This is a genomic window from Bizionia argentinensis JUB59 (assembly GCF_000224335.1).
Classification (GTDB): domain Bacteria; phylum Bacteroidota; class Bacteroidia; order Flavobacteriales; family Flavobacteriaceae; genus Algorimicrobium; species Algorimicrobium argentinense.
Window position 1 is genome coordinate 1 of sequence record NZ_AFXZ01000061.1, and the last position, 57,671, is coordinate 57,671.

At 33.1% G+C, this 57,671-nt stretch carries 57 protein-coding genes (1 of these 57 running past the window's edge); 24 read left to right on the top strand and 33 right to left on the bottom strand.

All coding sequences use genetic code 11. From position 1 onward, the window contains the following. Positions 1-123 precede the first annotated feature (123 nt). The 12 genes from BZARG_RS16075 to BZARG_RS13155 all read right to left on the bottom strand — a co-directional run bounded on the left by BZARG_RS16075 (position 124) and on the right by BZARG_RS13155 (position 14,302). Entirely contained in the window at positions 124-276 is a 153-nt protein-coding gene (locus BZARG_RS16075) for a transposase (protein ID WP_316927858.1), read from the bottom strand. Between the two features lie 799 nt (positions 277-1,075). After that, positions 1,076-1,312: a DUF6095 family protein gene (locus BZARG_RS13105; protein WP_123766968.1), complete on the bottom strand. Its 237-nt coding sequence runs from the start codon at positions 1,310-1,312 to the stop codon at positions 1,076-1,078. Beyond that, entirely contained in the window at positions 1,293-2,117 is an 825-nt protein-coding gene (gene murQ / locus BZARG_RS13110; RefSeq protein ID WP_040288799.1) for an N-acetylmuramic acid 6-phosphate etherase, read from the bottom strand. Before murQ ends, BZARG_RS13105 begins: the two co-directional genes overlap by 20 nt. A gap of 44 nt (positions 2,118-2,161) precedes the next feature. Further along, a complete protein-coding gene (locus tag BZARG_RS13115; protein ID WP_040288816.1) occupies positions 2,162-2,971 on the bottom strand; it encodes a DUF4249 domain-containing protein in 810 nt (269 codons plus the stop codon). Positions 2,972-2,975: 4 nt separating this feature from the next. Beyond that, positions 2,976-5,345: a TonB-dependent receptor gene (locus BZARG_RS13120; protein ID WP_008639236.1), complete on the bottom strand. Its 2,370-nt coding sequence runs from the start codon at positions 5,343-5,345 to the stop codon at positions 2,976-2,978. A gap of 79 nt (positions 5,346-5,424) precedes the next feature. Next, positions 5,425-7,650, bottom strand: a complete 2,226-nt coding sequence (locus BZARG_RS13125) for an NADP-dependent isocitrate dehydrogenase (RefSeq protein ID WP_008639296.1) — start codon at positions 7,648-7,650, stop codon at positions 5,425-5,427. Positions 7,651-7,807: 157 nt separating this feature from the next. Beyond that, positions 7,808-8,380: a pentapeptide repeat-containing protein gene (locus BZARG_RS13130; protein ID WP_040288801.1), complete on the bottom strand. Its 573-nt coding sequence runs from the start codon at positions 8,378-8,380 to the stop codon at positions 7,808-7,810. Positions 8,381-9,084: 704 nt separating this feature from the next. Beyond that, positions 9,085-9,438 carry a 50S ribosomal protein L19 gene (gene rplS, locus BZARG_RS13135; protein ID WP_008639234.1) on the bottom strand — a complete coding sequence of 118 codons (354 nt, stop codon included), beginning with the start codon at positions 9,436-9,438 and terminating at the stop codon, positions 9,085-9,087. A 143-nt stretch (positions 9,439-9,581) separates the two neighbouring features. Beyond that, positions 9,582-10,259, bottom strand: coding sequence for a tRNA (guanosine(37)-N1)-methyltransferase TrmD (trmD, locus tag BZARG_RS13140; RefSeq protein WP_008639202.1), 678 nt, complete (start codon positions 10,257-10,259; stop codon positions 9,582-9,584). 208 nt (positions 10,260-10,467) lie between these two features. Then, complete coding sequence (locus BZARG_RS13145; RefSeq protein WP_008639286.1) at positions 10,468-11,070, bottom strand: hypothetical protein; 603 nt, start codon at positions 11,068-11,070, stop codon at positions 10,468-10,470. 197 nt (positions 11,071-11,267) lie between these two features. Then, complete coding sequence (locus BZARG_RS13150) at positions 11,268-12,716, bottom strand: glyceraldehyde-3-phosphate dehydrogenase (protein WP_008639211.1); 1,449 nt, start codon at positions 12,714-12,716, stop codon at positions 11,268-11,270. Between the two features lie 170 nt (positions 12,717-12,886). Next, the gene (locus BZARG_RS13155) at positions 12,887-14,302 is read right to left on the bottom strand and encodes a trypsin-like peptidase domain-containing protein (protein ID WP_008639219.1); all 1,416 of its coding nucleotides are present in this window, start codon (positions 14,300-14,302) and stop codon (positions 12,887-12,889) included. A 148-nt stretch (positions 14,303-14,450) separates the two neighbouring features. Here BZARG_RS13155 and dapF point away from each other — a divergent pair, with 148 nt between their 5' ends. The 5 genes from dapF (at position 14,451) to BZARG_RS13180 (ending at position 18,477) form a co-directional block, all read left to right on the top strand. After that, positions 14,451-15,230 carry a diaminopimelate epimerase gene (gene dapF / locus BZARG_RS13160; RefSeq protein ID WP_008639252.1) on the top strand — a complete coding sequence of 260 codons (780 nt, stop codon included), beginning with the start codon at positions 14,451-14,453 and terminating at the stop codon, positions 15,228-15,230. After that, a complete protein-coding gene (locus BZARG_RS13165; RefSeq protein WP_008639271.1) occupies positions 15,224-15,748 on the top strand; it encodes a GNAT family N-acetyltransferase in 525 nt (174 codons plus the stop codon). The genes dapF and BZARG_RS13165 overlap by 7 nt, the downstream gene beginning before the upstream one ends. Beyond that, complete coding sequence (gene mltG, locus BZARG_RS13170; protein WP_008639273.1) at positions 15,749-16,792, top strand: endolytic transglycosylase MltG; 1,044 nt, start codon at positions 15,749-15,751, stop codon at positions 16,790-16,792. A gap of 3 nt (positions 16,793-16,795) precedes the next feature. Continuing rightward, positions 16,796-17,704 carry a DUF2279 domain-containing protein gene (locus BZARG_RS13175; protein WP_008639227.1) on the top strand — a complete coding sequence of 303 codons (909 nt, stop codon included), beginning with the start codon at positions 16,796-16,798 and terminating at the stop codon, positions 17,702-17,704. Between the two features lie 107 nt (positions 17,705-17,811). Beyond that, positions 17,812-18,477, top strand: a complete 666-nt coding sequence (locus BZARG_RS13180) for a peptidoglycan-binding protein LysM (RefSeq protein WP_008639222.1) — start codon at positions 17,812-17,814, stop codon at positions 18,475-18,477. A 5-nt stretch (positions 18,478-18,482) separates the two neighbouring features. On the opposite strand, the gene BZARG_RS13185 is transcribed toward BZARG_RS13180, so the two are convergent. The 3 genes from BZARG_RS13185 to dnaA all read right to left on the bottom strand — a co-directional run bounded on the left by BZARG_RS13185 (position 18,483) and on the right by dnaA (position 21,301). Continuing rightward, positions 18,483-19,199, bottom strand: a complete 717-nt coding sequence (locus BZARG_RS13185) for an SAM-dependent methyltransferase (protein ID WP_008639262.1) — start codon at positions 19,197-19,199, stop codon at positions 18,483-18,485. Positions 19,200-19,381: 182 nt separating this feature from the next. Beyond that, complete coding sequence (locus tag BZARG_RS13190) at positions 19,382-19,822, bottom strand: low molecular weight protein-tyrosine-phosphatase (protein WP_008639275.1); 441 nt, start codon at positions 19,820-19,822, stop codon at positions 19,382-19,384. Between the two features lie 51 nt (positions 19,823-19,873). Then, positions 19,874-21,301 (bottom strand): chromosomal replication initiator protein DnaA, encoded by a 1,428-nt coding sequence (gene dnaA / locus BZARG_RS13195; protein WP_008639266.1) that lies wholly within the window; start codon positions 21,299-21,301, stop codon positions 19,874-19,876. Positions 21,302-21,483: 182 nt separating this feature from the next. On the opposite strand from dnaA, the gene BZARG_RS13200 reads away from it, so the two are divergent. Then, entirely contained in the window at positions 21,484-21,900 is a 417-nt protein-coding gene (locus tag BZARG_RS13200) for an acyl-CoA thioesterase (RefSeq protein ID WP_008639213.1), read from the top strand. Here the strand turns inward: BZARG_RS13200 and BZARG_RS13205 are convergent. Together BZARG_RS13205 and BZARG_RS15355 are read right to left on the bottom strand one after the other, a co-directional pair. Further along, on the bottom strand, positions 21,884-22,501 hold the full coding sequence (locus BZARG_RS13205; protein WP_008639267.1) for an IMPACT family protein: 618 nt from the start codon (positions 22,499-22,501) through the stop codon (positions 21,884-21,886). The two genes, BZARG_RS13200 and BZARG_RS13205, sit on opposite strands and share 17 nt — an antisense overlap. 86 nt (positions 22,502-22,587) lie before the next feature. Further along, a complete protein-coding gene (locus BZARG_RS15355) occupies positions 22,588-25,461 on the bottom strand; it encodes a fibronectin type III domain-containing protein (RefSeq protein ID WP_008639212.1) in 2,874 nt (957 codons plus the stop codon). Positions 25,462-25,650: 189 nt separating this feature from the next. Here BZARG_RS15355 and BZARG_RS13215 point away from each other — a divergent pair, with 189 nt between their 5' ends. Next, positions 25,651-26,568: a hypothetical protein gene (locus tag BZARG_RS13215; RefSeq protein WP_008639288.1), complete on the top strand. Its 918-nt coding sequence runs from the start codon at positions 25,651-25,653 to the stop codon at positions 26,566-26,568. Here the strand turns inward: BZARG_RS13215 and BZARG_RS13220 are convergent. The 3 genes from BZARG_RS13220 to ribD are packed head-to-tail and all read right to left on the bottom strand — an operon-like array spanning position 26,530 to position 29,039. Continuing rightward, on the bottom strand, positions 26,530-27,393 hold the full coding sequence (locus BZARG_RS13220; protein WP_008639282.1) for an EamA family transporter: 864 nt from the start codon (positions 27,391-27,393) through the stop codon (positions 26,530-26,532). The genes BZARG_RS13215 and BZARG_RS13220 overlap by 39 nt on opposite strands. Further along, complete coding sequence (locus tag BZARG_RS13225) at positions 27,390-28,001, bottom strand: HAD family hydrolase (protein WP_008639215.1); 612 nt, start codon at positions 27,999-28,001, stop codon at positions 27,390-27,392. The genes BZARG_RS13220 and BZARG_RS13225 overlap by 4 nt, the downstream gene beginning before the upstream one ends. A gap of 24 nt (positions 28,002-28,025) precedes the next feature. Further along, the gene (gene ribD, locus BZARG_RS13230) at positions 28,026-29,039 is read right to left on the bottom strand and encodes a bifunctional diaminohydroxyphosphoribosylaminopyrimidine deaminase/5-amino-6-(5-phosphoribosylamino)uracil reductase RibD (RefSeq protein ID WP_008639243.1); all 1,014 of its coding nucleotides are present in this window, start codon (positions 29,037-29,039) and stop codon (positions 28,026-28,028) included. 35 nt (positions 29,040-29,074) lie between these two features. Between ribD and BZARG_RS13235 the strand changes: the two genes are divergently transcribed. Genes BZARG_RS13235 through ligA form a run of 3 tightly spaced genes read left to right on the top strand, consistent with a single transcriptional unit; the run spans position 29,075 to position 32,460 of the window. Further along, a complete protein-coding gene (locus BZARG_RS13235) occupies positions 29,075-29,566 on the top strand; it encodes a GNAT family N-acetyltransferase (protein WP_008639217.1) in 492 nt (163 codons plus the stop codon). Positions 29,567-29,594: 28 nt separating this feature from the next. Next, entirely contained in the window at positions 29,595-30,461 is an 867-nt protein-coding gene (gene prmC / locus BZARG_RS13240) for a peptide chain release factor N(5)-glutamine methyltransferase (protein WP_008639229.1), read from the top strand. Positions 30,462-30,465: 4 nt separating this feature from the next. Further along, positions 30,466-32,460, top strand: coding sequence for an NAD-dependent DNA ligase LigA (gene ligA, locus BZARG_RS13245; RefSeq protein WP_008639209.1), 1,995 nt, complete (start codon positions 30,466-30,468; stop codon positions 32,458-32,460). A 970-nt stretch (positions 32,461-33,430) separates the two neighbouring features. Here ligA and BZARG_RS13255 read toward each other — a convergent pair. Together BZARG_RS13255 and BZARG_RS13260 are read right to left on the bottom strand one after the other, a co-directional pair. Then, positions 33,431-34,348 carry a bifunctional metallophosphatase/5'-nucleotidase gene (locus tag BZARG_RS13255; protein WP_008639221.1) on the bottom strand — a complete coding sequence of 306 codons (918 nt, stop codon included), beginning with the start codon at positions 34,346-34,348 and terminating at the stop codon, positions 33,431-33,433. A gap of 4 nt (positions 34,349-34,352) precedes the next feature. Beyond that, positions 34,353-35,114 carry a 5'-nucleotidase C-terminal domain-containing protein gene (locus tag BZARG_RS13260; RefSeq protein ID WP_008639248.1) on the bottom strand — a complete coding sequence of 254 codons (762 nt, stop codon included), beginning with the start codon at positions 35,112-35,114 and terminating at the stop codon, positions 34,353-34,355. 72 nt (positions 35,115-35,186) lie between these two features. Here BZARG_RS13260 and BZARG_RS13265 point away from each other — a divergent pair, with 72 nt between their 5' ends. From BZARG_RS13265 to BZARG_RS13325, 13 genes are all read left to right on the top strand, one after another. Further along, entirely contained in the window at positions 35,187-35,717 is a 531-nt protein-coding gene (locus tag BZARG_RS13265) for a DUF6913 domain-containing protein (RefSeq protein ID WP_008639244.1), read from the top strand. Continuing rightward, positions 35,707-36,588, top strand: a complete 882-nt coding sequence (dapA, locus tag BZARG_RS13270; RefSeq protein ID WP_008639214.1) for a 4-hydroxy-tetrahydrodipicolinate synthase — start codon at positions 35,707-35,709, stop codon at positions 36,586-36,588. Before BZARG_RS13265 ends, dapA begins: the two co-directional genes overlap by 11 nt. A gap of 113 nt (positions 36,589-36,701) precedes the next feature. Then, entirely contained in the window at positions 36,702-37,514 is an 813-nt protein-coding gene (locus BZARG_RS13275; RefSeq protein ID WP_008639295.1) for an outer membrane protein assembly factor BamD, read from the top strand. Between the two features lie 14 nt (positions 37,515-37,528). Continuing rightward, positions 37,529-37,858 (top strand): DNA-directed RNA polymerase subunit omega, encoded by a 330-nt coding sequence (locus BZARG_RS13280; RefSeq protein ID WP_008639258.1) that lies wholly within the window; start codon positions 37,529-37,531, stop codon positions 37,856-37,858. Between the two features lie 7 nt (positions 37,859-37,865). After that, positions 37,866-39,077 carry a bifunctional phosphopantothenoylcysteine decarboxylase/phosphopantothenate--cysteine ligase CoaBC gene (coaBC, locus tag BZARG_RS13285; protein WP_008639220.1) on the top strand — a complete coding sequence of 404 codons (1,212 nt, stop codon included), beginning with the start codon at positions 37,866-37,868 and terminating at the stop codon, positions 39,075-39,077. Continuing rightward, the gene (gene porD / locus BZARG_RS13290; RefSeq protein ID WP_008639279.1) at positions 39,070-39,957 is read left to right on the top strand and encodes a type IX secretion system protein PorD; all 888 of its coding nucleotides are present in this window, start codon (positions 39,070-39,072) and stop codon (positions 39,955-39,957) included. Before coaBC ends, porD begins: the two co-directional genes overlap by 8 nt. Before the next feature lie 60 nt (positions 39,958-40,017). Further along, on the top strand, positions 40,018-41,670 hold the full coding sequence (gene recN, locus BZARG_RS13295) for a DNA repair protein RecN (protein WP_008639264.1): 1,653 nt from the start codon (positions 40,018-40,020) through the stop codon (positions 41,668-41,670). Between the two features lie 44 nt (positions 41,671-41,714). Next, positions 41,715-42,533, top strand: a complete 819-nt coding sequence (locus tag BZARG_RS13300) for an enoyl-ACP reductase FabI (protein ID WP_008639200.1) — start codon at positions 41,715-41,717, stop codon at positions 42,531-42,533. Between the two features lie 116 nt (positions 42,534-42,649). After that, the gene (locus tag BZARG_RS13305; protein ID WP_008639204.1) at positions 42,650-43,657 is read left to right on the top strand and encodes a glycosyltransferase; all 1,008 of its coding nucleotides are present in this window, start codon (positions 42,650-42,652) and stop codon (positions 43,655-43,657) included. Then, positions 43,654-44,622 (top strand): CdaR family protein, encoded by a 969-nt coding sequence (locus tag BZARG_RS13310; protein ID WP_008639225.1) that lies wholly within the window; start codon positions 43,654-43,656, stop codon positions 44,620-44,622. The genes BZARG_RS13305 and BZARG_RS13310 overlap by 4 nt, the downstream gene beginning before the upstream one ends. After that, positions 44,619-45,212, top strand: a complete 594-nt coding sequence (coaE, locus tag BZARG_RS13315) for a dephospho-CoA kinase (RefSeq protein ID WP_008639241.1) — start codon at positions 44,619-44,621, stop codon at positions 45,210-45,212. The genes BZARG_RS13310 and coaE overlap by 4 nt, the downstream gene beginning before the upstream one ends. A 70-nt stretch (positions 45,213-45,282) precedes the next feature. Then, positions 45,283-46,854: a sensor histidine kinase gene (locus tag BZARG_RS13320; protein ID WP_008639261.1), complete on the top strand. Its 1,572-nt coding sequence runs from the start codon at positions 45,283-45,285 to the stop codon at positions 46,852-46,854. A gap of 4 nt (positions 46,855-46,858) precedes the next feature. After that, positions 46,859-47,575 carry a response regulator transcription factor gene (locus BZARG_RS13325; RefSeq protein WP_008639247.1) on the top strand — a complete coding sequence of 239 codons (717 nt, stop codon included), beginning with the start codon at positions 46,859-46,861 and terminating at the stop codon, positions 47,573-47,575. 42 nt (positions 47,576-47,617) lie between these two features. Here BZARG_RS13325 and miaA read toward each other — a convergent pair whose 3' ends face one another. The 9 genes from miaA to BZARG_RS13370 form a co-directional block, all read right to left on the bottom strand. Continuing rightward, the gene (gene miaA / locus BZARG_RS13330; protein WP_008639208.1) at positions 47,618-48,529 is read right to left on the bottom strand and encodes a tRNA (adenosine(37)-N6)-dimethylallyltransferase MiaA; all 912 of its coding nucleotides are present in this window, start codon (positions 48,527-48,529) and stop codon (positions 47,618-47,620) included. 12 nt (positions 48,530-48,541) lie between these two features. After that, the gene (locus BZARG_RS13335) at positions 48,542-49,444 is read right to left on the bottom strand and encodes an ion transporter (RefSeq protein WP_008639232.1); all 903 of its coding nucleotides are present in this window, start codon (positions 49,442-49,444) and stop codon (positions 48,542-48,544) included. 34 nt (positions 49,445-49,478) lie between these two features. Further along, positions 49,479-50,846, bottom strand: coding sequence for an exonuclease domain-containing protein (locus BZARG_RS13340; RefSeq protein ID WP_040288810.1), 1,368 nt, complete (start codon positions 50,844-50,846; stop codon positions 49,479-49,481). 64 nt (positions 50,847-50,910) lie between these two features. Beyond that, positions 50,911-51,567, bottom strand: a complete 657-nt coding sequence (locus BZARG_RS13345) for a YggS family pyridoxal phosphate-dependent enzyme (RefSeq protein ID WP_008639245.1) — start codon at positions 51,565-51,567, stop codon at positions 50,911-50,913. A gap of 8 nt (positions 51,568-51,575) precedes the next feature. Then, the gene (locus tag BZARG_RS13350) at positions 51,576-52,475 is read right to left on the bottom strand and encodes a hypothetical protein (protein WP_008639242.1); all 900 of its coding nucleotides are present in this window, start codon (positions 52,473-52,475) and stop codon (positions 51,576-51,578) included. Further along, on the bottom strand, positions 52,475-53,713 hold the full coding sequence (locus BZARG_RS13355) for a DUF1015 domain-containing protein (protein ID WP_008639269.1): 1,239 nt from the start codon (positions 53,711-53,713) through the stop codon (positions 52,475-52,477). The genes BZARG_RS13350 and BZARG_RS13355 overlap by 1 nt, the downstream gene beginning before the upstream one ends. 83 nt (positions 53,714-53,796) lie before the next feature. Then, on the bottom strand, positions 53,797-54,126 hold the full coding sequence (locus BZARG_RS13360; RefSeq protein WP_008639284.1) for a four helix bundle protein: 330 nt from the start codon (positions 54,124-54,126) through the stop codon (positions 53,797-53,799). A 29-nt stretch (positions 54,127-54,155) separates the two neighbouring features. Next, positions 54,156-55,046, bottom strand: a complete 891-nt coding sequence (locus BZARG_RS13365) for a 3-hydroxyacyl-CoA dehydrogenase family protein (protein WP_008639224.1) — start codon at positions 55,044-55,046, stop codon at positions 54,156-54,158. Positions 55,047-55,196: 150 nt separating this feature from the next. Further along, on the bottom strand, positions 55,197-56,156 hold the full coding sequence (locus BZARG_RS13370) for a Gfo/Idh/MocA family protein (protein WP_008639290.1): 960 nt from the start codon (positions 56,154-56,156) through the stop codon (positions 55,197-55,199). A gap of 156 nt (positions 56,157-56,312) precedes the next feature. On the opposite strand from BZARG_RS13370, the gene BZARG_RS13375 reads away from it, so the two are divergent. Further along, positions 56,313-56,954, top strand: a complete 642-nt coding sequence (locus tag BZARG_RS13375) for a protein-L-isoaspartate(D-aspartate) O-methyltransferase (RefSeq protein ID WP_008639250.1) — start codon at positions 56,313-56,315, stop codon at positions 56,952-56,954. A 19-nt stretch (positions 56,955-56,973) separates the two neighbouring features. On the opposite strand, the gene BZARG_RS13380 is transcribed toward BZARG_RS13375, so the two are convergent. Both BZARG_RS13380 and smpB read right to left on the bottom strand, forming a co-directional pair. Continuing rightward, positions 56,974-57,498, bottom strand: a complete 525-nt coding sequence (locus tag BZARG_RS13380; protein WP_008639259.1) for a hypothetical protein — start codon at positions 57,496-57,498, stop codon at positions 56,974-56,976. Positions 57,499-57,507: 9 nt separating this feature from the next. After that, a protein-coding gene (gene smpB, locus BZARG_RS13385) for an SsrA-binding protein SmpB (protein WP_008639265.1) crosses the window boundary here: on the bottom strand, positions 57,508-57,671 show its end. Its footprint extends 292 nt past the window's final position; the window shows 164 of its 456 coding nt (coding positions 293-456); the start codon falls outside the window, past its right edge — the gene reads right to left on this strand; the stop codon is at positions 57,508-57,510.

Here is a 57,671-nt window from a genome sequence, read left to right on the forward strand (position 1 = left end):
TTTTCATCAAGTCCAAAAGTTGTAGGATTTTAGAATTAAGCAAAAATAGTGGTCAGTCTAAAAAGTAAAAAGACTATGTTTCTAACGCCTCTGAACTGCGTTCTGAAAGCCTTTATTTTGGCATTAAAATTCTGCTAGTGCATTTGTGCTTCTGTTCTCAAAGTAGTTTATTATGTTCTGGTAGTGTATAGAGGTGGTTCTAGATATTGTATTAAAGCTTTTAAATACTACCTGTCTTACCTTTTCATCCCATTTAGCTAAACGCAATATTGCCAAATTTTTATCTTTAGTGTGGTTAAATATCCATGATGAATTTTGTCACAGCTTATATGCCTTTTCTAAATCGGGATACCTTTCAAAAAGTACTGGATCTTTTCCAAAAGTTATGGGATTTGCATATTATGCCAAAATAGTGGTAAGCCTAAAAAGAGTCAATCCTAAAGCTTGTGTTTTAAGTAGATATTTTAGTAAATATATAGGGGAAGTATTTAATATTTTAAAGCCTTAATCTAGATATCTATCAGGAATATTCTAAAATATTTATTATTTAGTGAGAATATTGGGGATTAATTTTCATCTTTTACTTCTCTCAAATTAAGTTAAAACTATATGCTTTAGTAAATCCTGCTTTAGCTTCTAAAAAAAATTGGCACGAACTTTACATCTTTTTACGAACTCACGCGTTCTCTGAAATTATTGCGCAAATGATTTCCTATAAATTTCACGGATGCAAAAGATTTTCAATCTGTTTCAAGAACTCATTGTACTTTAGTTTATAGTCATTTAGTTGAAAAATATTTTAAAATTGATTGGTAGTTAATCCGTATTGTTTTTTGGAGGTATTTTAAATTTAAACTAAATATACTACCTGATTAAATCAATTCTTATATACTTATAGAAGCTCTTTGCATTGTCGCTTTATTATTTAAATTCCCTTAAATTAGTCTATAGGAGATATAATATTTTAGATTTTTTGTCATTCAATTACCTGAAGTGGGTTAACGATAAAGTAAATAAATAAAAAAAGCGCAAGTTGCGCTTTTAAAAGTATAGTATAAACTGTAGTTATTTAATTCTAATTAAACATACTATCCATTATTGTTTTTAGTCCTTTAAAGGCGAAAAATATGGCTAGTCCGCAAATAACTATACCAATTATAAGTAAAGGAATATATAGTGGTTTCTCTTGATTACTAAAGGATATATATAGTAGAGTAGGACCTGTAAACATACAAGCCAATGATAATAGCATTTTTTTTAGGCCTTTAATAAGGATATCTCTGTTTGTGTGTTTAGTTTCTGCTTCCATCATTATAAAATTTTATAGCTGTTCTAACATTTTTATGTGATTCTAATAAACTTTGAGCAGTGGAATAATCAATATCCAATTCTTGAATCAACATCTTAATACCGCGTTGTACAAGCTTCTCATTACTCAATTGCATATCGACCATTTTATTTCCTTTTATATGACCTAATTGAATCATGGTCGACGTTGTAATCATATTAAGAACCAATTTTTGAGCCGTACCAGCTTTCATTCGGGAACTACCTGTTACGAATTCAGGGCCAACAACAACTTCTATAGGAAATTCTGATACCCTTGATAAGGGACTATCCTTATTGCAGGTCACGCAACTAGTAATGATATTATGTTTGTTACACATTTCAAGAGCAGCAATAACGTATGGTGTTGTTCCGGAAGCTGCTATTCCAATAACAACATCTTTGGATGAAACATTGAAAGCTTGTAAATCTACCCAACCTTGAGTTTTTGAATCCTCGGCATTTTCAACAGCCATTCTAATAGCCGAATCGCCACCTGCAATAATCCCAATAACTAAATCGGGCGACACACCAAAAGTTGGTGGACATTCCGAAGCATCTAATATTCCTAATCTACCACTAGTTCCTGCCCCAATGTAAAATATTCGGCCACCTCTTTTAAGTTTTTCAATAACAATTGAAACTAACGCTTCAATTTGAGGAATTACTTTCTTAACCGCAAAAGGAATGGATTGATCTTCGGTATTTATATTGGTTAGTATTTCCTTTACAGACATCGTTTCTAGATGATTATATTGGGAGTCTTGTTCAGTTGTTTTATTAAAGCTCATATATTCAAAATTACAAAATATTAGCACCAAAAATAGAATGTGGTCTATTGAATGGTATACGTTGTTTCAGCAACTTCAGATAACCTAAAGTAACCTAAAGGATAGTTAGTTTGATTGGTAACATTAATGCAGTTCCCGCGAACTGTTGCAGGTTGTGTTTCGAAAGGGCCACCACCGCCGGTTTGTTGTAAAAGTATGAACATAAATTCATAAAAGCGTTTTGAAACTGCGTAATTTGTTATAATTACTGTTTCATTCACTATTAAATCCTCCTCAAGATAGTAACCGAAGATCTGATTACCATTTACAAATTTATCTTGAAGTACGGACATCGTACTGTTTACAGGTAAGCTAGGTTTGAATTCAAGTAGATAATAATTTTCTTCACCAATGGGATCGGTAAAATAAGCCTTAATTTCGGTGTCTTTACCAGTAAAACCAGCTTCTAAATCCTGTTCAATATAATCGAAGTCTGGAACCGCTAAAAGTGTTTCTGTAGCTTTATAAGTTTCGTTGTCATATACTATTGTAAGATTATAAACTTTATTTAAAGCAGGAACGAAATTGCTATTTAAATAATTACCAGTTGTACCATCTTCAATAAAACTATAAATAATATCATTTTCATCTGTTATAAATACGTCGGCATCATTAGCAGGAGGAATATCAGGTTCAAAATATGGAGCGGTGAGTGTTAATTTAATTACCTGTCCATTTCCTGAAGTCCCTTTTATCCAATTTATTGATGCATCAATAACTAGTTTTGGTTCGGATGTTGGAACATCGATATCAATAACATCTTGGCATGATGAACACATTACAGTTATTAGAAATATATAAATTAAATGTTTCATGGATTTAAAATTTAAAATTATAAGAAACAGACGGTACGATTCCAAAAATAGATAATCTAGTGGCTTCATTGGTTCCAGTATCACGATTTTCGGAAAACGTAATGGAAGCTGCATTATGGCGATTGTAAACATTGTAAATTCCAAAAACCCATTCGGCTTGCCATCCGGATGTTTTTTCAGGTTTAGGTATATATGTTGCTGATAAATCTAAACGGTTATAAGTAGGTAAACGATATTCATTCCTTAAGCCATAATTTGGAATATTCAAGCCATTGTATTCGTATTGTGCGTTGGGGTAAGTAACTGGTTGACCTGTTTGAAACAAAAAATTCGCGTTAAAGCGCCATTTATTAGTCAAATCATAACTAGCTATAATGCTTATATCATGCGTTTTGTCGTAAGCCGTTTTGTACCACTTTCCGTTGTTTATTCCGGGTTCATTATTGTTTTTTCCTGGTGTGCGCTGTTCCGATTTAGACAAGGTATAAGCAATCCATCCTTTAAAACGACCCGTGTTTTTTCTGAACAGAATTTCTAAACCATAAGCTCGTGCTTCGCCATTTAATATAATCTGTTCAATGGCATCATTGGCAATTAAATCAGCACCATCTACATAATCGATTCTGTTTTTTACCTTTTTATAAAATGTTTCTGCTTCTAGTGAATAGGTATCATCTTTAAAATTCCTGAAGTAACCCAATGCTACTTGATCCAATATTTGGGGTTTAGCGTACAAACCACTCGGAGTCCAAATATCTAATGGAGTCGGTGAGCTGGTATTAGATAATAAATGCAAATATTGACTTAAGCGATTATAACTCGCTTTAATGGAAGAGTTGTTTTCCAATTGATACGCAATAGCCAGTCGTGGTTCTAAATTACCAAAGGATTTTAAAATTTTACCGCGTTTATATTTATCAATGTCAATGGGATCAGCTTTTTCATAAATTTGTAATTGTTGATTAAAAATAATAGGTTCATCATTTGCATATTTGTTCAATTCATCTTGGCCTAATCTTAAAAAAGAACTGTAACGCAATCCATAGGATAGCTGAATTTTATTAGATAATTTGTGTTCAACATCTAAATAAATGGCATTTTCAAATGCATATTTATCAATTAACTTGTCGGGGTTAATTCCAGAATCGTCGGATGAAGGTTTTATCTCACCAGGATTAAATTTGTGGTAAATACTGTTTAATCCATACTGTAAGGTAATATCGTTGTTGACATAATGTTTGAAATCGTATTTCACATTTGCATTTCGAATACCTGAATCCCAATTAAAGCCAATAAAATTAAGGTTTAATCCGTAGTAGTAATCGGAATAAATAAGTGATAAGTTTGAGAATAGTTTATCTGAAAACAGATGATTCCATCTAAAATTTAAAATCGTATTTCCATAGGTGTTTTTAAAGCTATCACTAAACCCAATAACATCGCGACCAAAATATCCAGATAAATAAACGTTATTATTCTCATTGAGTTTATAGCTTATTTTGGTGTTTAAATCGTAGAAATATGCCTTATTATCCAAATCGAAAAGCGGTAAAAATAAATGAGCATAGGTTGCTCTTCCGCCTAAAAGAAAAGAGCCTTTTCCTTTCTTAATTGGTCCTTCCGCTAAAAGTCGACTGGAAATTATACCAATTCCACCATTCATATGAAATTTATTCTTGTTCCCTTCTTTCTGATAAATATCTAAAACCGAAGACACGCGACCACCATATCTTGCAGGAATACCACCTTTATATAACTTCAAATCTTTAATAGCATCTGGGTTGAAGACCGAGAAGAATCCGAAAAGGTGAGATGAATTATATATAGTGGCTTCATCCAGAAGAATTAAATTCTGATCAGCAGCACCTCCACGAACATTAAAACCTGAAGAGCCTTCGCCTGCAGTTGTAACGCCAGGAAGTAAGGTGATGGATTTTATTACATCTGCTTCGCCAAAAACTACTGGTAGTTGTTTTATGGTATTTGCTGACATCGCATTCAAACTCATTTGCGGTTTTCGAATATTGAGCTTTTCAACATTTTCGGTTATAACCACTTCATTTAAGCTTTCAAAAGATTCTGTTAAGTTGAAGTTTTTTGTGATGCTTTCTGTAAATGTTATTGTTTCTGAAATTTGAGAATAACCTAAATAGCTAATCACAAGTTGATATGTTCCTTCGGGAAGAGTAATAGAGTAAAAGCCGTATTCATTGGTAGTTGCACCTGTTTTTAATTCAGGAAAAATAATATTAACGCCAATAAGAGTTTCGCTACTTTCTGAATCGGTAATAATACCTTTCAGCGTAAAATTTTCTTGAGACCTAATAGAATTTATACTGAAAAGCGCAATCAGAACTAAACATAATATCCGCATAATAATTAAGAGCTATTTTTATTAAAAGTATAAAAAAAAGCCCCTAAAGAAGGAGCTTTTTGTTTAAACTTTATAAAACTTACAAAGTTTTTAAAATGTTGTTGAACGTTTCACTTGGACGCATAATATCCGTTTTCATAACCTCATTTGGCTCGTAATAACCGCCGATGCTAATTTGTTTACCTTGAACGCCATTCAATTCGTTTAAAATTGTTGTCTCTCCTGCATTAAACAAAAGTGAAATTTTTTCAAAGGTATTTTTCATATTAATATCCTTTGATTGATTAGCTATGGCTTCAGCCCAATATTTAGCTAAATAAAAATGGCTTCCTCTGTTGTCCAATTCGCCAACTTTTCTAGAAGGTGATTGGTTGTTATCTAGTAACTTCTCGGTTGCTAAATCTAAAGCTTCTGCTAAAATAAGTGCTTTAGGGTTTTTGGCGGTTTCCGATAAATGCTCTAATGAAACGGCTAATGCTAAAAATTCACCTAAAGAATCCCAACGTAAATGATTTTCTTCTAATAATTGTTCCACATGTTTAGGAGCGGAACCACCAGCGCCTGTTTCAAACAAACCACCACCATTCATCAATGGCACAATAGATAACATTTTTGCACTAGTGCCTAGTTCTAAAATTGGGAATAAATCGGTTAAGTAATCACGTAATACATTTCCTGAAACTGAAATAGTATCTTTTCCGGCTTTAACACGCTCTAATGTGAATTTAGTTGCTTCAAAAGGCGGTAAAATACTAATATCTAAACCAGAAGTATCGTGATCTTTTAAGTAAGTGTTTACTTTTTTAATTAATTCAATATCATGAGCTCTTTTGTCATCCAACCAGAAAACTGCTGGCGTTTGAGAAGCTCTTGCACGGTTGACTGCTAGTTTAACCCAGTCTTGGATTGGTGCATCTTTTACTTGGCACATTCTCCATATATCACCAGTTTCAACAGGATGTTCAATTAAAACCTTTCCTTCCGTATCCACAACAGTTACTGTTCCGTTACTTTCAATTTCGAATGTTTTATCGTGAGAGCCGTACTCTTCAGCTTTTTGAGCCATTAATCCTACGTTAGGAACTGTTCCCATCGTTGTCGGATCAAAGGCGCCGTGTTCTTTACAGAAATCTATAGTCGCCGCATAAATACCTGCATAACTACTATCTGGAATTACAGCTTTAGTATCTTGTAATTCGCCATTTTTATTCCACATTTTTCCAGACGTACGAATCATTGCTGGCATAGAAGCATCAATAATTACATCACTAGGAACGTGTAAATTGGTAATACCTTTATCACTATTAACCATGGCTAAATCTGGACGACTTTTAAAAGTCGCATCAATATCAGCTTCAATAGCTTTACGTTTTGCATCTGGTAATTCAGAAAGGTTACGGATTAAATCACCGAAACCATTATTAACATCTACACCTATTTTTTCAAAATCGTTTTGATATTTTTCAAATACATCTTTAAAGAAAACGCGTACCGCATGACCAAAAATAATTGGATCACTCACCTTCATCATAGTTGCTTTCATATGCAATGAAAACAATACGTTGGTGTCTTTAGCGTCTTGAATTTCCGTTTCTAAAAAGTTTAAAAGTGCTTTTTTACTTAAAACGGTTCCATCAATAATTTCACCTTTTAATAAGGGGAAATCACTTTTCAAGATGGTTTTACTACCAGACGTATCAGTATGGATTATTTTAATGCTTGTACCTGCGTCTAACGTTACTGATTTTTCATTGTTTAAAAAATCGCCTTCGCTCATGGTTGCCACGCTTGTTTTAGAATCTTTACTCCAAGCACCCATAGAATGAGGATGTTTTTTTGCAAAATTCTTAACAGCTTTAGGTGCACGACGATCAGAGTTTCCTTCACGAAGCACCGGATTTACGGCACTACCTTTTATTTTATCGTAACGACTTTGAACGTCTTTATCTTGATCAGTTTTAACGTCTTCAGGATAATTTGGAAGTTTATAACCTTTTTCTTGAAGTTCTTTAATAGCTTCATTTAATTGAGGAACAGAAGCACTAATATTTGGTAATTTAATGATATTAGCTTCTGGTTGTTTTACTAAATCGCCTAAAATTGTAAGCGCATCTTCAACACGTTGATCTTCCGTTAAGAAATCTGGGAAAGCAGCTAATATTCTTGCGGCTAAAGAGATGTCTTTGGTTTCTATAGTTATTCCAGATGGTTTTGCAAAGGCTTCTACTATTGGTAAAAAAGATGCCGTAGCTAAAGCTGGTGCTTCGTCTGTTTTTGTATAAATTATTCTAGAAGAGTTTGTCATTATATTTGAATTTTAGTAGGTAATATTACCCATTATTTAAGCTTTGCAAATATACGGAATTCTTATAGGATTTTTAGCATAGTTTAAATTATACTCTGCCGTAGAATTGCATGATTACGAAATTCTCATTTGCTTCCAATTTTTTTGAGGAAACTACTTATTCTATAGTAATTTGGTAGTGATTTAAAAGTAGTAAAGCGCCCATTGTGGAAAATTTTGCTTGTTTAATGTTGTTTTGTTCAGGTTGAATACTAAAGTTGGTTGCGGTTTGTAAGTCTGTTTTTTCTAGATTGGTATTTTTAAAAATGGCATGGCTTAAGCTACATTCGATAAACTTTACTTTGGAAGCATTAGCATTCGTGAAATCCACATGATCTAAATTGCAGGATTCAAAAGTCATGGAAGTCAATTTCATGGCGTAAAAGGAAGCATAGCTGAAATTAGAGTGTTTAGCTGAAATAGAAAATAAAAAAGGATTACATTCTTGAAATAGGACGCCTAGCAATTTACATTCTACAAACGAAACGTCTTTAAACATGACACCTTTAACTTTTGCCGAACTTAAATTACAATTAATAAATTCGCATTCCATGAAAGATGTAGAAGAAAGAAAAACTTCTGAAAAGTCACAATCTATAAACTGGCAATTATCATATTCGCCTTTTGGCAATAGTTTTTGCGTGTAATTTTGCTTCTCAAATGTTTGATCGCAAATGAAAGGTTGATTCATATTAAGAATATTTGGACAGATGCGAAAATAATTAAAATATAGTAGGTAAAAAACGAAAGCCATATCATATCAGACGAAAGTCTGGTTTGACATGGCTTTGTTTGAAATAGTTTAACATGATCTAGGTGGTTATGCAACCACCAATTGTAAAATAATTTCTACAAAGTTCAATTCAAGTATCGCTATTTCAAAAATGAAACATTCTATTGTACAACTTTCAAAATGTATTGAACTGTTGTTAAAATGTTTCAGTTTACTGTTTTTCTTGATGTTAAAGCTTCTTCTAATTCACTTGCATGAACTACATACACTCCAAACATTGTTTCATAGTCTAATTCTTACTTTCGTTTCTAATAGACATTAGGAAACTTTCAACTTCTTTTCTTGCTAACTGCTAATGCATCTAGCACATTAAAAAGTATCATGATTTTTCAGTAAATCACGAAAACGTGTTCTACCTCTGAAACCTCAAAAAACAATAAGATATAAAGAAAGTATCTTTAAAGGATTAAAAATAAATTTGCTTATTTACTACAAAACCAACCAAGTTGTCTTTTAATTCTTTTACTAATATAAGGCGAGATGTTTGTTTTTCAAAACTTACAAGCAATTAGATATCAACAAGTTATAAACTGGAGTTGTTAACATTTGTTAATAAAAAAAGCCCTGTTTTCACAGGGCTTTTCAACGTTATCAACAATGTATTAACGTTTCATACTTTCTCTAATTCTAGCTTTCTTACCAGTTAAGCCTCTAAAGTAATAAATACGTGCACGACGTACTTTACCACGTTTGTTAACTTCTACCTTCTGCAAAGCTGGCATATTGATTGGGAAAATACGTTCTACACCAATTGTTCCAGACATTTTTCTAATGGTAAATGTTTCAGAACTACCTGTTCCTCTTCTTTGAACAACGACTCCTTTGAAGAACTGTACACGTGATTTTTCGCCTTCTCTAATTTCGTAATAAACTGTAATTGTGTCTCCAGCACCAAACTCTGGAAAATCTTTTCTTGTTACAAATTCTTCTTGTACAAATTTTACTAAAGATTCCATTTCTTTTAATTTTCTTAATTAATCCGAAACAACATGCACGATTTTCGCCAGAGGTTAACTCGGAATTGGCTGCAAAGATAACTAAATATAAATAAATTGCAATTAATAATTTCACTATTTAAAGGTTAATAATTAAACCTTATTTAGTCGTCTAATAAATCTGGTCTTCGTGCTTTTGTGCGCTCGTAAGCTTGATCTTCACGCCATTTCTCTATTTTTGGAAAGTTACCGCTGAACAATAATTCAGGAACTTTCCAGCCTTTATACTCTCTTGGTCTGGTATAAATTGGCGGTGCTAACAAATTATCTTGGAAAGAATCTGTTAATGCAGATGTTTCATCTCCTAAAACACCAGGAATTAATCTTATAACGGCATCGCATAATACAGCAGCGCCTAATTCGCCTCCAGATAGGACATAATCACCAATAGAAATTTCTCTGGTTATAAACTGATCACGAACGCGTTGATCAACACCTTTATAATGGCCACATAAAATAATGATGTTTTCTTTTAAAGATATCTGATTGGAAATACTTTGATTTAAAGTTTCGCCATCAGGCGTCATATAAATAACTTCATCATAATCACGTTGTGACTGCAAGTCTGAAATGCATTTATCTATCGGCTCTATCATCATAACCATACCAGCGCCGCCACCAAACTGATAATCGTCTATGGTTTTATGATTGTCGGTTGTATAATCTCTTAAATTATGAAAATGAATTTCTACTAATCCCGCGTCAATAGCGCGTTTTAAAATAGAGGCTTCAAATGGGCTTTTTAATAATTCTGGTAAAACAGTGATAATATCGATACGCATGATAAGACTTTTGAATTGCAAATATAATTGAAATGTTATTGAGAACTTGTCGTTTTCTATTGAAGTTTAATTAGTATCAGTATATAAGATTTGCTTCTAGTTATTGCTATATGAACACAGAATTCATTTCAAAATCACATTAATTTATATCAAAAAAAATCTGTAAACATTGTTTACAGATTTTAAAATAGTAGGATAAAAGGATTTTTTAATTAATTCCTTTTTGTTTATTTAATTCGTCTTGAAGTTGGCGTCTCACTTTTTGTTCACGCTCTAATGCTGTACGTCGATGATTTTCTAGTTCTTCCTCTGTTTCAGATAAACTTTTTTTAGCTTCTCGTGTTACAATATTACTATTTTTAAACTTGTATATAAATAGGAGTAGCAACGCTAAAAGAAGTGCAATTATAGACCACATAAGTACATTATAGCTCGGCTTTGTCATTTGTAAGCCGAATAATTCCATGTTGTTTTTTTCGTCTGTTGTTGTATCTAACGATACTTGCGTGTTCTTTAAACTACTTTTTAGACTTGCTATTTCGCTATTCTGATTGGAAATAGTGCCTTCGGCAGTTGCTAATTCCGAATGAATGGACTTTAAAGAATCTAATGTATGGGCTTTTAAAATATATAACCAGTTCTTTTTTACAACCTTATAATCTTGGTAATTATTAGATCGCTGGATAAGATATTCAAATTGGTTGTCTATGGTTCCACTATCTAGAGATAATTCTTCTTCAGTGTTTTGTGCATTTATTGAAGCGAAACTTGCTATAAATAAAAGAAATAAAAATTTTTTAATGATGCTCATTTTGTAGGTGTAAAGATATGTAGTTGCTAAAATAAGAAAATATGTTTAGTTATAAACAGAATACTGAAAAAGCCTCACGTCTGGAGGCCGATTTATATACGAACGTTATTAAAAGTTGGATGTTGTCGTATATAATATTTTCAAAAAAAATCCCGTTTAATATGAAACGGGATTTTTAGTGTGTATAGCTTGAACTACTAATAATAAGTATATCGTCTTACTTTAGCAATATATTTTGCTAAACGAATAACTTGGTGGCTGTAGCCATATTCATTATCATACCATATATATAGAACTGCATTTGTACCATCTGGACGTACAATAGTTGCTTTACTATCAAAAATAGCCGGTGCTGAACTTCCAATAATATCGCTAGATACCAATTCGTCACTCAACTCGTATTTTATTTGCTCTACTAAATCACCTTCTAAGGCATATTTTTTTAAAGTAGCATTAATAGAATCAACAGAAGCTGTTTTTTCTAAATCTAAATTTAAAATCGCTAAAGATCCGTTAGGAACTGGTACACGAATAGCATTAGATGTTAACTTGCCTTCGAAACTTGGTAATGCTTTAGAAACAGCACTTCCAGCACCAGTTTCTGTAATCACCATATTTAATGCAGCTGCACGACCACGGCGGTATTTGCTGTGGAAATTATCCACTAAATTCTGATCGTTAGTATAAGCGTGAATAGTTTCTAAATGTCCACTTTTTACGCCATAAGTATCTTCAATAGCCTTTAAAATCGGCGTAATAGCATTGGTAGTACAAGATGCTGCTGAAAAGATATCTACTGTATCTGGATTGTGCTCTCTATGGTTTACACCATGTACAATATTTGGAACACCTTTTCCGGGCGCTGTTAATAATACTTTATCAGCTCCTTTAGATTTTAAATGTCTGCTTAATGCTTCATGATCTCTAAAAGCACCCGTATTATCAATAATTAAAGCATTATTAATACCATATTTTGTATAATCAATATCTTCTGGCGCGTTTGCCGAAATAATATTAACTGTCGTTCCATTAATTAATAAGGCGCTATTTTTAACATCGGCAACAACTGTTCCTGAAAAATCACCATGCACAGAATCATTTCGTAATAAAGACGCTCTTTTTTCTAAAACTGTTTTGTTTATCTCGCCACGTGTAACAATAGCTCTTAAGCGCAACTGACTACCTTTACCGGTTTTTGTCATAAGCTCGCGTGCAACTAAACGTCCAATACGTCCAAAACCATATAGTACAACATCTTTTGGTTGGATACTATGTTCCTTTTTGGCGTCTTGTAATTTATGAGCAACAAAAGCCAAAGCGTTACTAAACTTCTTTTCTTCTAAATGGTATTCGTAAGTTAATTTACCGATATCCAATTTTGCAGGCGGTAAATCTAATGTTTTAATGGCTTGCGCTATTTCCACAGAATCGAAAATAGAAATTGGTTTTTGTACAAATTCACCAGCGTATTCGTGCAAGTTTAAAATTTCACTGACGTTACGGTCAATTAGCTGATTTCTAAATAGTACCAATTCGATAGACTTATCATACCAAAGATCGCTAATAATTTTAATAAATTCTACCGTAGCTCTGCGTCTATCGGCCTGAAAAGCTAATTCGCTTTCATAAGTCTCGTTAAAACTCATTGTGTAATAATTTTAGTGTGTTGTTAAAATAGTATATTTTTCAAGTTATTTTCACAACTTGAATTTAAGTGCAAAAGTAGTACATTCTAAACGTATTCGTTATGTTTTTTATATAAAAAAAAACCTTTCTTATATCAGTTTTGAAAGGGATTTTTATGGTTTGCAGCCTATTACCTAAATATAAAGCTCTGCTTTTGGCCGCGTCTATTTATAATGCTTATTTTTTCGAGTTGCTTATCAAAAGAATCACCATATTTCTTTTTTAAGGCGGAAATTTCATCAATACTATGAATTTCAACATCATTTATATCGGTAATTATATAACCTTTATTTAATCCGATTTTTTGATATAACCAGCGGTTATCGCTCTTGATTACAAGCACACCATATTCAATATTATACTGCTTTTTAATATCTTCTGAAATATTTTTAACCTCAATATCTAAAAATTCGGCTGACAAAATTTCATATTTCGATAAGGTTACAGGAAATGTTATTTCCGAATTATTCCTTAAAACAATTACATTCACAACGTCATCAGGACGTTTAGTGTTCATATAACCAGTTAAATCAGCGAATTTTGATATTTTCACATTATCAATTCTCGTTATAATATCGCCATTCTGAATGCCGGCTTTTTCCGCTCCTGATTTTGCTTCTACAGCTCCAACATAAAAGCCTTCTGTTAGGCTTACTTTAAGTTCTTCAGCGGCTTTTCCGTTTAAGCTAATACCGCTTACGCCTAAAATACCATTTTGCACGTTTCCAAACTCCATAATATCTTCTACTACTTTGCGGGCAATATTACTGGGAACTGCAAAAGAATATCCAATATACGATCCTGTTTGTGAGCTTATAGCCGTGTTTATTCCTACTAAATCACCGTTGGTATCTACCAAAGCACCACCCGAATTTCCGGGATTTACAGCTGCATCTGTTTGGATAAAAGATTGATTGTTTTGTCCAGTTAAATCACGAGATTTGGCGGAAATAATACCAGCTGTAACCGTAGATGTTAAGTTAAAAGGATTGCCGACGGCTAAAACCCATTCGCCAATTCTGACGTTATCCGAATCGCCAAATGTCATAAATGGTAAATCTTCATTAGCTTCAATTTTAAGCAAAGCAATATCTGTTTTTGGATCCGTTCCAATTAATGTGGCTTTGTATATTTTATTGTCGTTGGTAGTAATAGATAGTTCTTTAGCGCCCGCTATTACATGGTTATTAGTAATAATGTAACCGTCTTTATTTATAATTACGCCACTACCTGTACCAACTTGTGCTTGTTGCGATCGGCGTCCATAAAAGAAATCTTCCATGGTTGTTGGTGCTGAAACAACCGCTGTGTTTTTAACATGTACAACGGCATGAACTGTTTTTTCAGCAGCTTCTACAAAATTTGGAGCATCTGATATATTTAATGAACTGCTGTTTTTATAATTAGTAGGAAAGTAAGATGTTTGTTCTTGTGGACTCTCCGTTGTCGTAATTAAAGCCCCTGGCTCGAAATATATTTTATAAGCAGATAATGTTAAAACACCACCTAAAACGGAAACAAATAGGAGACTTAAAAATTTTTTCATAATCTATGTTTGTTTATTTTAATTGAATAACGTTTAAAATTAATTTATTATTGATTGGTTTCATTCGGTTTAACTTTTTTTAACGTGAATTTTAACGCCTAATTAACATAGGATAAAACCACCTTTAATTCATATATTTGCCCTGCTTATGACGAATACATTTTATAAATATCAAGGAACAGGTAACGATTTTGTTATAATTGACAATCGCCAACTTATATTCGACAAAAAGGATACCAAACGTATTAAGTTGCTTTGCGACAGACGTTTTGGCATAGGTGCGGATGGTTTAATTCTTTTAGAAAATCATGACACACTCGATTTTAATATGGTATATTTTAATGCCGATGGTAACCAAAGTTCTATGTGCGGAAATGGCGGTCGTTGTATTGTAGCTTTTGCTAGTTTTTTAGATATTATTAAACATAAGTCTCGTTTTATGGCTGTAGATGGTGAACATAATGCAATAATTGAAGGAGATTTGATAAAACTTCAAATGCAGGATGTCTCTGAAATCAATATATACGATACGCATGTTTTTTTAAATACCGGATCACCGCATCATGTACAATTGGAATCGGATTTAAAACTTTTAGATATTAAAGGAGATGGTGCTAAAATTAGATATGGTGAACCTTATAATGAAGCAGGAACAAATGTAAATTTCGTAACTAAAAATTCAGACAACAATTTTACGGTTCGAACATACGAGCGTGGAGTTGAAGATGAAACATTGTCTTGTGGAACAGGTGTAACAGCGGTGGCATTGGCCATGAACGCTGTTGGTGAAACTGAAAAGAACCTAATAACATTGGAGGTAGAAGGCGGAAAGCTGCAAGTTTCTTTCGATAAAAATGATTCTAAATATCATAATATTTGGCTTATTGGCCCAGCAACGCAAGTTTTTAAAGGAGAAATAACATGTTAACATTACAAGGTAAACATATTTATTTACGTGCGCTTGAGCCGGAAGATTTGGATTTTATTTACACAGTTGAAAATGATGAATCCATTTGGGAGTTAAGCAGTACTCAAACACCTTATTCGCGCTATTTAATTAAACAGTATCTTGAAAATGCGCATAAAGATATTTATGAAGTCAAACAGCTTCGATTATTAATTGCTAATGAAAATCATGATTCGATTGGATTGATTGATTTATTCGACTTCGATTTTAAAAACAAACGCGCAGGCATTGGAATTCTTATTTATAGCAAATCCGATAGGCAGCAAGGTTACGGCCGAGAAGCTTTGGAGCTATTAATTAAATATACCGAAACGTATTTAAATTTGCATCAATTATATTGTAATATTTCTGAAGACAATAAAGCCAGTTTAAAGCTGTTTGAAAGTAACGGATTTATTAAAATAGGATTAAAAAAAGATTGGAACTTTACAGATGGTTCTTATAACAATGAATATTTCTTACAACGAATTTCTAACTAGATGTATATAAAAAAAATAATTTGGGCTATTGCTCTTTTAGGTTTATTGGTAGCTGGTTACCTAGCGTATTATGTTTATAATGCCATGTTTGTGCCAAATACTACTTTTAACAATACGGAAGCGTATGTTTATGTTCCAACGAACGGAAGTTATTCTGATGTACGCGAACAATTACAACCGCTTTTAAAAAATATCAATAGTTTCGATGCATTGGCTAACAGAAAACAATACATTACTAATATAAAGGCGGGGCGTTTTGTTATTAAAAAGGGTATGAATAATAATGATATTATTAATACAATTCGGAGTAAAAATGTACCACTCAAAATGGCTTTCAACAATCAGCAATCTATAGAAGATCTAGCAGGTCGGGTTAGTACGCAAATAGAAGCTGATAGCTTGACACTTATAAAAGTTATGCTAGATCCGGAATTTTTAAAAGCAAACGATTTTTCTAATGCCACAGCTTTAGGGATGTATATTCCAAATAGTTATGAGTTTTTCTGGAACACATCAGCCAAGCAGTTTCGCGATCGAATGCTTACTGAATATAACCGATTTTGGACAGAAAGCCGATTGGAAAAAGCAAAAGCTCTAAACTTAACAAAAAATGATGTAATGACTTTGGCATCTATAGTTTACGAAGAGTCTAAACAAGGCAAAGAGCAACCTCGCGTTGCTGGTGTGTACATAAATAGAATGCGTATTAAAATGCCTTTACAAGCGGATCCAACCTTAAAGTTTGCTGCATATCAATTGCCAGAGTATAAAAACACGATAATTAAGCGTGTTCTTAATAAACATAAGGACATTGTTTCACCTTATAATACTTATATGTATACTGGATTGCCACCAGGTCTGGTAACTATGCCAGATATTTCAGCTATTGATGCGGTTTTAAATTATGAAAAACATAGTTATTTGTATTTTGCCGCAGATGCTAAACGTTTAGGATATCATAAATTCGCAAAAACGTTGAGCCAACATAATGCGAATGCTCGCGAATACCATGCTTACTTGTCTAAACAGGGTATTTATAAGTAACTATTGAAACAGGCACTTTTACATATTTTTATTGGGTTCACCTGTTTCACAGGGTTTGCTCAATCTGGTATCAATTCTTTTTTAAAACCAAGTGATACACTTAATAAACCAAGAAGAAACGCCCTAGTTATTTCTGAAATAGCCCTTGGAACGGTTTCATTATTAGCTTTGGATCAATTGTGGTATGCGGATTATCCGCGTTCTAACATTCATACTTTAGATGATAATAACGAATGGCTTCAAATAGACAAAATGGGTCATGCTTATTCTTCTTATCAACTGGGTCGAGTAGGAGCCAATGTTTTAAAATGGAGTGGTGTAAGCAGAAAAAATCAGCTTCTATATGGTGGCACTTTAGGTTTTACATTTTTAACGGCTGTTGAAGTATTGGATGGTTTTTCGGAAGAATGGGGTTTTTCTTGGGGAGATATGGCCGCTAATGCTTCGGGAACTGCGTTATTTGTTGGTCAAGAATTATTGTGGAATGAACAACGTATTACTTTAAAATACTCTTTTCATAGAACTAAATATGCAGAACAGCGCCCGGATAAGTTAGGAAATGGTTTAGCGGAAGAGTTTTTAAAAGATTATAATGGTCAAACTTATTGGTTAAGTTTTAATTTATACTCCTTTTTTAGTAATAGTAAAATTCCAACTTGGATAAATGTCGCTATAGGTTATGGTGCTGATGGCATGTTAGCTGGAACTAGGAAAACTTCAGATAATTTATTTTCAAATCACAATAGAATGCGTCAATATTACTTGAGCTTGGATGTTGATTTAACACGTATTAAAACAAACTCTCATTTTTTACGTACCCTTTTCGAAATTTTCAATACTATTAAGGTACCACTTCCAACCTTGGAGTTCACCGAGGATAATGGCGTTCGCTTGCACGGAATCTACTTTTAGTGCACTTAATCGATTAATTTTCAGATGTTATAAAAAAGTTGTATATTTGCACGCTGAAATTTTATTCACGCTTTCATTAAGAAAATGTGATTAAAGAATTCAAATTTATGAGAAAAAGTATTTTAAAATACCTAGTACTAGTAATTACAATTTGTGTCTTATTTTTAAGTTCGTTTACAGCGAATAAGACCATAACAGAAAATGATTATGTTTTTGAGGATATCGCTTTAAGCGCGATTGAGCCAACTGAAATCTCTTCTGACAACATTTTGCCTTTAGAAAAAACGTACAGACCATTTTCACCAACTTTGGGGAAATCTTTTGTAGGGTTTAAAGAAGCATTAGCTTTTAAAGAATCTAGAGGAGATTATTTTATAGTTAATACGTTTGGGTATTTAGGAAAATATCAATTTGGGAAAGAAACATTGAAGTTAATTGGAATTTATAATCCAGTTCATTTCTTAAAAACTCCAGAATTACAGGAAAAAGCTTTTGTGGCGAATGCCGAGCGTAATAAGTGGATTTTAAGAAAAGACATTAAGCGTTTTGAAGGTAAAACAATTAATGGTGTGCGCATTACCGAATCAGGAATTTTAGCTGCAGCTCATCTTGCAGGTCCTGGTAATGTTAAAAAATACTTAAGAAGTTACGGACAACAAGGTTTTACCGATGCATACGGTACATCTATCCAGTATTATATTAAAAAGTTTTCAGGATATGATACGTCTAAAGTTCAGCCTAACAGAAAAGCTAAAGTCAAGCTAACCGCTTAAAGCCTTTAATCTTTATGGATTATAAATAGTGCAGGTCTTTTATGAAGATCTTCACTATTTTTTTTCCAATCCTTTGCAGATTTTGTTTTTATAAATTCAGTTGGTAGTGTTATATCGCAGGCAACGCAAACTTGGGTGTCTGCATGAAGTACTTTGCAAAGGTCTTCCAACATGGCATTGTTTCTATAAGGTGTTTCAATAAATAATTGCGATTGATTATGTTGAAACGATAAGCGCTCCAAACGTAGTATTTCTGCTTTACGTTCTTGTTTGTCAATAGGTAAATAGCCGTTAAAAGCAAAACTCTGACCATTCATTCCAGAGCTCATCACTGCCATAATAATAGATGAAGGTCCAACCAATGGAACGACTTTAATATTTTTCTGATGAGCAATTTTAACAACATCCGCACCTGGATCTGCAATAGCTGGACAACCTGCTTCCGATAATAATCCAACGTTTTGTCCTTCAATACATGGGTTTAAAAAATCAGGCAATTCGGTGAAATCCGTATACTTATTAATTAAAAAGAAATGCAACGAATCTTGTTGTTTTTCTGGCGCTATCTGCCTGATAAATCGTCGAGCCGTTTTCTCATTCTCAACGATAAAAATATCAAGGGCTTCAACTGTGTTTTTTACAGTTATTGGTAAAACATCTAGTGGGTTTGTTTCGCCAAGGGTAGTCGGAATTAAAAATAATTTTCCAGGTTTAGTCGTCATCAGTTTTTAATCGTTTGGTTTTGTTCAGAGTCAATGATTTTAAAGGGCCCATTTTAACAATAAATAAGCCATTTAAAGCATGAATACTATTAATACTTTCTTTGATTTAATTTTAGAATGGAATTAAAATCACGTAAAAAAAGATTTTTTTATACATAGAAAGTATAATCGCTAAACAACAATTAGTATTGTAGTTTTTTAGCAAGTACTTCACAAGCTTCATCTAACATTTTAAAAGTATCATCAAAGCCTTGAATACCCCCTGTGTACGGATCGGGAACATTGTGATTTTGATTTGGATAAATTTCATTTAAAATGTAGTGTACTTTAGCAATGTCTTTAGCATTTCTGGCTAGTTTCACTACATTCTCAAAGTTTGAGCTATCCATAACATATATATAATCGAAAGCATCAAAATCTGAAACATCAAATTGTCTACCGCGTTGACTTGTAATGTCTATGCCATGTTTTTTTGCAATTTCAATGGAACGTGGGTCAGGTGCATCATCAACATGGTAATCGCCAGTTCCTGCAGAATCGACTATGAAATCTGATTCTGGAAGCTTGGATTTTAAAATGCCTTCTGCCAATGGTGAGCGACAAATATTGCCTAAACAAACCATGAGTACTTTAGTAATGTTTGGATCCCTAGACATGGACTATAATTTGAAGGATTAAACTGACAATTTTTTTGTTAAATCGTCAACATATTTTTTAAACTGCTTATCGGTAGATGATAAATTATTAACCGTTTTACAAGCATGAAGAACCGTAGCGTGATCGCGTTTACCAATTTGTGAACCGATACTAGCCAAAGAAGCTTTGGTGTATTTTTTAGCAAAAAACATAGCCAGTTGACGTGCTTGAACAATATGGCGTTTTCTAGTTTTAGACTGTAAAGTGTCCACATCCATTTGGAAATAATCGGATACGATTTTCTGAATATAATCTATAGAAACTTCGCGTTTTGTGTTTTTTACAAACTTTTCAACAACTTGTTTTGCTAAATCTATCGTGATTTCTTTTTTATTGAAAGACGATTGAGCAATTAATGAAATAATAGCACCTTCTAATTCGCGAATATTTGATTTTATATGTTTGGCAACATACTCGATAATATCTTCTGGCATTTCCACACCATCACGATATAATTTATCTTTTAGTATTAAAACACGTGTTTCAAAATCTGGAGTTTGCAATTCTGCTGAAAGTCCCCATTTAAAACGAGATAATAATCGTTGTTCAATATCTTGCATGTCTACAGGCGCTTTGTCACTCGTTAAAATAACTTGCTTTCCGTTTTGATGTAAGTGATTGAAAATATGGAAAAACACATCTTGTGTACCTGATTTTCCAGATAAAAATTGAACGTCATCAATAATCAGAATATCTATAATTTGATAGAAATGGATAAAGTCAATTCGGTTGTTTTTCTTAACAGCATCAATATATTGCTGCGTAAACTTTTCGGCAGAAATATACAAAACCGTTTTTTCAGGATATTTATCTTTAATGTCAACGCCAATAGCGTGCGCTAAATGCGTTTTACCTAGACCAACACCACCAAAAATTAAAAGCGGGTTAAAAGAGGTTCCACCGGGCTTTGCAGCCACGGCTAATCCGGCACTACGAGCTAAACGGTTTGAATCACCTTCTAGGAAGTTTTCAAAACTATAATTTGGGTTTAATTGCGATTCAATTTTTACATTCCTAATACCTGGAATAATAAAAGGATTTCGTAATTCTGGATTCTTGTTGTTTAAAGAAAGGTCTACATCTTGAGACTTAACAGCTGATCGGTTAGCACTTGGAATACGTTCCGTAAACGGTTGTTTATTACCGTAAGTGTTTTCCATTTTAATAATGTAAACCAATTTAACATTTTCCCCAAGTTGCTTTGTTAAAGCTACTTTTAAAATCTTAACATAGTGCTCCTCTAGCCACTCATAGAAAAATTTGCTAGGTACCTGAATACTTAACGCATTGTCCGTGAATTTTACCGCGACTATAGGTTCAAACCATGTTTTATATGCTTGCGGTTGTATATTATCCTTGATGAATTCAAGACAATTTTCCCAAACCGATTGCGCAGTTACACTCATTATAAAAATTTAAAGTTTATTCGTTAGTAGTTGATGTGAGAAATGAAATTCTCTAGCTGATCTTAAGCTTGGCAAATATGTGAACAAATATCTTAAAAAAAAAATGTATCCCTATTGATTATTAAGATATTTTTTCGCATGTTTAATGCATTGCCTAAACTACAAAAAATTAATCAAATAATATGAATTTTTCAGATCAAATACCAATAAGAGTTAGATATGGTGAAACGGATCAAATGGGTGTCGTTCATCATGGGAATTATGCGTTATATCTAGAAATGGGGCGTACTGAGTGGATGCGCAAAATTGGAATTTCTTATAACGAAATGGAAAAAAATGGTGTTATGTTGCCGGTTATTTCCATGAGCTTAAATTATAAGAAGCCAGCCCATTATGATGACGTGATTCAGGTTAAAACGCGGCTTAAAAAAACGCCTTCTGTGCGGATAGAATTTGATTATGAAATTACTAATTCTGAAGGCCATATTTTAGCCACAGCTCATACCGTTTTGGTATTTGTTGATATGAGTTCAAAACGGCCTGTTAAGTGTCCAGATTATGTCATGGAGCTACTAGAGTCTTTTAATCGAGCTCTTTAATTGCGACTTCGTAGATGGCTTCAAATTTTTCGCGAATTTGTTCACTATTTTTTAAGCGAACTGAAATAATGATTTGACAATCCAACTCCAAAGTTTGATCTTTAATTTTTAAATTATTCTCTTTAATAACACGCATAACTTTATTCATGTTTTTGTAATCAAAACGAATAAGAAATTGTTTATTAATAGTTCGCTTAACAATTTTTGAAGCCTCAAGCGCCATTTGTGCACCTGTTTTATAAGCGTTAATTAATCCGCCAACTCCTAATTTTACACCGCCAAAGTATCTTACAACTACTATTAAGACATTAGTAACATCAAAAGATTGTATTTGCCCGTAAATGGGCATGCCTGCGCTATTATTAGGTTCGCCATCATCATTAGCTCGAAAGTAAATTTTAGCTTCTTCCTTACCTGTTTGGTAGGCATAACACCAATGTCTAGCGGAGTGGTGCTGTTTTTTTAAAGCTTCAATATGATCTTTTACGTCGTCTTCGTCTTTAATGGGATACGCATATCCAAAAAACTTACTGTTTTTATCTTTAAATAAGACTTCTTCAGAAGGTTTTGTAAGTGTTTTATAAGTGTCTTTTATAATCATTCAAGGTGTGAAAACATCAATGATATAAAAAAACGCCCATTCATTAAAATTATGATGGACGTTTTTTGCTAAAGTTGTGTTTAGAATTAATTTATAATTACTTTTTTAATTATTTTATAATTGGAATTTGGTACTGATAGCTTAATAATATAAACGCCAGATTGTAATTTCTTAATCAGTATTTTATTGTTGTTTACTTTAGTTATTAAAACTAATTTACCGGAAAGTGCATAGAATTCTGCTAAATGAAATATAGTATGAGATTTAATGTTAATGACTTCGTGCGCAGGATTTGGATATAGAACAACTTGTTCGGAATTATTGACTACATCTTCTATGTTTAAACTTTCACTATTAATCTCATAAATTATATGTAAAACAGGATGATTCCCTTTGTCTACAGAATCTGCTCTTCTTCTTTCATCTGTAAAACCTAGATAATCGGGGGTGGCTTCTATTTTAACAACTATAGAATTGTCTATAGCCCATAAACTTTTAGATAGTATTGTTTGTATAGAAGATGTTAAATCTGGCGTGCGTTCTGCTTCTCCGCTGGCGTTGTTTGTCCACGGTTCTGGAGACCATAAAACCGCATTTAAATACGTTCTAGAGGTTACTCCGTAATTCGCGGTTGTTAGTTTTTCTGGTTTGGCATTGTCTTCAATAGAAATTAATAAATCTAATGGTAAGCTGTCTGTTGCGTCTGCAGTAAATTGAATGTATGCGCTTGTAATTATTGCGCCAGATGGTATTGCAACATTAGAAAACTCAATACCAATAGTTTGATCTCCTTTAACGTATGCGCCATCATATACAAACTCTAAATCTGAACTTGTTGCGTTTACGGATCCGTCTATTTGCTGTTCTACATCTTGAGAAGCATTTAAAGCAATGGTTGATGTAAAGTCGCCTACTAAAATTGTGATTGCTTTAGAATTGGTTGCGCCTTGATCATCTGTTGAAGTTGCTTTCAATGAGTTAATTCCGTCAGGAAGTGTTGTTGATATTGTATAGGGTTGAGATGTATAAAGTCCAATGGAAGTCTCGTTTACAAAGAATTCGACACTAGTAATAGTACCATCAGCATCTGACGCGTTAGCTGTAAAAGTAACATCATTTCCGTCTGCTATATAGTCGTTATGAACGTGCGAGGTTATTTCAATAATGGGAAATTCGTTTGGAGATTCCGTATATTCTAGATGTAAAATAGGTCCATTTCCTTGTTCTATAGAACTTGCTCTCCTATTTTCGTTTGTTAGTCCAAGATAATCTGGTGTAGCTTCAATTTTTATAACTACAGAATTTCCATTTGCCCAAGATGCATTTCCCACTATGGTTTGAATGGAATGTGTTAAATCTGAAGTGCGTTCTGCAGTTCCGCTTGCACCTGTGGTCCAGGGTTCAGGGGACCATAATATGGGACTTAAGTATGTTCTTGATGTTACGGAATTATTCGAGTTTGTTAAAGGTTCTGCATTCGCGGTGTCTTCTACAGAAACTAATAAATCTATAGGGTCACTATCAGTTGCGTCTGAAGTAAATTGAATGTAAGCCTTGGAGATTGTTGCGCCTTTAGGAATACTAACATTAGCGAATTCCATACCAATAGTTTGGTTTGAGCCGCCATCGAAAACAAATTCTAAATCGGAACTTGATATATCAACAGTACCATCAGTTTGCTCTTCTACGTCTTGATTTGCAGCTATATTTGCAATATGTGTCGTAATATTATTAGTTATTACTATGGTATCTCCGTTTGAAGGGTTCCAAACTTGCGTTCCTGTGGGTAAAGCACCCGGTATTTCATGGTTTGAGTTTTCTCCAACAGAAGCGGCGTTATCCACCATGATTGTTTTGATGGTTATTTCAGTTGTAGATACCGTTATCCATTTAAATTGATTAAAAGATCCAGAATTTCTAGTCCAGCTTTTATCATCATTATTAGATCTTAACGGTGCTCCCCAGCAACCTTCGCCAACATAAACTGTCCCGTTGTCGTTGTCTATTTCAAAACCCTCATCACAATTTGTGCTTCCATTACAAGGTTTAATCGGGTAAGTAGATTTAACATTGTGAGAGTCAGATTCGTAAACTAAATCCACACCGTAATCGTAAAACAATTGTGCCCAATTATTATATTCATCATTGCCTTCAGATTTTGAACCAGCATGAGGCCTCATGGGTTTATGATATTGAGCTGATTTCCAAATAGAGTTTTCAGTACTCAACTTTTCTTCTAACCAAATGGCTTGATTGCCTCCAGCAGTCATTTCGGAGTTTAATGTAAATATGGTGTAGAGGTTATTCCCAAAAGTAATATCGTAATAAATATCTGTTGAAGGTGTATTAAATAAGTGATATATACTTTCGTTTGAATCTTCATGATTACCTCTAGTTGGAACAATAGGGATCATTCTTCCATCCGCTGATGTTGTTAATTGCCAATGATTAAACCATTCAATCCATTCGCTACCACTATCTCTATTGGTCATATCGCCACCAAAAAAAACAGCTGTTGGTTTTAATTTTGAAACTAATAAATTAGCATTTTGTCTTGGCACGATGTTATTTCTAGAATCTCCTCCAGCAATGAAAGACATGGCTTCATTAGTGCTTGGCGCTGTTTTAAACCAGAAACGATTACTTGTTCCTTCAGAATCTTTTATCACAAAATAATAAGCAGTATTTGGTGTTAGCTCCGTTAATTTTACAAAGTTATTATTCATACTCTTATAGGTTCTAACTCTTTCTACGGCTTTATTGTAAGCATAGTTATTAAAGTTAATACCGTAATCTATTGTGTCGTAATATACAATTGGGTTTATGCCCGACGTTTGATCCCATCCTATGGTAATTGTAGTTGCTGGATCGTCAGTTATTACTAACCGATAGCGATCATTATTTGCTTGTGTTTTTATTGATACTATTAATAATAGAACCAATAATGTAATTTTTTTCATGATATTTTATTTAAGGTTTCAAGGCTAAATTAGTCTAGGCTATTGTATAAAACAGTATGAAATTTTAGTGATAACTTTAATTTAAAACTGTTGCTAAATGATGGTTTTACATTAAGAATTATTTAATGTTGAGGTAATATGTTGACCAACTAGTTTAGGGTATTTTTGAAGTCTGAATACAGATTTAAAATGAGTAAAAAAAACATTATATTTTTATTAAAAATCAGTTGCTTTTTTATCTTTATTGGTAGAGCTTATCAGCATTTGTTTTGGGACGCGCCTTTTAGGTCTTTACTTTGGGATCAGAAATTATTGAGTCCAATCGTTGAAGGTGTTTTTAATATTAGTTGGAGAGATTACGTAACCGATTTAGATGGAGATAATCTTATTCAAAATGTGATAAAATTGAATGGCTTGTTTTATTTTATATGCGCTTTAATAAGTTTGTTTATTGAAGAGAGTTCTAAAAAAGTATATAAAATAATGCTGTTTATTGGAGGATTACTGTTATTGCTTCTTTCTTTGTTGCTTACTAAAAGTGAATTTTATCATATTTCCATGTTTTTTGAGCATACCATTCAGTTTGGTTCACCATTTATTCTATTGTATTTGTTTAAGGTAAAGCACGATTTAAATAAGTTAATAATACCTTTAAAAGTTATTATAGCCGTAGCTTTTATAAGTCATGGTGTCTATGCTATAGGAACTATTTACCCGCTACCAGCTAATTTTGTGACTATGTCACTAAATATTTTGCCAGTAACTGAAAACCTAGCAAAGGAACTCTTATTTACCGCTGGAATTTTAGATTTTATTGTCGCTATTTTAATATTTGTTCCAAAAACATCAAGAATTGCATTAGTTTATGCCGCCTTTTGGGGTGTAATTACAGCATTAGCAAGAGTTATTAGTGGATTAACTTATGAAGTTTCTTTCTTGACTTTACATCAGTATTTGTTTGAAACAATTTACAGAACTGCTCACGGGATAATACCATTTGCGTGTTTCATGATTTTAATTTATCTGAATAAAGAAAAGGCTTTATTGCAAGCAAAATCGTTTCTTAATTTAAAAAACAGTAATAATATAAATACTAATTACAGCTAAACTGATACCTATCCAATTTTTTGTAGAAAGCTTTTCCTTAAATATAAAGAAACCTAAAAGCGAGGTTAATAGAATTATGGTCACATTATTTATCGTAAATATGGTAGAGCTTTCTAAAGTTTCATGATTTAAAGCTTTTAAAATATAATACATAGAAGCATAGTTGGCAATACCCAAAAAGAAGCCGCCCAATAAACTTTTAGGATTAAAAATGAATTTACCCTTTATTTTTTGATAGATGAGCATGCTCATTCCAATCATAGCTGAAAAGCAAAAAATAGTTGCCGAAAAAACAGGAATACCATTGTCTGGTAAATAGGTTGTTTCTATATATTTAATAGACGTATCAATAACTCCTGTTCCCAAAAAAATAATAATAGGATAAATAAAATACTGCTTATTTTTAATACGTGTCCCCGATTTCATAGTTGAAAGATAAACGGCAAACAAAGCAGTAATAATGCCAATAATTTTAAATAAACCAGCACTTTCATTATAAACATAAATGCCAAAAACGACTGGAATAATAACACTCATTTTGGTAGCTACACTGGCAACGGATAAACCCACGCGCTGCGAAGTAATGGCCATAACATTAAAAACAATAATAAATAGGAAGCCTAGAATAATAGCGCCATAAAACCATTTAGTAGCAATAATAGCCTGGATGTTAATGGTTTCTTCATAAGTAACAATACCAATGGTGAAAGCTGTTATATAATTAACAACAATAGCTTGCAGGGTGTTTACCTGGTGCTTGTCGAATAATTTAAAGAGCACAAAAATTATCGTAGACGCTAATATGCTTAATAGTAAATAAATCAAAAGAGTTCTTTTTTAACGTTAAATAGATTGACAATATCGTCTTTTTCCGGATTAATATGCCAAGTGTGAATCCCCAATTGAGATGCAGCTATTATGTTTTCTTCAGTATCATCAATAAATAAGCAAGCTTTTGGATCTAAATTGTTTTCGTCTAAAACAAACTGGTAAATGGAATGATTGGGTTTTCGTAATTGAATTTCATGCGATAAGTAGAATGCATTAAATTGAGCTTTAAATTCTTCATAAAATGGTACTTCTTCTTGTACCCATTTAATATGAGCGGCATTGGTATTGCTTAATAAAATGAGTTGATATTTTTTTTCTGAAGCCAATTGTTTTAAAAACTCTAAACGATGTATTGGGAAGTCCCTTAAAAGAAAGTTCCAAGAATCTAAAATTTCGTTTTCACTTAAATCGGGTAATTGCTTTTTGTAAAAAGCTATAAATTCTTTTGAAGAGACATGGCCTTGCTCATATGCTTGATTGCAAGAGATTATTTCTGGAGAGAGTTCTGATGTTTTAAATAAATTTAAGGCGTTTTGCATGGCGCCAATTTTATCTAAATTGATGAATACATCGCCAAAATCGAAAATAAGTGTTTTTATCATAATGGTGTTATGTTCGTCTATACCCTAATGTGCGGATTTATTTCTATAAATATGAAGCATATCATCCATAATTGCCGTTTCTGAATTTAATTCACCAGAAAAAGAAGGTGCTTTTGTGCCCTCTAAAAAAGTTGATTTCCCAGTAAAAACGCGTGCTTCATCCCAAATATCTTCATTAATAAACGTTTGTAAGGTTTGCAAACCGCCTTCAATTATAACAGATTGAATGTTTTTTCTATGTAAAAAACCGCCGATTTGATGAGCGAGTGGTTTATTGAAGTTTATCTCATTTTTAGTTAAGTGAATCGTTTCTGCTTCTCCGTTAAAAATATGTAACGCGTTTGATAATTTCTGCTGTCTATCTAAAACAATGCGAATTGGATTTCTACCAGTCCAATCTCGAACCGTTAAACTCGGATTATCTGTTGTAACCGTATTGGTGCCTACTAAAATAGCGTGTTCTTCAGTACGCCACTTATGAACTAGTTGGCGTGAAAATTCATTAGTAATCCAAACCGGTTTTTGTGCATCGCGAGTTTTTGGTGCTATAAAACCATCTGCCGTTTCAGCCCATTTTAATATAATATAAGGGCGTTTTTTATTATGAAATGTAAAAAAACGCTTATGATGTTCTTGACATTCATCTTCTAAAACGCCAACCGTAACCTTGCAACCAGCTTCTATGAGATTCTTAATGCCATTTCCCGCTACTTTACTATGTGTGTCCACGGTTCCGATTACTACTTGAGGAATGCCATGTTCTATAATTAAATTGCTACAAGGCGGTGTTTTTCCAAAGTGACTACATGGTTCCAAGGTAACATATAAAGTCGCTTCTTTTAAAAGTGCTTTATCTGCAACCGATTGAATAGCATTTACTTCGGCATGTGAACCGCCAAACGGACTCGTAAAGCCTTCGCCAATTATAAGGTTGTTGTAAACAATTACCGAGCCTACCATAGGGTTTGGCGCCGTAGTTCCTAATCCATTATTGGCTATTTCAATGCAGCGATTTATATATTTTTCATGTATCTTCATCCCAGAATTTCAGGATATAAAAATAAGACAATTAAGTGAGTCCAAATAATATTGTTATTAGAGAAATTACCAAAGCCGATAACGCGCAAATAGCAGCTGTTGTTCGCGCTGTTTTTGAGGAATTGGAAGCACCCAAAGTGGGAACAGCTTATGAAGACGCTTCATTAGACGTGATGACGGAAACTTATAATCATCCTAAAATGGCTTATTTTGTTTTACTTGCCGATGACAAGGTTATAGGTGGTTGTGGTATAGGGCGGTTGGAAGGTGCAGATGATTCGGTTTGTGAATTGCAAAAAATGTATTTCTTACCTGAAGCTAGAGGTAGAGGACTGGGTGTTAAAATGATAGAAAAATGCTTAAATAAAGCCAGAGAATTTGGTTTTAAGTCTTGTTATTTGGAAACTTTGCCCTTTATGGTTGGTGCACAAAAATTATATACCAAAGTCGGTTTTGAGCATTTGCAAAAATCCATGGGAAGCACGGGGCATTATTCCTGCAATGTTTGGATGTTAAAACAGTTATAATTCGAATAAATCGACAAACAATTACACTTTGATTTTAAAAGATATACAAAATATATTTCATCAAGAATTGGACGCCTTGTATGGCGCGGATGAGGTACGCAGTTTTTTTAATATGCTGATTGATTTTTATTTGGATTTAAATAGAATTACATTGGTTTTAGATCCGAAATATGTCATCACCAAACAAGATGAACAGCCTTTGTTTGAAGCGTTAAGCCGTTTGAAATTAGAGGAACCTATTCAATATATAATTGGTGAAACGGAGTTTTACGGATTACCATTTAAAGTAAATAAGCACACGTTAATTCCAAGGCCAGAAACGGAGGGATTAGTGGAATGGATTTTAGAAACGCTTTCTGATAAAAAAGATCAGCCCTTAAAAATATTAGACATCGGTACAGGAACTGGTTGCATTGCTATTAGTTTAGCTAAAAACTTGCCAAATGCCCAAGTTTATGCGCTGGATATAAGTCCAGATGCTATAAAAGTAGCGAAGGGAAATGCGGAATTAAATGCCGTTTCCATAACAGGTATTGTGGATAGTATTTTAAATGTAACACACGAACTGCTTACTTCTGGGAATGATTTCTTTGATGTTATAGTATCAAATCCGCCTTATGTCCGCGATCTTGAAAAAGTAGAAATTAAAAATAATGTTTTAAATCATGAGCCACATTTAGCCTTGTTTGTAAAAGACGAAAATCCACTACAATTTTATAAAGCTATTTCCGATTTCTCAATTAAGAAATTGAAGGAAAATGGGCTGTTGTTTTTTGAAATTAATCAATATCTTGGCGCCGAAACGGAAGCTTTATTGCAAACCTATCCGTTTAGAAATATTATTCTTAAAAATGATATGTTTAAGAATCCGCGCATGTTAAAAGGAATGAAATAAATTTATGACGATACACGAACAAATAGAAGCTTTACGAGACGAATTAAGTCAGCATAATCAAATGTATTACGTACAAGATAATCCGACTATTAGTGATTATGAATTTGATGTAAAACTTAAGCAACTTCAAGAGCTCGAAGCAAAACATCCGGAGTTTTTTGATGCTAGTTCGCCAACGCATCGTGTAGGTGGTGAAATAACCAAGAATTTTGAAACGGTAGTTCATGAGCACCGTATGTACTCATTAGATAACTCTTACTCCAAAGAGGATTTATTGGATTGGGAAACGCGCATTAAAAAAATGGTCGATGGCGATATTAGCTATACCTGTGAATTAAAATATGATGGCGCCTCTATTAGTCTGACTTACGAAAAAGGCAAATTAGTAAAAGCGATTACGCGTGGCGACGGTTTGCAGGGCGATAATGTTACGGCGAATATTAAAACTATCAAATCCGTACCCTTAAAGTTAAAAGGGGAATACCCTGAGAAATTCGATATTCGTGGTGAAATCGTTTTACCTTTTGAAGGTTTTATTAAAATGAATGAGGAGCGGATTGAAATAGGGGAAGAGCCATATAGAAATCCACGAAATACAGCATCTGGAAGTTTAAAATTACAGGATAGTGCCGAAGTAGCAAAACGCCCTTTGGAATGCTTATTATATAATATTACCGGAAGTAATCTTAATATCGACACCCAATTTGAAAGCCTTGAAAAGGCTCGTACTTGGGGGTTTAAAGTGCCACCTATTGCGAAGAAAGTAAATTCTATAGATGCTGTTTTAGCTTTTATTGAGCATTGGGATTTGCATCGTCATGAATTACCCTATGAAACGGATGGCGTTGTAATTAAGGTTAACGATTTGCAGCAACAAGAAGAGTTAGGTTATACAGCTAAAGCGCCACGTTGGGCTATGGCTTATAAGTTTAAAGCGGAGCAAGTTTCCACACGACTGAATGAAATTACATATCAAGTAGGCAGAACTGGTGCTATTACGCCGGTTGCTAATTTAGATCCAGTGGAATTGGCGGGAACTACAGTAAAACGTGCGTCCTTGCATAACGCTGACCAAATTGAACGATTAGATATTCGGGAAGGCGATATTGTTTTTGTTGAAAAAGGAGGGGAAATTATCCCTAAAATTATCGCAGTCGATTTAAATGAACGACCAGTAAACTCCCAGCCTACACAATATATTACGCATTGCCCGGAATGTCAGACGGAATTAGTCAGGCAAGAAGGCGAGGTGCAGCATTATTGTCCTAATTATAATGGTTGTAACCCGCAAATTATTGGGAGGATTCAGCATTTTATTAGTCGTAAGGCAATGGATATTGATGGTTTGGGTGGAGAAACTGTTGCCCTATTAGTAAATGCAGGATTGATTTCTAATTATTCTGATTTGTATGAATTAACTATTGATGATGTATTGCCACTAGAACGCATGGCACAGAAAAGTGCTGAAAATTTAATAAATGGTATTGAAGCTAGCAAAATCGTTCCTTTTGAACGTGTTTTATTTGGTTTAGGTATTCGATATGTTGGTGAAACGGTCGCCAAGAAATTAGTTAAGCACTATAAAAATATTGATGCGGTAATGAATGCTTCAATTATAGAGTTAGTTACGGTAGATGAAATAGGTGTAAGAATAGCTGAAAGTGTAACTGATTTTTTCAATGTGGAAGCGAACACAGAAATGATTAACCGATTACGATTATTTGGTGTTCAAATGGAAATATCTGCGGAAAAGTTAGCAAATCAAACTAATACGTTAGAAAGAAAAGCATTTGTCGTTTCTGGAGTCTTTCATACGGTGTCTAGAAATGAATTAAAAAAACTTATAGAAGATAACGGAGGAAAAGTAGTGTCATCTATTTCTTCTAAAACAAATTACGTTATTGCCGGAGATAATATGGGGCCTAGTAAAAAAGAAAAGGCAGATAAACTGGAAATACCGATAATTTCCGAACAAGATTTCTTGAGTATGTTGCAATGATAGTCTGGGAACCCTGTAGCTTTTAATCGATTAAGTACTTGTTTTTACTTTTAACTGCTAAATTTATATATATTAGCGTCCCCAACCACTGATTAACCTATAATGAAATTAACAAATATTATCATTTTTCTCATTATCGTTTTATGCGTAGCATTCGCGGTATTTCAGTTTAATGGACTCGAATTCTTATCTATTTCAAGTAAATCTTTAATAGTTCCATTATTTACCCTTCTATATTTTATAAACGTACGCGATAAACCAACTTTTTTCACACTTTTTTTACTCACCTTTTCCATTACAGAGTTATCGGTGTTTGCTGAATATGCAACCGACAATTATGGACAAATAAAGTTCGATTTGGTTTATATTTTAGGAAATATACTTTATATAATAGCTTACTGTTTTTTAATCGCAGAGGTTTTTAAAACTATAAATGTAAGGAAGGTCTTAAAGAAATATTTGTTACAAATTATTGTTTTGATGGCTTTAAATATTTACATCGCATACATGTTAATAGCGATTGTAAATCCAAAGTTTATGGCGAAATCGCACTATTTAATTAGTATCGAGCTCCTGTATAATGTTGTCATGTTATTACTGCTCATGGTGTCCTTAATTAGCTATTTTTATAATGACAACAAGAAAACTTTACTCGTTTTTTTGGGTTCAATCTGCATTGTTTTTTCTGAAGTAATCCAAATTGCATATTTCTACATCACGGATCATGACATGCTTAACATTTTGCAAACTTTACTTTTTGTAGTTGCTTTTGCTTTCTTCTACTTTCATTCTACTGTCAAAAACAGGAAGGTTCAACTCTTTATGTTGCATTAAACGTTCTAAATAAATAGTACCATTTTATTGGTTTTAGCGCTTGCAGCTTACTTTAATAAGAAATTACATGGCAGTTAACAGAAAGCCTAAAAAACGTATGTCTTCCTATAAATGTTAAAGATATTAAGCGTGTGGCTTAAACGGTAATAGAAACACCTTCGCTAGTTATATTTTTGTTTTTATCAAAATAGAAATCAATTTTCCCTAAATTTAGACCGAAGCAACCTACTTGGTTGACAAGCATATTATTGCCTAAACTATTTTTAACAACAGTTGGTTTTGGCAAAAATGTATGAGTATGACCACCAATAATTAAATCAATATCTTTTGTTTTAGCAGCTAACACCAAATCACTAATATGGTCTGGACTGTTTTTATAATAGTAGCCAATATGTGATAAGCAGATAATTAAATCACACTTTTCATCTTCTTTTAAAATACGAGTCATTTCCTGACTCATTTCAACAGGATCCAAATATTCAGTTTCTTTATACATTTTTTTATCAACCAAGCCTTCTAACTTAATACCCATTCCAAAAACTCCTATTTTAATACCGTTTTTATTGAAAATTTTGTAGGGTTTAACCAAGCCATCCATAACGGTGTTGGAAAAATCGTAATTAGCGGAGATAAAATCGAATTCAGCATGTGGCATTTGTGCAAATAAACCTTCTAAGCCATTATCAAAATCATGGTTTCCTATTGTGGCTGCATCGTATTTTAATTTACTCATTAGTTTAAACTCCAATTCACCACCATAATAATTAAAGTATGGCGTTCCTTGAAAAATATCGCCAGCGTCTAACAGCAAAGTATGTGGGTTTTCTTTTCGAATTGAATCAATTAATGATGCGCGTCTAGCAACACCACCTTGATTAGGGTTTCGACCATCGTCAGGTCCAAAAGGATCTATATGACTGTGAACATCGTTAGTATGTAGAATGGTTATTTTTTTATATTTTTCGCCAGAAGCAAAAGATGTTAAACCAAATCCACCTACCGTTACTAATGCTGCAGAAGCTGATGTTTGCTGAATAAATTCGCGACGTTTCATAATACTAGTTTTTTAATTTAATAAAGCGATTATCAATTACCGGTTTAATAGTGTCGGTTTGTTTAAAATAATCAATCAGTGCGTTTCTAATTTTATAATCTAAAATGTGTAAAGATTCTTCTGGTTGAAAAAACGTCATATGGTCGCCGCCACTATATAGATAATCATTTGTAGCAACGTAGTAGGTTCGTGTCGTATCAATAGCTTCACCTGAAATATCTGCTTCTTTCACATTATAATCCACATCTAAAACTAGGTGTAGTTTGGCAATTGGATGCGCGCGTTTAGCTTTGGATAAATAGTTGGTCATGTCATTAATTTGGCTGCCTTTGATACCAACCACGACAATGCTATTTTCAAACGGCATAATTTCAAAACCTGTTCTGGAAGTTACAGGTCCCTTGGATATAATAGCGCGAATTCCACCATGGTTTAATAAAACCATATCAATATTTTTTCCAGTTCGTTTAAAGAAAACGGGGTTGGACTGTTCGTAAACGGCGTCGGCAAATAAATTGCCAATAGCCGTATTAAATTCGCCATCACTTTTAGAGTAGGTGGCAACCGCATAGCTTAACACACTATCTAAATCCTTGTTAACATGTTCGCGGTAAGGTTTAATAAATGCTTCAATTTCTGCATCAGCTTGTAAGGTGTCGTTTATATTAATTTGTTCACCTTGAATACGTTTTAATTGCCAAGTATCTTGTTTGCAATTAAAAAACGTAAGGGCAATAATTGTTATGAATAAGTGCTGCAGTTTCATATGTATAAACAGATAAAATTAGTACGCGTTTGTGTGTTCTTTTAGTATATTTGTGCAAAGCATAAAGATATAATGATTTTAAAGGGTTTTAAAGAAAAATCTATTAAAAAGCACTTACGGTCGTTACTGAATAAATCAGAAAGAGCCTCTAAAACACAAGTCGTTGATAGTGTTGGTGTTATTGTAAATGCCGATGAGGTATCGGATTTAGAGATGTTCAATACATTAGTTTCCAAACTAAATATTACACCTAATAAATTTAAAGTTATAGCATTTACGGAAACTGAAAATTTAGAATTAGTATCGTGGCATACCTGTTTTAACCCTGAAGATATAGGTTGGAGAGGTGCGATACGAAATAGCGAGCTAGAAACGTTCTTACAGACGAATTTCGATTTGCTTATTAGCTTCTACACTACAGACACCTTGCGTTTAAAGATACTTACGGCTAAATCTGAAGCCCGTTTTAAAGCGAGTATTTTTCAAGGTGACCCACGTTTAAATGATTTGATTATTCATACGCCTTTAAATGATTTTAATGCTTTTGAAACTGAATTATTAAAATATTTACAAGTTTTTAAGATACTTAAACATGAAGCATAAATTAACGGGCGCAGGAATAGCTATAGTTACACCTTTTAAAACGGATTTATCTGTAGATCATGATGCTTTAGCGCGTATTGTTGATTTCAATATTGAAAACGGCATGGACTATATCGTCATTGCTGGAACAACTGGTGAGAGTGTAACAATAACTTCACATGAAAAGCAGGCTATTATTAATACAATAGTAGCCTCAAATAAAAAGCGTGTACCGTTAGTTCTGGGTATTGGCGGAAATAATACGGCAGCAGTTATAGCGGAAATTAATACGAGCGATTTATCAAATATCGATGCTATTTTATCTGTTTCACCTTATTATAGTAGACCAACGCAGTCTGGAATAATAGCGCATTTTCAAGCGATTTCTAAAGCTTGCCCAATTCCAATAGTATTGTATAATGTACCTGGAAGAACAGGTTCTAATATGCTGCCTGAAACCATAATAACATTAGCCAATACCTGCCAAAATATTGTAGCAGTTAAAGAGGCTGCTGGAAACATTGGGCAATATTTACGGCTATTAAGAGATAAACCAGCTGATTTTATGATTATTTCAGGAGATGATGATTTAGCTCTGCCTGTTGTTTTAGCTGGAGGTTCTGGCGTTATATCTGTTATTGGGCAAGCCTTTCCAAAAGATTTTTCAAAAATGATTCAATTAGGGTTGAAAGGGGAAAATAAAGAAGGCTTTAAGCTTCACAATAAGCTAATGGATATTACCGGTTTAATTTTTTCGGAGAACAATCCGTCCGGAATTAAGGCTGTTTTAAGCCTCATGGATTTATGTCAGCCAACTGTTAGATTGCCATTAGTAGAAGCAACTGATGTACTTAAACAAAATATCACAGAATATATTAATAATTATGCATAAGCGTTAAATAATACTTAATACTAATAGGTAGTTTGTTTTACCTTGTATTTTAGCGAAATAAATATTTTTAAAATCCATTTTATTAACCTAATTTTGCACACTGTTTTAAAACTATGAAGAAATTCCTTTACATAATTCTAACTTGCACACTTTTAAGTTCTTGTAGCGAATATCAAAAAGCATTAAAGTCAGTAGATACTGCAACCAAATATAATGTTGGTGAAAAACTTTATAATGCCGGTAAATACGCTAAAGCAAATAAGTTGTTTGAGCAAATATTACCAGCATATAGAGGTAAACCACAGGCGGAAAAGGTATCTTACTTAAATGCTAAAAGTTACTATGAAGAAAAAGACTGGTATCTAGCAAGCCATAAGTTTGAACGATTTATGGACGCTTATCCAAACAGTGAAAAATTGGAAGAAGCAGCCTTTTTAAGCGCAAAAAGTGCTTATATGTTATCGCCAGTTTTTTCTAAAGAACAACATGAAACCAAACATGCCATAGAAAAACTTCAATTGTTTATAAACTTATTTCCAGAATCAGAATTTCTTCAAGAAGCCAATGGTTTAGTAAAGGAGTTAGATTTAAAACTAGAAACAAAAGCTTTTAGTATAGCGAAGCAATTTAATACTATTGCTGGTTTTACACGAGATTTTCATGCGCCAATGAAAGCCATGGATAATTTTATTATCGATTTCCCAGGAACTGTTTATAGAGAAGAAGCTCTGTATATTAAATTTGATTCTGCTTTTCAATTAGCTGTGAATAGTGTATATCATAAAAAAGAGGAGCGTTTAAAAGACGCCAAATTATATTATAATAACTTTAAAAAATCGTCTTCTAATCCTATTTTTATAGAAAAAGCGGATAAAATGAATGAAGTTATTGATGAAGAATTAGAAAACTACAGTACAAAAAGTTAATATACTTACATATTATGGATTTAAAGAAGATTAATGCGCCAGTAAACACGACAACTTACGATAAAAATAAGATTGAAGCGCCTACAGGAAATATTTACGAAGCGATCTCAATTATATCGAGACGTGCAGAACAAATAAATTCTGAAATTAAAAAGGAACTAATCGAGAAATTAGACGAGTTTGCAACGCATAACGATAGTCTTGAAGAGATTTTCGAAAATAAAGAGCAAATTGAAGTTTCTAAATTTTACGAAAAATTACCAAAGCCACATGCTTTAGCAGTTCAAGAGTGGTTAGATGGTAAAATTTATTATAGAAATACAGAAGAGGATATTCAGGAATAACAACGATATGTCAATATTAAGCGGTAAAAAAATATTACTAGGCATAAGTGCTGGTATTGCTGCTTATAAAACGGCATCATTAGTTAGAGCATTTATAAAAGCAGGTGCAGACGTAAAAGTTGTAATGACACCTGCTTCTAAAGAATTTATTACCCCATTAACACTTTCCACACTCTCCAAACATCCAGTTCATTCAACGTTTACCAATCCCGATGACGATAATGAAACCTGGAATAATCACGTAGAATTAGGCCTTTGGGCCGACTTATTTATTATTGCACCAGCTACTGCCAATACGCTTTCTAAAATGGCGAATGGCACTTCCGATAATTTATTAATGGCCACCTATTTATCAGCTAAATGCCCTGTTTATTTTGCGCCTGCTATGGATTTGGATATGTATAAACATCCATCTACTTTAGAGTCTTTCAAAGTTTTACAAAGCTTTGGGAATATCATTATTCCAGCTACCAGTGGCGAGTTGGCTAGTGGTTTAATAGGCGAAGGACGTATGGCGGAACCTGAAGATATTCTCTCTTTTATAGAAAATGATATTTTAGAGAAGTCACCTTTACGTGGAAAAAAAGTACTCATTACAGCTGGTCCAACTTATGAAGCTCTAGATCCAGTTCGCTTTATTGGGAATCATTCCAGTGGAAAAATGGGCTTTGAAATAGCCAAAGCTGCGGCCAATTTAGGCGCAGAAGTTATATTGATTTCAGGTCCAACTCACGAAAAAATAACGCATAGTTATGTTCAAGTTATTCCGGTAACATCAGCAGAGGAGATGTATAATGCCGCACATAGGTATTTTAAAGACATGGATGTTGCTATTTTAGCTGCTGCAGTTTCCGACTATAAACCAAAATTTGCGTCCACTGAAAAAATAAAAAAGAAAGAGAAAACGTTATCTTTAGAGTTGGAGAAAACCAAAGATATTTTAGCATCATTAGGCGCCATAAAAGAGAATCAGTTTTTGGTTGGTTTTGCTTTGGAAACTAATAATGAAATTGAAAACGCAAAAGGTAAACTTAAGGCAAAGAATTTAAATCTAATTGTGTTAAATTCGTTAAAGGATAAAGGTGCCGGTTTTAAATCTAATACCAATAAAGTTACATTGATTGATAATCAAGGTACACTTACGACTTACGATTTAAAGTCTAAAGAAGATGTTGCAGTAGATATTTTGAATGTTATAATAAAACAATTACATGCATAGAGTTTTTCTGTTATTTTTAATTTTCATTTCTTTCACTAGTTATAGTCAAGAGTTGAATTGCAATGTTGTGGTAAATGCGCAATTTACGGGTAATGAAAACTTACCGATTTTTAAAACGCTTGAAAAACAATTGCAAGAGTTTGTAAATAATAAAACCTGGACCAATAAAGAATATAACTCGCAAGAACGCATAACTTGCGGAATGTTTATAAATATCACCGAATATTCTGGCGATGTTTTTAAGGCAACAATTCAAGTGCAATCTTCACGCCCCGTTTATGGTTCTTCATACTTAACACCTATATATAATGTTAATGATAAAGACTTCACCTTTCGTTATGTGGAGTTTGAAAACTTACTCTATAATGAGAATCAGTTTGAATCTAATTTAGTATCGGTTATAGCGTTTCACGTTTATATGATTTTAGGTTTAGATGCCGATAGCTTTGCTTTGGAAGGTGGTGATGCGTATTTAAAGCAGGCACAAAATATTGTTAGTTATTCACAACAGGAAAATGCAAAAGGTTGGAGGTTAGAAGATGGCTTACAAACGCGTTTTGCTTTAATTGATAATTTACTATCTCAAACCTTCAAGGAATATAGAAAAGTAATGTACGATTACCATATTTTAGGATTGGATACTATGAGTACAAATCAAAAAGGAGCTAAAGCTACTATTGCAACTGCACTTGAGCAATTTGAAATTATAAATAGAAGGCGTCCAAACACTTTTTTATTACGGTCGTTTTTTGATGCTAAAGGCGATGAAATTGAAGAGATATTCTCGAGTGGTCCCAACGTAGAAATAACAAATTTAATTTCTGCACTAAACCGTGTTGCGCCAATGTATTCCAGTAAATGGCGAAATATTAAGTTTTAAGGGAAATTTCTTAGAATTTAATTGTTATAAAATTACGATAACCTTTTAATCTAAAAAGCCTTGTTAACAGCTTTAACTATAAAAAATTACGCATTAATAGATCACCTGCAAGTTAATTTTAATCAGGGATTAACTATTATAACAGGTGAAACTGGTGCTGGAAAATCTATTCTTTTAGGTGGTTTATCTTTAATCTTGGGTAAACGAGCCGATTTAAGTGCTTTAAAAAACACCGAAGTCAAATGTGTTATTGAGGCTGTTTTTGATGTATCCAATTACAAACTTGAAAGCTTATTCAAGAAATTTGATTTCGATTATGAAGCGTTAACTATTATTAGACGCGAGATTTTACCTTCAGGGAAATCGCGGGCATTTGTAAATGATTCGCCAGTAAATTTAAACGGATTACAAGCATTAGGTGCGCAATTAATCGATATTCATTCCCAGCATGAAACTATGCAGTTAATGGATGATGCGTATCAATTTCAGGTTATAGATGCTTTGGCAAATAACCAGAAAGATTTACAAAACTATAAAGCAGCTTTGAAAACGTATAAAATCCTTCAAAAAGAGTATGATGAACTTTTAAAGTTTCAAGCAGAAGCTATTAAGGAACATGATTATAATTCGTACTTATTAAAAGAGTTGGAAGAGGCCAAATTAATTGATGGCGAATTGCAAGAGCTGGAAGAAACCTACGAAACTCTTAATAATGTTGAAGATATTAAGGAGGAATTATCAGCGGTTAACCAGTTGTTAAGTGAAGAACAAATTGGCGTAATGTCTGCTTTGTTGGTCGCTAAAAATGGCTTGCAAAAAATATCGAAATTTTCAGGAAAATATGAAGATGTTTTTAATCGGGTCGCCAGTAGTTCTATAGAAATTAATGATATTTTCACGGAAATAGAATCGCTTCAAGAAGATCTTGATTTAGACCCTGAAAAACTGACACTAGTTAGCAATAAGTTGGAATTGATAAACACCTTGCTCAAAAAGCATTTGGCTGGTGATGTGGCAGAGCTTATTTCTATTAAAAATGAATTGTCAGAGAAAGTAGCTGTCACTGAAAGGTTAGATGATACGATTTCCGATAAATTACAAGAAGTAGAAGTGTCTCAAAAAGCTATTGATGCTTTAGCACATACTATTCATACCAAACGAATGAAATCCATTCCAGGATTAACGAAGGAACTAGAAGCACTTTTACAGCAGTTAGGTATGCCTAATGCTAGATTTAATATTACGCTTAATCCTTCTGTAGCGTTTAGGAATAATGGAAAAGATGATTTGTCTTTTCTGTTTTCTGCCAATAAAGGCGGTGCGTTTAATGAACTTAAAAAAGCAGCATCGGGAGGGGAATTATCACGAATTATGCTCGCTATAAAATCTATTTTATCCAATTACGTGCAATTGCCATCCATTATGTTTGATGAAATTGATTCGGGCGTTTCTGGAGAGATTTCGAACAAAATGGGTGAAATTATGCGTGATATGAGTAAAAGTATGCAAGTTTTTACCATAACGCATATTCCCCAAATAGCCGCAAAAGGAAACACACATTATAAAGTTTATAAAGAAGATGTTGGCGAGGTAACCCAAACTAATTTAAGGTTACTAAATCACGATGAACGAATTGTAGAAATTGCTCAAATGCTTGGTGGTATAGAAATTTCTACTTCCGCTATGGCGCATGCTAAACAATTGTTGAATTAATACTATCTTTGAAAATTATTAAAAACAAAATCAACACTAAAAATATGTCACATAATTTATTAAAAGGAAAAAGAGGAATCATATTTGGAGCTTTAGATGAAAACTCAATAGCTTGGAAAACAGCAGAGCGCGTTCACGAAGAAGGCGGTACATTTGTTTTAACTAATGCGCCAGTTGCCATGCGAATGGGTCAGATAAAAGATTTAGCCGAAAAAACGGGTTCTCAAATTATTCCTGCCGATGCAACTTCGGTTGAGGATTTAGAAAACCTTATAGAACAATCTATGGAGATTTTAGGTGGTAAGATTGATTTTGTATTGCATTCAATTGGTATGTCAGTCAACTTAAGAAAAGGGAATCATTATACGAGTCAAAATTATGATTGGACTCAAAAAGGTACCGATGTTTCTGCTATGTCATTTCATAAAGTGATGCAAACCTTGTATCAAAAAGATGCTATGAATGAGTGGGGAAGTATTGTAGCACTTACTTATATGGCTTCTCAACGTGTGTTCCCAGATTATAACGATATGGCAGATAATAAAGCGATGTTAGAAAGTATTGCTCGTAGCTTCGGGTATTTCTTCGGTCGTGATAAAAAAGTACGTGTTAACACTATTTCACAATCTCCAACGCCAACAACTGCAGGAAGTGGCGTAAAGGGATTTGATGGTTTTATTTCGTATGCTGATAAAATGTCGCCTTTAGGAAATGCAACTGCTTTAGATTGTGCTAATTATACGATAACAATGTTTAGCGATTTAACACGTAAAGTAACACTTCAAAACTTGTTTCACGATGGTGGATTTAGTAATATGGGTGTTAGTGATGATGTTATGGAAACGTTTACAAGAGATAAATAATTACAACATAATTTTAAATTTTTTTAGTGCTAATAACCAGTAAAATTTTTAAAATAAAACGATTAAAAGCTACTCAATTGAGTGGCTTTTTTTGTGGGTTTAATTACATTTGCTTTATGGAATTACAGTTTTCATTTATTATACCTGTTTTTAATCGGCCAAACGAGATAGACGAGCTGCTACATAGTTTTTGTAGTCTTATTACCGAGGAAAGCTATGAGATTGTTATTGTTGAAGATGGGTCTACTATCCCGTCTAATAAAATAATAGAAGGTTATAGTGAAAGATTAAATATAACCTATCTAGTAAAGACAAATACAGGTCCAGGTGATTCTAGAAACTACGGAATGCGTCATGCTCAAGGCAATTACTTTATTATATTGGATTCGGACTGTATTTTGCCGCCAGAATATTTAAAGGCTGTAGGCGTTTATTTGTCTAAAAAATATATCCATTGCTTTGGTGGGCCGGATGCAGCTCATGAATCGTTTAATAGTTTGCAAAAAGCTATAAACTTTTCGATGACTTCTTTTATAACCACAGGTGGCATTAGAGGTAATAAAACACAAATTGATAAGTTTCAACCGAGAAGTTTCAATATGGGTCTTTCTAAAGAGGCTTTCTTAAAAACAGGTGGTTTTGGAAATATTCATCCAGGTGAAGATCCTGATTTAACTATTCGACTTTGGAATTTAGGCTATGAAACAGCATTAATTTCAGAAGCATTTGTGTATCATAAACGCCGTATATCCTGGGCTAAATTTTATAAACAAGTTTCAAAGTTTGGTAGTGTTCGTCCAATATTAAATATGTGGCATCCAGAAACAAAAAAAATAACCTATTGGTTTCCTTCTGTGTTTATTTTCGGATGGGTCTTGGCACTTATTTTAACCGGTTTTGATTATTATCAATTACTTGCAGCATACATTTTATATTTTGTACTATTATTTTTTGTAGCATTAATTTCCACGCGTAATGTAATTATTGCTTTTCAATCAATTTTTGCAACAATCATTCAATTTACGGGTTATGGCTTCGGTTTTATAAAATCTATCATTATATTAAAATTCAGTAATAAAAAACCAGAGGAACGTTTTCCTGACTTATTTTTCAAAAACAAATGATATTTAAAGCCTTAAAATCCAAAATCCTGAAAGGAATTAAAAACAAAAGAATCAATGTTTTCTTTTTGTTTTTAGTGATGTCTTTTAGCGTGCTTATTTTAATGAAGCTCTCCAATACATACACGAATACCATTACGTTTCAAATTAATAAGGTCAATGTACCTGAAACTGCGGTTATTTTTGATGACGCTGATAAAACGCTACGAATAAGCTTAAAATCTCACGGTTTTAATCTGCTCAAGTATTATTTCAAAACGCCTAAAATAGATATCGATTTCAGTCAGAATATGGCTAAAACAGACAAGCATTATGTTTGGAATAATAAATCAGCTTTTCTGGATATTCAGTCTCAATTAAAGGAAACTGTAGATGTTGTCCGCATTTCACCTGACACCTTATTATTTAAATATGATGTGAATGCCATAAAAAAAGTGCCAGTAAAAATTAATACAAAGATTAATTATGCTATTGGATATGACATTTTAGATAAATTTAAAATAGTACCGGACTCTATTAAAATTATAGGGCCAGAGATATTGGTTTCGGCAGTGAATTATATTGAAACGGATACGCTAAAACTGCAAGGTGTAAAAAAAGATATTAAAACTACTATTGCATTAAAATTGCCAGAAAACATTAAACAATTAAGTTTTTCAGCAAGTAAAGTAGAAGTGGAAGCGAAAGTAACAAAGTTTACCGAAGGGAAATTAAAAATTCCTGTAACGGTTATAAATATTCCTGAAAATATTAATTTGAAATATTATCCCAAAAAAATTAGCGTATATTATTATACAAGTCTAGAGAACTATAAAACTATTTCGGCATCAGATTTTCAAATTGTATGTGATTTTGCTGAAGTATCTCAAAACCAATCGTTTTTAATTCCCAGAATTACCAAGCAGCCAGATGTTTTACGTCGTGTTAAAATTAATCATGATCAAATTGAATACATTATAACAGAATGAAAATAGTAGGTTTAACAGGAGGAATTGGTAGTGGTAAAACTACCGTTGCAAAATTATTTGCGGAAATTGGCATACCCACTTATATTGCGGATGACGAAGCAAAAGCACTAATGAATCGTTCAAAAACTATAAAACGTGAATTAATCGGGTTATTTGGTAGTGAAGCGTACTACAATGAAACGATAAATAGAACTTTTATTGCACAAGCTATTTTTAGTGATAAAGACTTATTAAATAAGATGAACGCTATTGTACATCCTAAAGTAGCAAATCATTTTAAACAATGGGTAACAGAACAGGAAACTGTTTATGTATTAAAAGAAACTGCAATTTTATTTGAACATGGTGGTGAAAAGGATTGTCATTTTACGATATTAGTTACAGCTCCAGAAAATATAAGAATTGAGCGCGTAATAAAACGTGATAGCAAAACTAAAGAACAAGTACTTGCTATTATTAAAAATCAGTTACCAGAAGCTGATAAAATTAAAAAAGCGACTTTTGTAATTGAAAATATAGATTTAGAATCTACTAAAAATCAGGTCCTAAAAGTGCATAAAAAACTACTACAAGCTATTATAATCGACTAAATTTTAACATTTCTGTTAATGTAAGGTTAAATGCTAAGATAGGTAAATGTTAAAATGTTAATTTTGAAGGATGAGCAAAAAGTTATTCGTCATATTGGTGTTGTTAATGAGTTTGTCGCTTGTTGGTATAATATTTGTCCAAGCTTATTATATCAATAACTCAATTAAAAACGAAGAGAATCAATTTGATTTTAATGTCAGAAAGGCAGTAAGTTACACCTCTCGTCAAATTGAAGAAAAAGAGATGACGACCTTTTATAACCAGTATCAAACGCTAGTTGATGAGAATAAGCAGGCAGATACAGTTGCCATATCAAATTTATTTATCGTTTCTCAAATTAATGATACCAATGAAACGTTTGTTTATAGAAGTGGTATTTTAGAAGAAAATCATAAATTATCATCGTCGCTCTTTGACATAGGTTTAGATAGTATAAATATCAAACGTATTATTGGTACTTCAGAAGCAAAGGTTTTTAGTAACCAAACTGGACTTGATAAGGGCATGAATACAAACCCTGTTTTAAGTTTAATTAAATCCGGACGTATAACGCCTGCGGAACGTATTCATTTTAATGAAGCTTTTAAAATACGCGGGAGTAGAATTCCAATTCATAAGCGAGTTCAAGAAGATCAAATTCGAAACTTACTTTCTAAAAAGCTAAAAGAAGAGAATATTGATTTGGACTATGAGTTTGCTATTTATAGTAATGATTTAGCTACAAAAATTCAAAGTGATAACTTTGAAAAGCAGGAAGGAACTTTCAGTATTGCTATTTTTAAAAGTGAGATAGATAAAAATAATTATAATCTATTAGTTAATTTTCCGAAACGAAATAAGTTCATTCAGTCATCTATTATTAGAATGACGCTTTTATCAATTATTTTTACGTCAATTATAATTATTGCTTATTCAAGTGCTTTATTACAACTTTTCAGACAGCGTAAAATTTCTGAAATAAAAACGGATTTTATTAATAATATGACTCATGAGTTTAAAACACCTATTGCTACCATTAATTTAGCTTTAGATGCTATTAAAAACCCTAAAGTCATAGACGATAAAGAACGCGTAGCAAGATATTTACAAATGATACGCGATGAGAACAAGCGTATGCACGCGCAAGTAGAAAACGTGTTACGAATATCTAAACTTGAAAAAAACGAATTAAATATAAGTAAAGATCGTGTAGAGCTGCACGAATTGGTTGAAGATGCTATTGCGCACATTGAGTTAATAGTTGAAGACCGTAAAGGTTACATACACACGCATTTAAATGCTGAAAAAACATCCGTTTTAGCGAATGAGATGCACTTTACAAATGTGATAGTAAATATTTTGGATAATGCTGTGAAGTATTCTCCGGATTCCCCAAAAATTGATGTTTATACTGAAAATGTTGGTACAAATATTATTTTGAAAATAAAAGATCAAGGAAGTGGAATGGGTAAAGCCGCTCAAAAACAAGTGTTCGAGAAATTTTACAGAGAACACACAGGAAATATACATAATGTAAAAGGACATGGGTTAGGTTTAGCATACGTTAAACGAATGGTTGAAGACCATCAAGGACACATTTCCGTTGAAAGTGAAAAAGACAAAGGAAGTACTTTTATTATAAAACTTCCACTAATATCATAAAGCTATGACAGAACAAAACAAAAAAATATTATTGGTTGAAGATGATCCAAATTTTGGAACTATTTTGAAGGATTATTTAATGATGAATGACTACGACGTTGTTCATGCTAAAAATGGCATGGAAGGCTTCGAAAAGTTCAAAAAAGATGATTTTGATTTATGTATTCTGGATGTGATGATGCCGTATAAGGATGGTTTTACACTTGCAAAAGAGATTCGTGAGAAAAATGCTGAAGTGCCTATTTTTTTCCTAACAGCAAAAGCTATGAAGGAAGATGTACTAAAAGGATACAAAGTAGGAGCAGACGATTATTTAAATAAACCGTTTGATAGCGAAGTGTTATTAATGAAGATTAAAGCTATTATGCAGCGAAAGGCAACAGAAACTGTTGCAGATAGCAAGCAATTTCAGTTCACTATTGGTGGATTTGAATTAAATTCTAAACTTCGATTTTTAGTTTATAATGGTGGAGAACAAATTAAACTATCACCTAAAGAAAATGAGCTATTACGCTTGTTGGCTTTACATGAAAACGATTTAATGCCACGGGAATTGGCGCTAACAAAAATTTGGCGTGACGATAACTATTTTACATCTCGAAGTATGGATGTCTACATCGCTAAATTGAGAAAATACTTAAAGCTTGATCCTAAAGTAGAAATACTAAATATTCATGGTGAAGGTTTCAGATTAGTTGTGAATACAGATTCAGAAAACTAATTATAGCATACAGAAAAAGCCAGCTTTAACAGCTGGTTTTTTTTATCCTTTAATTTTAGTTTTTATATGTTTGATAATGGTTTCAATATCGGATTCAAAATCAAACCAATACGTGTCTTTATTTCTTTTAAACCAGGTTAGTTGCCGTTTGGCAAATCTGCGGCTATTTTTCTGAATTTCAGAAATGGCAAATTCTAAAGTCCATTCACCTTTTAAAAAGTTAAAGATTTCTTTATATCCCACCGTATTCAAAGCGTTTAGATCTGCTTTATCTTCAAGGCTTTTTACTTCATCTAATAAACCGCTTTTCATCATAATTTCTACACGCTTATTTATACGATTGTAAATTTTTTCGCGATCCGCAGTCAAACCAATCGAAATAGTTTTAAAGTTTCGCTGGACACGAGCTTGTTTCAAAAAAGAAGAATAAGGCTTTCCGCTTCCTATGCAAATTTCTAAAGCTCTAATTACCCGTTGCGGATTATCTAATGCTATATCTTTATAGGAAATAGGATCCAAGGTCTTCAGTTGCTCTTGTAGCGACTGTAATCCTTCAGATTCTAGTTTGGCGTTCAATTGGTTTCGGATACTTTTATCAACTTCTGGAAAGTCGTCTAAACCATTTGATACCGCATCTACATATAAACCAGAACCGCCAACCATAATTACGATATTATGGTTTGTAAATAAGTCGTTTAATCTGGAAATAGCATCTTTTTCAAATGCCCCTACATTATAATCGTCCTTAATAGATTTATGATGAATAAAATGATGTCTAGCCGCTTGAAGTTCTGAAGATGTTGGTGCTGCCGTTCCTATTTGCATTTCTTTGTAGAACTGTCGTGAATCGGCTGAAATAATATCAGTATTAAAATACTGTGCCAATTTAATACTTAAAGCTGTTTTACCAATGGCTGTAGGGCCTACAATGGAAATAAGGTAATTGTTAGGCATAATTAGTAAAAGTTAATTTTTTTTAGGAATAAAATATAGTGAATGGCCACAATTATAACAAAACTTTGCAGAATCTCGGTGATTTTCTTCCATGCAATAAGGACAGGATAATGAATTTAAATCAACATCCGCAGGGTCTGGGGGATAAGCATTAAGCTGATTTGAAACATTTCTATCAATCCCATCTTTTATATTGGCTTTCCGCGTATATTCTGCCGAAACAATTCCAGTAGGAACAGCAATTATACCGTAACCTAAAACCATTATAATAGTTGCTATAAACTGACCTAATGGTGTAACAGGAGCAATGTCTCCAAACCCTACAGTTGTTAGCGTCACAATAGACCAATAAATACTTTTAGGGATACTGTTAAAGCCACTGGCTTCACCTTCTACAAGATACATAACCGTCCCGAAAATAGTAGCCGCTATAACCACCGCAAACAGGAATACAAATATTTTGGCGCGACTTGCTTTTATGGCAGTGACCAAATGGTTGGAAGCTCCTAAAAAGCGTGCTAATTTTAAAATTCTAAATACCCTTAACAAACGTAAAGCACGTAATGCTACTAACGCTTGAGTTCCAGGGAAAAGTAGAGATATAAATTTTGGAAGGGTTGATAATAAATCAATAATACCATAAAAACTAGTGATATATTTTAATGGTTTCTTTACGGTAACTATTCGTAAAATATATTCAACACTAAAAAGTGCAGTAATGATCCACTCCGATATATTTAAAAATGCATGAAACTGTATTTGAATGCTTTTGACACTTTCTAGCATTACCAAAATGATACTGGCCAGAATAACTATTAATAATAGAACATCAAATAGTTTTCCAGCTGGTGTATCCGCTTCATATATAATGTCATGAAGCTTGGATTGCCAAGGTTTAAAGAGTCTTTCCTTCATATTTTTAAAATTATCAAAAGTTTATGTAAACCGATTAGTTTTCGAACTTTATAATTTTTGTTTTTTTATTTTTTCTTAAGAAGTTTTTAATAATATGCTGAGCGTCTCGGTTGTTTTCCATCGGGGTTATTAATGATTGTAGAACCTCCCTTTTGGTTATTTGATAGTTAAGATTAAAATAGCCCAAACCTTTAAAAACACCATTTTCTATTAAAATAGCGCTGCGCTCATCTATTTCGCGAGCGCGATCAATAATAACCATACTTTCGTTACTATAGCTGTTTTTTGCAATTAAACTTAAAACTCGATTATTATAATCTTCCGGTGATTCTTCTTGAATACAGGCACCTAAACATTGTTTAATATCGTAATTAAAGCAACTGGTTTTCGTTGGATATAAACCAGTTAGTTTTTGACATAGCTGAAATTCCTCTACAGCATTAAATAAAAAACTTTTGGCGCTTTGTCTATTTGCAAATGTAGTTATTGGTTTTTTTCTACCATCGGCTTTATCTATAACTAAATTGATATAGCCATTTTCATCAGTAAATGAATAGAGCGCATGCGTGAAAATATTACGACGTAACGCGCGATTAAAAATAGGCTTAATACGTTTAATCTCTTCACTTTCTTTTAACAAAGCTACTAATTCACTGCCGGTATGTTCGTAGGTTACGGTAGCGGCGTCGCGTTGTAATTTTTTTGATTTTGAACTATTACTTGTAAAATGCTGACTGATTCTGTTTTTTATATTATTGCTCTTGCCTATATAAATAATATCGCCATCTGCATTATGAATGTAATATACGCCCGTTGAATGCGGAAGTTCCTTAATAATATTTTTTAAATTGGAAGCAATTTCTTTTTTAGCTTCTAATTGAATGGTATCTTTTACAATTACTTTGTCCGAATCTTTGGAAAGCAGCATTTTAAAAAGTGTAACCGTTGCCATAGCATCACCATTTGCGCGATGTCTATCACTAACAGGAATCCCCAAAGAGCGTGCTAATTTCCCTAAACTATAGGAGTCTTGACCAGGAATTAGTTTTTTAGACAATTCAACCGTACATAGTGTTTTACGTTTAAAAGGAAACCCCAAACGATCGAATTCCGTTTTTAATATGCGATAGTCAAATTGTGAATTGTGAGCTACAATAATGCAGTCTTCTGTCATTTCAACAATACGCTTAGCGACTTCATAAAATTTAGGAGCAGTGCGAAGCATCTTGCTATTAATACCTGTTAAATTCACTACAAAAGGTTGAATTTCGCGTTCAGGATTTACCAAGCTTATAAATTGATCGACTACTTTATGCCCATCAAATTTATAGATTGCTATTTCTGTAATACCTTCTTCGTTGTATTTACCACCAGTGGTTTCTATGTCGAGAATTGCGTAAATAAGTATGCTGTTATTTGTTGTTGATTTTCATGAAAATATGCTATTTTTTGGCGTATTTCATGTTTTAATAATTTCGTTCGCCAAAGATACTACTTCCTACGCGAATCATGTTGCTTCCGCAATTTATTGCTAATTCGTAATCGCCACTCATGCCCATAGATATAATTTTTAAATCGGTATAAAAAATTTTTAAGTCATCAAAAACTGATTTTAATCGGTTGAATTCTGCGGTAACTTGCGCTTCATCATCTGTAAAAGTAGCCATTCCCATAACACCAGTAATTTGTATGTTTTTGAGTTCTTTGAAAATATCGGCTTGTAACATATTTATAGCATCAGCTTTAGCCATTCCAAATTTAGAATCCTCCTCCGCAATTTTTATTTGAAGTAAGCAGTCAATAACGCGCGATTCTTTTTCAGCTTGTTTATTGATTTCTTTTAGCAGTTTAAAACTATCCACACCGTGAATTAAACTTACAAAAGACGCCATGTATTTTACTTTGTTACGCTGTACGTGTCCAATCATGTGCCACTCGATATCTTTTGGGAGCGCTTCGTGCTTATCAACCATTTCTTGAATTTTATTTTCACCAAAAATGCGCTGGCCGGCATCATAAGCTTCCATAATATCGTTGTTAGGTTTAGTTTTTGAAACTGCAACAAATGTTACATTTTCTGGGATTTTAGACTTTATAGATTGTAAATTTTGCTTAATTGACATAGTATTAATTATTTTTTCCAATTAAATTCTGTTTTGGCCTTGTTTGAAAACTCTAAATCGCGAATAGGTATCGAAAACAGATCTTCCTGATAGGTTTCCGGAATATCAAAAATAGAAATTAAACCATAGCGCTGATTTTTATAATGTATAAAACTGTAAACATCGTATCTCTTATATATGGTATAATCTATAGCATGTTTTAAATATGCCTTTCTATAAAAGGGTTCAAACAATATCCATGATTTCTCGAAATTACGCTTAATTCCAAAATTCTGATATTCCAGAATAGTAAAATCATTTTGTATTAAAGCGAAATTTTTGCCCGTTGGATATTTATCCAATTTTCTGGTGAGTGCATAAAACTCCGATAGATTTTCGAAAGCAACATCTTCAAATACTTTTTGTTGTTCTTTTTTCTGAATGGAATCTAGAGTTACTTTTTGTGTAATTTCATAACGTAATTTGTTATACATGACCGTTTTATTCTGAAGGCCGTTTAATTGCCGTAAATCTGCTTGTTTTAAAAAGTTGTTATCTAACCAAATAACATGATTTTTAAGATACATACTTTTAAACCAAACAGCTAATTCGCCAGTTGTAATAGCTTCATAGTAAGATGTGTTATCAGGTTCATAGGCTAAATTGAAGCCATAATCCTTAACGAGTGTGGTTAATTCAGTTTTAAAGAAATTAATATCGCTTTCTTCAAAACTTCTATTTAATAATAGATATTTTAAATTACTTTCATATCCATAATTTTCTTCAAGCTTAATTATTTCGTTTTTAACAAGTTCATAATTATTGTAAAATAATGGATAAATTGTACTGTCTATTACCGTGTCGCGTTTATTTTGTGAAAATAAAGTAACTGAAATAAAACCGAATAAAAGGCAGAGATACGCTTTCATTAAAACTCATAAATAGTTATACCGCTTCGCAGTTTGGGCTCAATAAATGTTGACTTTGGTGGCATTTTTAAGCCATCGTCAGCAATTTGCTTCATTTCTTCGATCGTTACAGCAACCATGACAAAACCGACAGCAAAATCGCCGCTATCCACATTGCTCTTTAGGTTAACAATATCTTTTTTGCCATTCATGTAAAAAATGCGCTCATCATTTCGCAAGTCTTCAACACCTAAAATGGGTTCTAGAATAGTTTTATAAAGAATTTGCGCATCTAAACTATCTAAAGATGTATCATTATTATAAGCACTTTTTCTTAAGTAAAGCGAATAAAAATCACCATCTAAATACATACTAAAATGATGTTTCTGGGTTGGCTTATACGGATTAGTCCCCCGATTTTCAATACGATACACTGTGTCTAATTGAATTAAAAAAGCATCTTTAGATAAACCGTTTAAATCTTTTACTAAACGGTTAAATTCATGAATGCGTAAATCGGATTCAGGAATCAAATAGCTCATAAAAAAATTATAAGGTTCATCACCTTGATGATTTGGGTTTAACGCTTTCAAATCTTTATACAATAAGTAGGAAGATGCAGATCGGTGATGGCCGTCCGCAATATAAATATGCGGCATACTTTTAAACTCTTCCTCGATATTTTTCAATAACTCTGGTTCATCTACCCGCCATAAATAATGTGTATCCCTGTAGGTTGTAGTGAACTCATATTCCGGTCGTTCCTTTTGTTTTTCGGAGATAATGCCTTTAATTACCGCATTATCTGGATAGGTGAGGAGCACGGGCTCCGCGTTAAAGCCTACTGTTTTTAAATATTCTTTAAAAATGATTTCACGATATTCTATAGTGTCTTCGTGTTTTTTTATAAGATCGTTTTCATAATCTAAAGCACTTGTAGCGGCAACAATTCCATTAAACTCCTGATTTTCTCTATCTACTATTTTATAAATATAATAGGTGGGTTTTTCATCTTGTACAAAAATATTTTCTTCCTTAAACTCTAAATATCTGTTTTTGACTAATGAATACCGTTCAATACCAGAAATTTCCTTTTCAAAACGGTAGCCAGGATTTACAATATGTAAAAACGAAAATGGATTGTCGCGTAAACGCGATTCACGCTGTTCTTTGGAGTAACTTTGATAGGATCGCGCTGCCACAAGACTGACTTTGTCTCGGGTTGGACGAACCGCTTTAAAAGGAATTATTTTAACCATGTAACTTTCAGTATTCAGTTCCGATAGTTATCGGGATTAGTGATTAGGTTATTAACTTGAGCCAAATTTTTCAGGATTTAGAATCATATAATTAATTTACCAACCTCAACAGATTCAGTTGATAATTTATCTAAAGTTTTTTGATGTATATATTTATAAGCTAGTGAAAATTCTAACCAAATTTGTGTTTCAGAATTTTCAGCATCGCCATCACTTAATTTGCTGGTAACCTGTTTAGGATATAACCTTTTTCTATAAGTTTCAGCTAAATTGGCGCAAACACTTCTTGAAGATCTTCTAATTTGATCAGTCAATGAACATGTTTCTTCTTTAGGAAAGGATTTTGATATATTAAATATTTTCATAGCTAAAGTAAATCCTTTTTTATATGCTAATAAATCTTGAAACCTCATAGTTTAAAATTGAAAGGCTAACTGACCACTTATTTTAAAAACTGCTTGGCTACATTTTCAGCTTTACGACTTTCGGAATAATCATAAAAACCTTCACCAGATTTTACACCTAATTTCCCCGCTCTCACCATATTAATCAAAAGTGGGCATGGTGCGTATTTAGGGTTTTTAAATCCGTCGTACATAACATTTAAAATAGATAAGCACACATCTAGTCCAATAAAATCGGCTAGTTGTAATGGTCCCATTGGATGTGCCATACCTAGCTTCATAACGGTATCTATTTCTTCAACACCAGCAACGCCATTATATAAAGTTTCAATAGATTCGTTAAGCATAGGCATTAAAATACGGTTAGCTACAAAACCTGGGTAATCGTTGACTTCTGTCGGTATTTTTCCTAATTTTTTAGAAAGTTCCATAATGGTTTTTGTCACATCGTTACTCGTGCTATAACCGCGAATAATTTCTACTAACTTCATGATCGGCACTGGGTTCATAAAATGCATGCCAATAACTTGACTTGGCCTGTTAGTAACAGCTGCAATTTGTGTGATGGAAATAGAAGATGTGTTCGTAGCCAATATGGTATCTTGAGAACAAACAGCGTCTAACTGCTTAAATATTTTTAACTTTAAATCGATGTTTTCAGTAGCAGCTTCAACTACTAAATTCACATTTTTAACACCTTCAACCGTATCGGTATATGTGGTAATATTATCTAACGTTTCTTGTTTTTGAGCTTCGGTGATCTTTTCTTTAGCAACCATTCTATCTAGATTTTTAGAAATGGTAGCTAAACCTTTTTTTAAGGACTCTTCACTAATATCAATTAATTGTACTTTAAAACCACTTTGTGCAAATGTATGTGCAATGCCATTTCCCATGGTTCCGGCTCCTATTACTGCTATGTTTTTCATTGAAAATTTATTTTCATTCCCTTAAAAAAGGGAATCTTGTTAATGTAATGTTTAATGTTACTTATGAGTTCCGATATTAATCAGAAAGAAATTTCCCTCTCTTAACCTTTATGTAAATGACGTATAATGAGATTCCCACTTTCGTGAGAATTAAAATTGATTAATAATCATTGTTGCCACACGCAATGCTTCTGTGCCATCGTGAAGTGTAACAACTGGCGTTGTGTTATTATTAATGGCATCGGCAAAAGTCTCCAATTCATCTAAAATGGCATTATTATCCGTTACATCTGGATTGTCAAAATAGATTTGCTTTTTAACACCTTCGGCATTTTGTAAAACCATATCAAAATCGCCAGGAATTTCTGGAGCATCTTTCATTTTTACCACTTCACATTTCTTCTCTAGAAAATCGACAGAAATATAAGCATCACGTTGAAAAAACCGGGTTTTACGCATGTTTTTTAATGAAATCCTACTGGCAGTTAAATTAGCAACACAGCCATTTTCAAATTCAATTCGGGCGTTGGCAATATCTGGCGTATCGCTAATAACTGAAACGCCACTAGCAGAAACACTTTTTACTTTAGATTTTACAACACTCAAAATAATATCAATATCATGAATCATTAAATCTAAAACTACAGGAACATCCGTTCCTCGCGGATTAAATTCCGCCAAGCGGTGTGTTTCAATAAACATGGGGTTTTCAATTTTATCTTTAACGGCTATAAACGCCGGGTTAAAACGTTCCACATGTCCAACTTGTCCACGAATATTATGGTGGGAGAGGAGTTCACGAATTTCTTCAGCCTCTTCAACCGTATTAGTAATTGGTTTTTCAATAAAAATATGTTTGCCTTGTGCTATGGCTTTTTTAGCACAATCGTAATGTGAAAGGGTAGGCGTTACAATGTCTACCATATCAACAGCAGCAATAAGCGCATCGATGGTGTTAAAGTATTTATAGCCAAATTCGGCTTCTACTTTTTTAGCATTGGCTTCATCGGCATCGTAGAATCCTACAAGTTCATATTTATCAGACTGGCTTAAGAGCCGTAAATGAATTTTACCTAAATGGCCTGCGCCTAAAACACCTGCTTTTATCATTTTATTATCGTTTTGAACAAAAATAAGGTTTTTCATCATTTATTTATGTGAAAATAGGCATAAAATATAGGCTTTTAAAATGTGGATAAGTTACGGCTGTTTAATTTTAACCCTTGGAATGTTTGTGTAATTTTATGCTTTAATAAACAAGATACATTGAAAGATACATTTAGACATAAAGGCATGCGCCAGCAACTTGTACAGGTTGTTAAAGATAAAGGAATTACAGATACGAATGTACTAAAAGCTATTGGTAAAATCCCACGTCATTTATTTATGGATTCTGGTTTTTTAGATCATGCTTACCAAGACAAAGCATTTCCTATTGGTGCTGATCAAACTATATCGCAACCTTACACCGTTGCATTTCAGTCTGAATTACTACAAATTCAAAAAGGCGATAAAGTTTTAGAAATAGGTACAGGAAGTGGTTATCAAACAGCAGTGCTTTGTGAGCTTGGCGCTCAAGTTTACAGTATAGAGCGTCAACATGAACTGTTTAAAAAAACAAGTAAGTTTTTACCGAAATTGGGCTATCGCGCTAAAAAATTAATTTTTGGTGATGGTTATATCGGTTTAAAAGAAGAAGCACCTTTTAATAGTATAATTGTTACAGCAGGTGCGCCTTTTGTGCCGAGTCCGTTATTGAGTCAATTAGCTATTGGGGGGCGATTGGTAATTCCTGTTGGTGATAACGTTCAAACCATGACGTTATTTATTAGAAATAGCGCTAAAGATTTTGAAAAGCACGAATTTGGTGAATTCCGTTTTGTACCGCTTTTAGAAAATAAAAATTAATATTTTTTTCGACTTTAAATTAATCTGGTAAATAATCTCTAGGAATTGGTTTTACAGGTGTTTCCTGCATCCAATAGACGTTTATAATCCACCAACGCATTCCGTCATTTAATAACTGAATACTTTTAATGCCACGCATGGCAGGGTATGGATCATCCTCGCTATGATATACTTGAAACGTGCTAAAAACATGTGCAATATTACCAAAAACATCCATTTTACGATGAATCTCTTTTTCAATGTAACCTTTGCTTTTTAGCCATTCGCCAGAAACGTCTTTATATTCATCCGCGCTCATATATTTCGCTAAATGATTGCCGTCTAAACTCCTTCCTGTTGGAATAATTTTCGCTCCTGGATAAAACAAATATTTATAATCTGTCCAATTCCGGTCGTAACCTTTTTTACCCGAATTAACGGCATATAATTCAGTTATGATGGCATCAATAGTACCAACCTTTCTAGAACTTGGATCTAGTAGTAGTTGGGCTTGTAATTGTGAAAATAGTATAAAAAAGACTAAAAAAATAAGAGTTTTTTTCATGAGTAAGCATTAAAAACTTTTTTTAATCCGATCTAATCGAACTTTATTGTCCCGATCCTTAATAGTTTCGCGCTTATCAAATAATTTCTTTCCACGCGCCAAAGCTATTACCAGTTTGGCGTAACCTTTGTCGTTAATAAATAAACGCAACGGTATGATAGTCAGTCCAGAGT

Coding starts and splice junctions, on each gene's coding strand:
- BZARG_RS13265 (WP_008639244.1), top strand. CDS start 35,187: ATGATTTTAAAGGGTTTTAAAGAAAAATCTATTAAAAAGCACTTACGG.
- BZARG_RS13345 (WP_008639245.1), bottom strand. CDS start 51,567: ATGTCAATTAAGCAAAATTTACAATCTATAAAGTCTAAAATCCCAGAA.
- BZARG_RS15355 (WP_008639212.1), bottom strand. CDS start 25,461: ATGAAAAAAATTACATTATTGGTTCTATTATTAATAGTATCAATAAAA.
- BZARG_RS13185 (WP_008639262.1), bottom strand. CDS start 19,199: ATGACGACTAAACCTGGAAAATTATTTTTAATTCCGACTACCCTTGGC.
- BZARG_RS13310 (WP_008639225.1), top strand. CDS start 43,654: ATGATATTTAAAGCCTTAAAATCCAAAATCCTGAAAGGAATTAAAAAC.
- BZARG_RS13260 (WP_008639248.1), bottom strand. CDS start 35,114: ATGAAACTGCAGCACTTATTCATAACAATTATTGCCCTTACGTTTTTT.
- mltG (WP_008639273.1), top strand. CDS start 15,749: ATGTATATAAAAAAAATAATTTGGGCTATTGCTCTTTTAGGTTTATTG.
- BZARG_RS13180 (WP_008639222.1), top strand. CDS start 17,812: ATGAGAAAAAGTATTTTAAAATACCTAGTACTAGTAATTACAATTTGT.
- BZARG_RS13280 (WP_008639258.1), top strand. CDS start 37,529: ATGGATTTAAAGAAGATTAATGCGCCAGTAAACACGACAACTTACGAT.
- BZARG_RS13125 (WP_008639296.1), bottom strand. CDS start 7,650: ATGACAAACTCTTCTAGAATAATTTATACAAAAACAGACGAAGCACCA.
- ligA (WP_008639209.1), top strand. CDS start 30,466: ATGACGATACACGAACAAATAGAAGCTTTACGAGACGAATTAAGTCAG.
- BZARG_RS13225 (WP_008639215.1), bottom strand. CDS start 28,001: ATGATAAAAACACTTATTTTCGATTTTGGCGATGTATTCATCAATTTA.
- dapF (WP_008639252.1), top strand. CDS start 14,451: ATGACGAATACATTTTATAAATATCAAGGAACAGGTAACGATTTTGTT.
- coaE (WP_008639241.1), top strand. CDS start 44,619: ATGAAAATAGTAGGTTTAACAGGAGGAATTGGTAGTGGTAAAACTACC.
- dapA (WP_008639214.1), top strand. CDS start 35,707: ATGAAGCATAAATTAACGGGCGCAGGAATAGCTATAGTTACACCTTTT.
- BZARG_RS13335 (WP_008639232.1), bottom strand. CDS start 49,444: ATGAAGGAAAGACTCTTTAAACCTTGGCAATCCAAGCTTCATGACATT.
- BZARG_RS13365 (WP_008639224.1), bottom strand. CDS start 55,046: ATGAAAAACATAGCAGTAATAGGAGCCGGAACCATGGGAAATGGCATT.
- BZARG_RS13205 (WP_008639267.1), bottom strand. CDS start 22,501: ATGATTATAAAAGACACTTATAAAACACTTACAAAACCTTCTGAAGAA.
- BZARG_RS13105 (WP_123766968.1), bottom strand. CDS start 1,312: ATGATGGAAGCAGAAACTAAACACACAAACAGAGATATCCTTATTAAA.
- BZARG_RS13380 (WP_008639259.1), bottom strand. CDS start 57,498: ATGAAAAAAACTCTTATTTTTTTAGTCTTTTTTATACTATTTTCACAA.
- BZARG_RS13255 (WP_008639221.1), bottom strand. CDS start 34,348: ATGAAACGTCGCGAATTTATTCAGCAAACATCAGCTTCTGCAGCATTA.
- BZARG_RS13305 (WP_008639204.1), top strand. CDS start 42,650: ATGGAATTACAGTTTTCATTTATTATACCTGTTTTTAATCGGCCAAAC.
- BZARG_RS13190 (WP_008639275.1), bottom strand. CDS start 19,822: ATGGTTTGTTTAGGCAATATTTGTCGCTCACCATTGGCAGAAGGCATT.
- BZARG_RS13370 (WP_008639290.1), bottom strand. CDS start 56,156: ATGATAAAAGCAGGTGTTTTAGGCGCAGGCCATTTAGGTAAAATTCAT.
- BZARG_RS13350 (WP_008639242.1), bottom strand. CDS start 52,475: ATGAAAGCGTATCTCTGCCTTTTATTCGGTTTTATTTCAGTTACTTTA.
- dnaA (WP_008639266.1), bottom strand. CDS start 21,301: ATGAGTGTAACTGCGCAATCGGTTTGGGAAAATTGTCTTGAATTCATC.
- BZARG_RS13215 (WP_008639288.1), top strand. CDS start 25,651: ATGAGTAAAAAAAACATTATATTTTTATTAAAAATCAGTTGCTTTTTT.
- BZARG_RS13165 (WP_008639271.1), top strand. CDS start 15,224: ATGTTAACATTACAAGGTAAACATATTTATTTACGTGCGCTTGAGCCG.
- murQ (WP_040288799.1), bottom strand. CDS start 2,117: ATGAGCTTTAATAAAACAACTGAACAAGACTCCCAATATAATCATCTA.
- miaA (WP_008639208.1), bottom strand. CDS start 48,529: ATGCCTAACAATTACCTTATTTCCATTGTAGGCCCTACAGCCATTGGT.
- BZARG_RS13145 (WP_008639286.1), bottom strand. CDS start 11,070: ATGAGCATCATTAAAAAATTTTTATTTCTTTTATTTATAGCAAGTTTC.
- BZARG_RS13150 (WP_008639211.1), bottom strand. CDS start 12,716: ATGAGTTTTAACGAGACTTATGAAAGCGAATTAGCTTTTCAGGCCGAT.
- rplS (WP_008639234.1), bottom strand. CDS start 9,438: ATGGAATCTTTAGTAAAATTTGTACAAGAAGAATTTGTAACAAGAAAA.
- BZARG_RS13355 (WP_008639269.1), bottom strand. CDS start 53,713: ATGGTTAAAATAATTCCTTTTAAAGCGGTTCGTCCAACCCGAGACAAA.
- BZARG_RS13300 (WP_008639200.1), top strand. CDS start 41,715: ATGTCACATAATTTATTAAAAGGAAAAAGAGGAATCATATTTGGAGCT.
- BZARG_RS13325 (WP_008639247.1), top strand. CDS start 46,859: ATGACAGAACAAAACAAAAAAATATTATTGGTTGAAGATGATCCAAAT.
- BZARG_RS13275 (WP_008639295.1), top strand. CDS start 36,702: ATGAAGAAATTCCTTTACATAATTCTAACTTGCACACTTTTAAGTTCT.
- BZARG_RS13155 (WP_008639219.1), bottom strand. CDS start 14,302: ATGAAAAAATTTTTAAGTCTCCTATTTGTTTCCGTTTTAGGTGGTGTT.
- BZARG_RS13130 (WP_040288801.1), bottom strand. CDS start 8,380: ATGAATCAACCTTTCATTTGCGATCAAACATTTGAGAAGCAAAATTAC.
- BZARG_RS13120 (WP_008639236.1), bottom strand. CDS start 5,345: ATGCGGATATTATGTTTAGTTCTGATTGCGCTTTTCAGTATAAATTCT.
- BZARG_RS13200 (WP_008639213.1), top strand. CDS start 21,484: ATGAATTTTTCAGATCAAATACCAATAAGAGTTAGATATGGTGAAACG.
- coaBC (WP_008639220.1), top strand. CDS start 37,866: ATGTCAATATTAAGCGGTAAAAAAATATTACTAGGCATAAGTGCTGGT.
- BZARG_RS13320 (WP_008639261.1), top strand. CDS start 45,283: ATGAGCAAAAAGTTATTCGTCATATTGGTGTTGTTAATGAGTTTGTCG.
- trmD (WP_008639202.1), bottom strand. CDS start 10,259: ATGCGTATCGATATTATCACTGTTTTACCAGAATTATTAAAAAGCCCA.
- BZARG_RS13115 (WP_040288816.1), bottom strand. CDS start 2,971: ATGAAACATTTAATTTATATATTTCTAATAACTGTAATGTGTTCATCA.
- porD (WP_008639279.1), top strand. CDS start 39,070: ATGCATAGAGTTTTTCTGTTATTTTTAATTTTCATTTCTTTCACTAGT.
- BZARG_RS13360 (WP_008639284.1), bottom strand. CDS start 54,126: ATGAGGTTTCAAGATTTATTAGCATATAAAAAAGGATTTACTTTAGCT.
- ribD (WP_008639243.1), bottom strand. CDS start 29,039: ATGAAGATACATGAAAAATATATAAATCGCTGCATTGAAATAGCCAAT.